Genomic DNA, 57,671 nt, shown 5'->3' with positions numbered 1-57,671 from the left:
GGCGCATGTTTTTCAATTCCGGATAAAGACTCGCCAGATCGATCGTCAGCAAATCATCCGGCGCCTTATATAGAGGCGTCTGATACGGGCCGCCGCGTTTGCGCGATCCCCGCAGCAACGGTTCGTAATAGCCGGTGACCAGACCGGTATCGCTGCCGTCCGGATTGAATACCTTGTAAGGCGTGAAACCGGACTCAAAGAACGCGCGGATGGCGCCTTCGTCGTTGGCATTGACCTGGCGTGCGGTGGTACACGCGTTTTTCCACTCCGGGCGGCGAACCAGCGTCTGGCAGGAAGTCAGGAAAGCCGGCCAGGCTTCGCGCACCTCATCGCGATCCCAGCCCGGCATGGCGTCAAACGTGCTTCTTTGCAGCGTCTGCGCCTGGGTTTCTGGAAGAACCGGCGTTGTCGGCTTGCCGGGAACGGTCGGCTGCGTCACAGGTGGGAGCGGACGCGTCGTCGTGCAAGCGGCCAGACATAAAGCGACGATGACGGCCAATGCGGGTAAACTGGTGCGATTGCTCTTTTGAATAAGTGACATTGAGGAAACGTGAAAATGTGGTGGTTAATACTCGAAGCCGGCGGCGCCTTCTTTATCTTCGTCTTCATCGTCTGGTGGACCATGTTTTCCGGACGCAAGCCGGATCAATCCGTTCAGACAAAAAATCCAGGCGATAAAAAAGACAACAATCAGGCTTGAACGCTTAGTGCAGCGTGCGTGGCAGCGACAGGATAAATTCCGGAACCTTCACGTCGAATTGTTCGCCATCCTCGGCGACGCAAAAATATTCTCCGTGCATCGAACCTTGCGGCGTCTTCAGCGACGTCCCGCTGGTGTACTCGAACTGTTCCCCCGGTTGCAGGAACGGCTGATGCCCAACGACGCCCAGACCGCGCACCTCCTCGGTGTGGTTATTGGCGTCGGTGATGATCCAGTGGCGCGAAATCAGCTGGGCAGGCACCTGTCCGGTATTGACGATCGTGATCGCATAAGCAAACACATAATGTGAACGTGCCGGGTCGGATTGCTCTTCCAGGTACTGCGTCTTGACCGTCACCGTAAACTCATACGTCGCCATGCGGATTTCCTCGATTTTGTAAAAAGCCAAGCCCATTCCACACGAAAACAACCGCAAGTGCAAGGCTTGCAACAAAACCGGGGCACGGCGAACGGGTAAAATAGCGCATCTTTAATCGTACCATCGCCCTACCAGAGCCATATCGCCATGCCTACCTACCGTATCGCCCCCAGTATCCTGTCCGCCGATTTCGCCCGCCTGGGCGAAGAAGTCCGCAATGTCGTCGCTGCCGGCGCCGACATTATCCACTTCGACGTGATGGACAACCATTATGTTCCCAACCTGACGATCGGCCCGCTGGTGTGTGAAGCCATCCGCCCGCACGTGCAGGTGCCGATCGACGTGCACCTGATGGTCAAACCGGTGGATCGCATCATTCCCGACTTCGCCAAGGCCGGCGCCAATATCATCACCTTCCACCCGGAAGGCTCGGAACACATCGACCGCTCGCTGCAACTGATCCGCGACAACGGCTGCAAGGCCGGCCTGGTGTTCAATCCCGGCACGCCGCTGCATTTCCTCGACCACGTGATGGACAAGATCGACATCATTCTGATCATGTCCGTCAATCCGGGCTTCGGCGGCCAGTCTTTCATTCCTGAAGCGCTGAAGAAGATCGCCGCCGTGCGCCGCCGTATCGACGAATCCGGCCGCAACATCATGCTGGAAGTCGACGGCGGCATCAAAATCGACAATATCGCCGCCGCGGCCAAGGCCGGCGCCGACACCTTCGTGGCCGGCTCCGCCATCTTCGGCAAGGCGGATTACAAGGCCGTGATCGACGCCATGCGCGGCGAACTGGCCAAATAATCGAAATAATCGTCCAAAGAAGATCCCATGCTCGACAACATCAAAGCCGCCATCATCGACCTCGACGGCACCATGCTCGACACCGCGCCGGATTTCCACGTCGCGGTCAACCGCATGCGCGCCGACCTGGGCCTGGGGCCGCTGGCGATGCAGACCATCGTCAATTTTGTCGGCAAGGGATCGGAAAACCTGATGCGCCGCGTACTGGCCGTCGATTACGACGAAGACGGTGTGGAACAGCGCTTCGAAGAAGCCCTCGCGTCCTATCAGGAGCATTACCTCGCCATCAACGGCGATTACGCCACGCTCTATCCGAACGTGATCGAAGGCCTGCAGGCGCTCAAGGCCAAGGGCCTGCGCCTGGCCTGCGTGACCAACAAACCGATTGCGTTCGCCCTGCCGCTGATGGACAAAAAAGGCCTGTATCCCTATTTCGACGTGATCTACGGCGGCGATTCCTTGCCGAAAAAGAAACCGGATCCGTTGCCTTTGCTGCAGGTTTGCGCAGATTTCGCCCTGCAACCGGCGCAAGTGGTCGCCATCGGCGATTCGTCCAACGACGCGCAAGCCGCGCGGGCCGCGGGTTGCCGGGTGCTGAACGTGCCCTACGGCTACAATCACGGCGAATCTATACACAACGTCGATTCCGATGGTATAGTTCCAACGCTGCTGGATGCAGCGCACCAAATTTCTTAAGCATTAGCGTAGTCATTATTATCTAAAGACCACTGACAAATGTTTCTCGACAAAAAACTCAACGCCAACAAATCAGCCGCCCCTGAGGCTTGGCTGTGGCGACGCTGGCAATCCTGGGCTAACTAACCCACGTCAGCTGCTGGCCGCTCCCGCTCTTCTTTTCCTCCCGCGACCAGCAAGTTTTTTGCAACACACCCCTGTTTAAAAATACTGCTTACTGTTATTAGGCGCGCGCTTGCCAGGACGCTTCAAGTCGTCCGGCAACCCGCAAGCCGTCTTACAATAGCGGTCCTGGAGAGAAACGATGACCGAACTCGAATTCAAATCGCTGGCCTCGCAAGGCTATAACCGCATTCCCTTGATCGCCGAAGCTTTCGCCGACCTGGAAACCCCGCTGACCCTTTACCTCAAACTGGCGCAAACCCAGCATGCCGGCAAGAACACCTTCCTGCTGGAATCGGTGGTCGGCGGCGAACGTTTCGGTCGCTATTCCTTCATCGGCCTGCCGGCCACGACCAAGCTGCGCAGCTTCGGCAACAAGATCGAAGTCCTGAAGAACGACAAGATCATCGAATCGCTTGAAGGCAACGCGCTCGAGTTCATCGCCGAATTCCAGTCGCGCTACAAGGTTGCTATCCGCCCCGGCATGCCGCGCTTCTGCGGCGGCCTGGCCGGCTACTTCGGCTACGACGCAGTGCGCTACATCGAAAAGCGCCTGGCCGACAGCGCGCCGAAAGACGATCTCGGTCTGCCCGACATCCAGTTGCTGGTCACCGAAGAACTGGCCGTCATCGATAATCTCTCCGGCAAGCTCTACCTCATCGTCTACACCGATCCGTCGCAACCGGAAGCCTTCAGCAAGGGCCGCCAACGCCTCAGGGACTTGCGCGCCATGCTGCGCCGCGCGGCCGATGCGCCGGTCACCAGCGGTTCGGTGCGTACCGAAACCGTCCGCGAATTCCCCAAGGACGAGTATCTGAAGGCCGTCGCCAAAGCCAAGGAATACGTCATGGCCGGCGACCTGATGCAAGTGCAGATCGGCCAGCGCCTGAAGAAATCCTATGTCGACTCGCCGCTGATGCTGTACCGCGCGCTGCGTTCGCTGAACCCGTCGCCGTACATGTACTTCTACAACTTCGGCGACATGCAGATCGTCGGCGCCTCGCCGGAAATCCTCGTCCGCAACGAAACCATCGGCCAGACTTCCGACGGCGAAGCGCAAAAGAAGATCACCATCCGTCCGCTGGCCGGCACCCGCCCACGCGGTTCGACCCCGGAACGCGACGCCCAGCTGGCAACCGAGCTGCTGGCCGATCCGAAAGAAATCGCCGAACACGTCATGCTGATCGACCTGGCGCGCAACGACATCGGCCGCATCGCCACCACCGGCAGCGTCAAGGTCACCGACCAGATGGTCATCGAAAAATATTCCCACGTGCAGCACATCGTCTCCAACGTCGAAGGCTTGCTCAAACCCGGCCTGTCGAATCTGGACGTATTGAAAGCCACCTTCCCTGCCGGCACGCTGTCGGGTGCGCCGAAAGTACGCGCGATGGAAATCATCGACGAACTCGAACCGACCAAGCGCGGCATCTACGGCGGCGCCTGCGGTTACCTGTCGTTCGGCGGCGAGATGGATGTCGCGATCGCGATCCGCACCGGCGTCATCAAGGACGGCACGCTGTACGTGCAGGCAGCGGCCGGCATCGTCGCCGACTCGGTGCCGGAAATGGAATGGGAAGAAACCGAAAACAAGGCGCGGGCTGTGCTGCGCGCTGCCGAACAAGTGCAAGACGGACTGGATGGAGAAATCTAAATGCTGCTGATGATCGACAACTACGATTCCTTCACCTACAACATCGTCCAGTATTTCGGCGAGCTCGGCGAAGAAGTGCTGACCATCCGCAATGATGAGATCACGCTAGCCGAAATCGAAAAACTCAATCCCGAACGCATCTGCCTGTCGCCCGGTCCCTGCAGCCCGAAGGAAGCCGGCATCTGCATCGACCTGCTCAAGCATTTCTCCGGCAAGCTGCCCATCCTCGGCGTCTGCCTCGGCCATCAGGCCATCGGCGAAGCCTTCGGCGGCAATGTCGTGCGCGCCAAGCAAGTCATGCATGGCAAGACATCGAAGATCGCCCACACCGGCGTCGGCGTTTTCAAGGACATCCCGAGCCCTTACACCGTGATCCGCTATCACTCGCTGGCCATCGAGCGCGCGTCGCTGCCCGATTGCCTCGAAGTCACCGCATGGACCGACGATGGTGAAATCATGGGCGTGCGCCACAAGGAATTCGATTTGCAGGGTGTGCAGTTCCACCCCGAATCGATCCTCTCCGAACACGGCCACGCCTTGCTGAAGAACTTCCTGACCGGCACCGCGCGCTCTTGAGCGCGGCCGGTCACATCACACCATTCGAGAAAAAGATCATGTCCATCACGCCACAAGAAGCCTTACTGCGCTGCATCGAGCACCGCGAAATTTTCCACGATGAAATGCTGACGCTGTTCCGCCAGATCATGAGCGGCGAAATGTCGCCCGTAATGATCGCCGCGCTCACCATGGGCCTGCGCGTCAAGAAAGAAAGCATCGGCGAAATCGCCGCCGCCGCGCAAGTCATGCGCGAGTTCGCCACCAAGGTGCCGATGGCCGACACCAGCAAGCTGCTCGACATCGTCGGCACCGGCGGCGACGGCGCGCACACCTTCAACATTTCCACCGCATCGATGTTCGTCGCCGCAGCAGCCGGCGCGCGCGTCGCCAAGCACGGCGGACGCAGCGTATCGTCGTCGTCGGGCAGCGCCGACGTGCTCGAAGCCCTCGGCGCCGACATCAACCTGCAGCCGGAACAAGTCGCGCAATCGATCGCCCAGACCGGCATCGGCTTCATGTTCGCCCCGAACCACCACGCGGCAATGAAACACGCCGCGCCGGTGCGCAAGGAACTCGGCGTACGCACCATCTTCAACATCCTCGGACCGCTGACCAACCCCGCCGGCGCGCCGAACATCCTGATGGGCGTGTTCCATCCGGATCTGGTCGGCATCCAGGTGCGCGTGCTGCAACGCCTGGGCGCGCAACACGCGATCGTGGTCTGGGGCCGCGACAACCTCGATGAAGTCACGCTGGGCGGCGCCACCATGATCGGCGAACTGGTCAACGGTGAAATCCGCGAATATGAAATCCATCCGGAAGACTTCGGCATGAGCATGTTCGCCAGCCGCAACCTGCAGGTCGCCAACGCCGCCGAGTCGAAGGAAAAAATCTTCGAAGCGCTCAAGGGCGTGCCGGGTCCGGTGCACGACATCGTCGCCATCAATGCCGGCACGGCGCTGTATGCAGCAGGCATCGCGACGTCGATCGAAGACGGTTTGAGCAAGGCGCGCGCAACCATCGCCTCCGGCGCGGCGCTGGCCAAGGTCGAGCAATTTGTAAACGTGACGCGGCAACTGGGCGGCAAGCATTAATCCCTTATCGACGGAAAGGCGCACACCATGATTCCCCTGAACGACCTGATGATTTTTGCGCTGGCGGCATTGGTGCTGGTGCTCACGCCCGGCCCCAACATGATGTATTGCGTGTCCCGCTCGATTTGCCAAGGGCGCGCAGCGGGCATGATTTCCCTGCTCGGCGTGGCGACCGGTTTCATCGTGCACATGCTGGCGGCCGCATTCGGCCTGACGGCGTTGTTCCTCGCCGTACCGCTAGCCTACGACCTGATCAAGTATCTCGGTGCGGCCTATCTGCTGTGGATGGCGTGGAATGCGCTCAGGCCGGGCGGCGCGTCGCCGTTCCAGACGCAGAACCTGCCGCACGACAGCAATGCGACCTTGTTCCGCATGGGCTTCCTGACCAATCTGCTCAATCCCAAGGCGGCGATGTTTTACATGTCCTTCCTGCCGCAGTTCATTCATGCCGAACATGGTCACGTCATGCTGCAAAGCCTGACGCTGGGCGTGACGCAGATCGCCGTCAGCTTCACCGTCAACGGCATGCTGATCCTGACCGCCAGCGCCATTGCCAGTTTTTTCTCGAATAATCCCGGCTGGATGCGGGCGCAGCGCTATGTCATGGGACTGACATTGGGCGCATTGGCGTTTCGTCTTGCACTCGATCAACGCAAATAAGCAGCAACCAAGGAATCTTCATGTCAGACATTCTCGATAAAATCCTCGACGTCAAAGCCGAGGAAGTCAAAGCAGCAAAGAAGCACCGCGATCTCGCCAGCCTGCGTCGCGACGTTGAATCCGACACCGAGGCGCGTGCACAATTGCGCGGCTTCGAAGCCGGCGTGCGCGGCAAGATCGCCGCAGGCAATGCCGGCATCATCGCCGAAGTCAAAAAGGCTTCGCCCTCCAAAGGCGTGATCCGTCCCGATTTCAAGCCGGCTGAAATCGCCGTCAGCTACGCCACCCATGGTGCGGCATGCCTGTCGGTGCTGACCGACGTGCAATTCTTCCAGGGTGCGCCGGAATACCTCAAACAGGCGCGCGCCGCCTGCACGCTGCCGGTGCTGCGCAAAGACTTCATGATGGATCTGTATCAAGTCTACGAAGCGCGCTCCTGGGGCGCCGACGCCATCCTGCTGATTGTCGCCGCACTCGACCACGGCCTGATGGCCGAACTCGAAGCCTGTGCGCACGAACTCGGCATGAGCGTATTGGTGGAAGTCCATGACGGCGCCGAGCTCGACGCCGCGCTGAAACTCAAGACCGCGCTGCTGGGCATCAACAACCGCAACCTGCGCACCTTCGAAACCACGCTGGACACGACGCTGAACCTGCTGCCGCGCATTCCGCCGGAAAAACTGGTCGTGACCGAATCGGCCATCGCCACGCCGGACGACGTCAAGCGCATGCGCGACGCCAACGTCAACGCCTTCCTGGTCGGCGAAGCCTTCATGCGCGCGCCGGAACCGGGTGTCGAGCTGGCGCGCCTGTTTGCCTGATCGTCAGTTCCACACCAACACACCCAAAATAGAAACGCCGTCGTCCTGACGAAAGTCAGGACCCAGTGACTTCTGTTGTGAGCACATGAGTTTGATATGTGCAAATAACGACACTGGGTCCCAGCTTTCTCTGGGACGACGGCTTTTTTGCGATCAAAACAGAGGCAGTATCAAGCAGAGAAGCCGCCGTCGATCATCAGGCTGGCGCCGGTGATGTAGCCCGCCTCCGGACCGGCCAGATACGCCACGAAACTGGCGATTTCTTCAGCCTTGCCATAACGCGGCAAGGCCATCAGGCCCTTCAGTGTTTCAGCGAAATCGCTGTCGGCCGGATTCATGTCGGTGTCGACCGGGCCAGGCTGCACGTTGTTGACGGTGATGCCGCGTGGACCGAGGTCGCGCGACAAGCCCTTGGTCAGGCCGACGATGGCCGACTTGCTCATGGCGTACACCGCGCCGCCGGCAAACGGCATGCGGTCGGCGTTGGTGCTGCCGATGGTGATGATGCGGCCGCCCTCACCCATGAAGCGCACTGCCTCTTGCGTCGCCACGAATACACTGCGCACGTTGACAGCGAGCGTGCGATCCAGGTCTTCCAGCTTGAACTCTTCGACCGAACCCAAGGCCAGTACACCGGCGTTGTTGACCAGAATGTCGAGACGACCGAAGGTTTCGGCGGCGATGCGAATAGCTTGTTGCAGTGCTGCGGTGTCCGAGCTGTCGGCCTGGATCGCCAGTGCGCGGCCGCCCTTGGCTTCGACTTTGCTGACCAGCGCCTGCGCTTTGTCGGGCGAGCTGACGTAGGTGAAAGCGACGATGGCGCCTTCCTGCACCAGACGCTCCACGATGGCGGCGCCGATGCCGCGCGAACCGCCTTGCACGAAGGCAACTTTATCTTTCAGGGTCAGATTGGTGTTGATGTTTGCAGTCATGATATTGCTCCTTGTTGGGTAAGAAAGAATGAACGTATGGCCTGCGGTTTCCTTGGGTTGGACTCGAATTCCGTTTGGCTTGGAATGAAGTATGGGATAAGGATTATGTTTAAACTAGATAGCAATCACTATCTTCTTTTTAAACATTATGTTTAAAATAGACCTATGGAATCCCTGACCAGCATCGAGTGTTTTGTCGCCTCCGCCGAGGCCGGCAGCTTCTCCGCAGCCGCGCGGCGGCTCGGTCTGACCTCTGCCGCCGTCGGCAAGAACGTCGCCCGGTTGGAGTCCAGTCTGGGCGTGCGGCTGTTCCAGCGCAGCACGCGCAGCCTGCGCCTGACCGAAGCCGGCGAACGCTTCCTGCAAGAAGTCAGCGGCGGCCTGTCCAGCATCCAGAGCGCGGTCGCCAATCTGGCCAGCGCAGGCGGCCAGCCGGCAGGCGTATTGAAGGTCAGCATGGGAACGGGTTTCGGGCGCGAATACATCGTGCCGCTGCTGGGAGGATTTCTGGAACGCTATCCGGCCATCTCGCCGGACTGGCATTTCGACAATCGCCCTGTGGATCTGATCACGGAAGGCTTTGACGCCGCCATCGGCGGCGGCATCGAACTGCCGCCCGGCATTGTCGCGCGCGAGCTGGCGCCGGCGCATCGGGTGCTGCTGGCCTCCCCGGCGTATCTGGCGCAACGCCCACCGATCCGTACTCCCGACGACCTGGAACGGCACGACGGCATCCTGATCCGCTCGCCGCAAACCGGTCGCATCCGCGCCTGGACCTTGCGCAACCGCGACGGCGCGCAGTCGTTGATCAATCTGAAGGTGAAGATGACGATGAGCGATCCGAATGCCGCATGCGAAATCGCGCAGATGGGGCTGGGCATCACGCTGACGGCGATGCCGCATGCGGTGGTGTATCTGAAGAGCGGCGCACTGGTGCGCGTGCTGCCGGATTGGCATGTCGACGGCGGCATGCTCGCGCTGTATTTCGCCGCGGCGCGGCTGCTGCCGGCCAAGACGCGCGTGTTCGTCGACTATGTGGTGGAACACTTCCGCCGCGAAGAACTGGCGCGGCGCTTTTCAGCCATCGATATGCCTTAGCGGCCTTTGGCGTTGCCGCGTGCGCCGCCGCCGAGATTGTTGCCGGCATCTTTCGCAAGCGTCCGGTAGCCGAGCGCCGAGCACAGCGTCAACACACCCGCCATCGCAAACGCCCAGTGGAAATCGGTCACCGAGAAATGCGCCACGCTGCCGCCGCCGGCGAGATCGGCGCCACCGTTGAAGTAAGACGCGATGCGCAACGCCAGCGCACCGAACGCAATCCCCATGCCAATGGTCATCTGCTGCGCCACGCTCCATAACGTGGAAGCAGCGCTCTTTTGCGCTTCCGTCACATCCGCATACGCCAGCGTCGCCAGGGTCGAAAACTGCATCGAGCGCGACAAGCCGTAGACGAAAATCGTCAGCACCACCACCGGCAGCGGCGTCGTTGCCGTAAGCAGGCCGCAGGCCAGCACGAACACGCCGGCAATCGTCGCATTGGTCAGCGACACACGGCGAAAGCCGAAGCGCTGCAACACCTGCGTGGTAAACATCTTCATGCCCAGATTGCCCAGCGCACTCGCCAACAACAGCAAACCCGAATGGAAGGCCGACAGGCCGAAGCCGATCTGGAACAGCAACGGCAACAGGTAAGGCACGGCCTCGATGCCGATGCGCGTGAAGGAGCCGGCGACGATGGTGACGTTGAAGGTCGGCACCCTGAGCGTCGAGTAATCGAGCAGCGGATGCGCGCTGCGCATGCCGTGGCGATACGAAAACACACCCAGCACGATGCCCGCAAGGATGAACAGAATCGCGACGGCCAGGTTGGTTTCGGCATGACTGGCCAGCTCGGTGCCGTACAGCAGAGAGGTCAGGGCCGTGCCGCTCAGGAAGAAACCGACCATGTCCAGCGGACGGCGCTGCGTGCTGCGTTCATTGGGAACGATCGTCGCCACCGCGATCAGCGCGGCGATGCCGAACGGCACGTTGATCAGGAAGATCCAGTGCCAGGAAAAATACGTCGTAATGAATCCGCCGAGCGAAGGCCCCACCACCGGCGCCACAATCGCCGGCCAGGTGATCGTCGAAATCGCCTTCATCAGCTTGTCCTTGCCGGTGTTGCGCACCACGATCAGACGACCGACCGGCACCATCAACGCACCGCCCATGCCCTGCAAGATACGTGCAGCCGTGAACTCGAACACGCTGCCGGAAATCCCGCACAAGACCGACGCCAGCGTAAAGATCACGATCGCCGAACCGAACACCGTGCGCGAACCGAGACGGTCGGCCACCCAACCGCTGATCGGGATGAACACCGCCAGCGTCAGCATGTAGGCGGTCATGCCGAGGCTCAGCTCATTCGGCCCCACCTTGAACGCCTGCGCCATCTGCGGCAAGGCCGTCGCGATGATGGTGGTGTCGAGGTATTCCATGAAAAACGTCGCGGCCACGATGAAAGGCAACCAATGCGTGCGCGATGAGTTCTGTCCGGCTGTCATCCCTGTCCCGTATTTGTCTCTGCTTGTTTTTCTCTTGATTCAACGTCCGGCCGCATGATGTCGATGTCCTTGCATGAACGCGGCAGTCTCTTTTTGCGTCATCAGAAGCGGAGGAAATGCAACAGCAGTTGCACGACAATAATTCCGCCGATCAGCCCACCACCAAAATACACGATCACGCCCAACAACATGTTAGTGCGGCGCTGCTCGCTCACCAGCTTCCTGAGCAACTCCGCGTTTTGCGACTGCTGGTTGTTTTCCGTCGCCATCGTCAACGCCTGATGCGCCAGCCGCGGCAATTGCGGCAGCAGGCGGCTGTAGCGCGGCACTTCGATTTTCAGCTGTTGCACAAAGCCGCGCCAGCCGACTTGTTCGTTCATCCAGCGTTCCAGGTAAGGCTTGGCGGTTTTCCAGAGATCGAGGTCCGGGTCGAGCTGGCGGCCGAGGCCTTCGACATTGAGCAAGGTCTTTTGCAGCAGCACCAGTTGCGGCTGCACTTCGACGTTGAAACGGCGCGAGGTCTGGAACAGGCGCAACAACACCTGGCCGAACGAAATGTCTTTCAACGGGCGATCGAAGATCGGTTCGCAGCAGGCGCGCACGGCGGCTTCGAGTTCATCGACGCGCGTTTCTTTCGGCGCCCAGCCTGATTCGATATGCGCTTCGGCCACGCGTTTGTAGTCGCGCCGGAAGAACGCCAGGAAATTCTGCGACAGGTAATCCTTGTCGAAATCGGTCAGCGTGCCGACGATGCCGAAGTCCAGTGCAATATAGCGACCGAACGTCGCCGGCGCCGTCGACACCAGGATATTTCCCGGATGCATGTCGGCGTGGAAGAAACCGTCGCGGAACACCTGCGTGAAGAAAATCTCGACGCCGTCGCGCGACAATTTCTCCAGATCGACGCCCTCTTCCAACAAGCGCGCCGTCTGCCCGATCGGGATGCCGTGCATGCGCTCCATGACGATCACGGACGAGGAACAATAGTCCCAATACATCTCCGGCACCATCAGCAAATCGGAATTGGCGAAGTTGCGGCGCAGCTGGCTGGCATTGGCCGCTTCACGCATCAGGTCCAGTTCGTCGTGCAGGTATTTGTCGAACTCGGCGACGACCTCTTTGGCCTTGAGGCGGCGACCGTCGGCCCACAGGCGCTCGACCCAGTCGGCGGCGATGTGCATCAGGCCGATGTCGTGGTCGATGGTGGTGCGCATGCCCGGGCGCAGTACCTTGACGGCGACGTCGGTGCCATCCTTCAAGGTCGCGAAATGCACCTGGGCGATCGACGCCGACGCGATGGGCGTGCGGTCGAAGCTGGCGAACAAGGTGTCGGGATGGGCGCCCAGCGATTTTTGAATCTGTGCAATCGCCAGGTCGGAATCGAACGGCGGCACGCGGTCCTGCAGGCGCGTCAGTTCGTCGGCGATATCCAGCGGCAGCAAGTCGCGACGCGTCGACAGCACCTGGCCGAACTTGACGAAGATCGGGCCAAGGTCTTCCAGCGCGCGGCGCAGACGCTCGCCGCGCGGCGTCGAAATATCGCGCCAAAAGAAAATCGCATTCAGAAAACGGGTGATGCGCGGCGTGTCGAAACCGGAGATCGCGATTTCATCGAGGCCATAACGTATCGCGACGCGAACGATCTTGAACAGACGCAGGGAACGCAGCAGCATCAGCGACGCTCCAGCTTCTCTATCCGTTTGGACAGGCGTTCGAGGTCGTCGCGCAGTTTGACGACGTCGCCGGAAAAATCGGTCATGACGTGAGGACGTATCAGCATCGGCTGTTCTTCCAGGAAGTATTCGGCGACATTTTCGGCGAGTTGTTTTTGTGTGGTTTGTGCGGCGGAGATCATCGACTTCGTACCGGAAACGATGCGCGTGGCGGCGATGTCGCCGACTACCTTGCTGAGGTCTTCTTCGGCGTCCCAACGCAGCGACTGGCTCAACTGGGAAATGGCGTTGGCGAAATCGGCGTCGCCTTCGATCTTCACATAAGAAACGGCGCGCTCGCGGTTGGCGAGGATCAGGGGAATATCGGACAATTTCACATGGATCGTCACGGCCGGCACGGCATTTTCGCCAGCCTCCTTGAGAAAACCGTCGCCGGTCACGGTCAGCATCAGTTGCGCCAGGCCGGCGTCGATGCAGGCGGTCTTGTCGCGATGGGCAAGCAGCCGGGCTTGCGCCCACGGTTCCTGGGCAAGCAAATGGTTGATGACGGCAGCGACGGGGCGCATGAAATGAGGGAGCATGGGAATGTCGGCATCAAAAAAGAAAACCGCCCGAGAGGAGTCGGGCGGTTTCAAGTTTAACAGTTCTTGGCGCTGCCAAGTGACTCCGGGCTCTGCATGGGAAGAGCCGGCGCCCGGCTACACCTGCTGGATCCCTGCCAGCACCCAGCCGCCACCGCCGTTGACCGGCTTGGACAGATTCCAGATTTCGGCAAACGGCTCGGCCGACGCATCGGGCGCTTCCTTGATCAGGCCGGTGAACTTGATGGTCGCCAGGTAATCGTGTTCCAGCGTTTCAATGCCGAGCAGCTCGCCGTCGATCTGCACCACGTCGGTGTTGTTCGGCGCGGCGCCACGCTCCTGTAATTGCAGGCGCAGCTCGCCGAACATTTCCGGCGTGGTGAATTCGCGGATGTCGTTGATGTCGGCCTTGTCCCATGCCGCTTGCAGGCGGATGAAGTAGCTTTTGCCGTTGCGGATGAAACCGGCGACGTCGAAATCGGCCGGGATACCCCATGGGATGATCGGTGCGTTGGCCGCAGCGGCAGGCGTCGCGCCGAACTCGTTCGATTGCAACGCTGCCGGCGCCTGTATGCCGACCGGTTCGATGCGCGAACCGATTTCCGGCGTGTAGACGGTCGGCTCGGCAGCATTGGCATAGGCCGGCTGCGGATTGAAGCCGCCGCCGTTGTTGCCGACACCAGATGCATTGCCGCTCTTGCGGCTGAACATGCGGAACAGGAACATCGCCACGAAGGCCAGCAAGGCGACCATCAAAATGGTGCTGATCATGCTCGCCATCGCGCCACCCATGCCGAAATGCGACAGCAGCGCGCCCAGGCCGAGACCCAGCAAAGCGCCGCCGAGGATGCCCTTCCACGGGCTGGCCGGTTTGGGCGGGACCGTTTGCGGTGCAGCCGCAGGTGCTGCCGGTTTGGCCGGCGCGACATTGGAAGGCGATTGCGCAGGGCTTGTCGGCGCCTGGCGCGAATAGTTCGAGGATTGCTTGCCGAAAGAGCTGCCGCCACCGAGGCGTTTGGCTTCGGCGCCGGACATCGCGACCGTCATGGTCGTCAGGGCCAGCATCAGGATGACGAATAATTTTTTCACACAAGCTCCTACACAAATTTGTTCAGGCTAGAGTTTGATGCCGGTATGCAATGCCGCCACGCCGGCTGTCAGGTTGTAGTACTGCACGCGCTCCAGGCCGACGTCTTCCATCATCTTTTTCAGGGTTTCCTGATCGGGATGCATGCGAATCGATTCAGCCAGGTAACGATAGCTTTCGGCGTCGTTGGCGACTTTCTTGCCCAGCCATGGCAGCACCGAGAAGGAATACACGTCGTAAGGCTTCTTCAGCGGCTCCCAGACTTTGGAGAATTCCAGCACCAGCAGCTTGCCGCCCGGTTTGAGCACCCGGCGCATTTCCGCCAGCGCCGCATCCTTGTGGGTCATGTTGCGCAGGCCGAAAGCCACCGAAACGCGGTCGAAATAGTTGTCCGGAAACGGCAATTTCTCCGCATCGCACAGCAAGGTGGGGGTCGGAATGCCCTTATTCAATAGACGATCGCGGCCCACGCGCAGCATCGATTCGTTGATGTCGGTCAGCCAGACTTCGCCGGTCGGCCCCGCCTGCCTGGCGAACGCCTTGGACAGGTCGCCGGTGCCGCCGGCGATGTCGAGCACCTTGAAGCCCGGACGGATACCCGCCTGGGCGATGGTGAAGGCCTTCCACACGCGATGCAGGCCGGCCGACATGAAGTCGTTCATGATGTCGTACTTGGCGGCGACGGAATGGAAGACTTCCGCAACTTTATGTACTTTGTCTTCTTCTGCGACGGTTTCGTAACCGAAGTGAGTGGTGTTGGTCATGAGGCAAGCTGTTATGAGTAATACGACATTATATAAGTCAACGCAAGAGGCAACGTAAAGCAGTCCGAGGCAAGCCCGCCGCCGGCGACATCATCACTTACGCACGCGCGCCATGGCGAGCGCGTCGACGTACTCGCCGGCGCGGAAAGCAAACGCCTTGTGCTCGCCTTCCGTTTCAAAACCAAACGTGCGGTACAGCGCGATGGCCGGCGCATTGTCGCTGAACACCGTCAATTCCAGACGCCGGATGTCGAGCCAGTTGTCGGCGGCATCTATCAGCTCTTTCATCAAAGCCGAGCCGACGCCCTTGCCGCAGTGCGCATCGTGCACGCCCATCCCGATGGAAGCCGCATGGCTGCGCCGCCCCGCATAACGGGTGAGACTGCCCTGGGCGATGACCGTTCCCGCTTCCACCGCCACCAGATGCAAACCGCCGACGGACGGTGCTTCCAGCCACTTGCGCACGGTCTCGAAGGTCTGATGCGGCAAACGCAAGGTGCCGTGGCGAAAGCCCGGCAGATTGATCAATTTGGTGAGACCGTCAATATCGCCGGGATGTGCGGCGCGAACGAGGAATCCGGGAGAATCAGTGCTTGTGTCCGCAGGCATGGCCATTTCCCTTGTCGCTCAGGACGACGGCGCCAGTATCCCTGCCGCTGTCGCGGGTGAAGCCGGCGGCTTCCAGTTTTTGCAGATAGGTTTCCCACATTGCATCCTGGTCGCGGCCGAGTTGATAAAGGTATTCCCAGGTAAAAATCCCGCTGGAATGTTCGTCGGAAAAAATCGGCTTGATACCGTAGTTGCCGACCGGCTCGACGCCGACGATGCCGACGTCGCGCTTGCCGGTTTGCAGCGTTTCCTGGCCGGGACCGTGGCCGCGCACTTCGGCGGAGGGAGAATACACGCGCAGCAATTCGAAGGGAATCGAAAACATCGCGCCGTCATCGAAGGCGACTTCCATCACGCGCGATTGCGTGCGGACTTTGAAGGATACGGGTGTGGGACCAGAACTCATTGCTTGCGCTTTCTATTCTGTGAAACGAAGGCCGGCTGTCCGGCTTTCATTCTTTGCGGATCAGCCGCCGGCCTTCATGAAGATCGTCAGGTCAGGATAGCGTCGCCAGATGACGCTCGATGGCGGCGCGCAGTTGCGGCAATTTCGCGCGACGTTGTTCCAGCGTCGCAGCCTGGGTTTCGCGCCTGACCTCGGCCCAGACCGGACTGGGAAAATGTGCATCGTCGGCATAACGCGGAATCACATGCCAGTGCACGTGCGGCGTCATGTTGCCAAGGCTGGCGACGTTGATTTTTTCCGGCTGCATGACTTCGCGCACGGCGGCTTCGACCGCCCACACCGCATGCATGACGGCGTTGCGGTCAGCCGGCGACAGGTCGGTCATTTCCTTGACGTGACCGTTCCAGATCACGCGGCAGAAGCCGGGATAAGCCGCTTCGTCAACCAGCACGACGCGATAGCCGTCGTTTCTGAACACCAGTTGGCCGCCGTCGCCGTCGCACAGATCGCAAACGTTGGCCATGCTTACACCAGCACGCGTTCGATGCCGCCGTTGTTGGCGCGCGCCACGTAGTCGGGCAACCAGTTTTCACCAAGCAGATGCTTGGCCATTTCGACCACGATGTAGTCGGCGGTGGTGCCGGAATCTTCGTTGTAGCGCGACAAGCCCTGGAAGCACGACGGGCACGACGTGAGGATCTTGACGTCGCCGTCGAAACCGTCCGCGCGCACCTTGTCGGCGCCCTTGCGCATTTCTTCTTCCTTGCGGAAGCGCACCTGGGTCGAGACATCCGGACGGCTGACGCCGAAGGTGCCCGATTCGCCGCAGCAACGATCGTTCTTCTCGATCTTTTGCGCGTCGACGGTGGTGATCAGCGCGTTGACGGTCTTCAGCGGATCCTGCAGTTTCATCGGGCTGTGGCAAGGATCGTGGTACATGTAGCGGGTACCGGTCACGCCTTCCAGGCGCACGCCCTTCTCCAGCAGGTATTCGTGGATGTCGATGATGCGGCAACCCGGGAATATCTTCTCGAATTCATAGCCTTGCAACTGGTCGTAGCAAGTGCCGCACGACACCACGACGGTCTTGATGTCGAGGTAGTTCAGCGTATTGGCCATGCGATGGAACAGCACGCGGTTGTCGGTGATGATCTTCTCGGCCTTGTCGTAATCGCCGCTGCCGCGTTGCGGATAGCCGCAGCACAGGTAGCCCGGCGGCAAGACGGTCTGCACGCCGACGTTCCACAGCATCGCCTGCGTGGCGAGACCGACTTGCGAAAACAGGCGCTCCGAGCCGCAACCCGGGAAGTAGAACACGGCTTCGGTATCGGCCGTGGTCGTCTTCGGATCGCGGATGATCGGCACGATCTTGTCGTCTTCGATATCCAGCAAGGCGCGCGCCGTCTTCTTCGGCAGATTGCCCGGCATCTTCTTGTTGATGAAGTGGATCACCTGCTCCTTGATCGGCGCCTTGCCGACCGTGGCCGCTGGTTTCTGCGTCTGCTTCTTCGCAAATTTCTTGAGGATGTCATTGCCCAGGCGCTGGGCCTTGAAGCCCCAGTCGGTCATCACTTTGCGCGTGGCGTTGATGGTCGCCGGATCGGTGGCATTGAGGAAGAACATCGCCGCCGTGGTGCCGGGGTTGAACGACTTCTTGCCCATCTTGCGCAACAGGTTGCGCATGTTCATCGAGACGTCGCCGAAGTCGATGTCGACCGGGCAAGGCGTCACGCATTTGTGGCAGACGGTGCAGTGATCTGCGACGTCTTCGAACTCTTCCCAATGCTTGATCGAGATGCCGCGACGGGTCTGCTCTTCATACAGGAAGGCTTCGACCAGCAGCGAGGTCGCCAGGATCTTGTTGCGCGGCGAATACAGCAGGTTCGCACGCGGCACGTGGGTGGCGCACACCGGCTTGCACTTGCCGCAGCGCAGGCAGTCCTTGACGCTGTTGGCGATGGCGCCGATATCGCTTTGCTGCATGATCAGCGATTCGTGGCCCATCAGTCCGAAGGAAGGGGTATAGGCATTGGACAGGTCGGCTTCAAAACCAGGCAGGTTCAGCAGCTTGCCCTTGTTGAAACGGCCTTCCGGATCGATGCGCAATTTGTATTCGCGGAATTCGCCGATTTCTTCTTCGGTCAGGAATTCCAGCTTGGTGATGCCGATGCCATGCTCGCCGGAAATCACGCCGTCCAGCGAACGCGCCAGCGTCATGATGCGCGCCACGGCTTCGTGGGCGTCCTGCAGCATCTGGTAGTGATCGGAGTTGACCGGCAAGTTGGTGTGCACGTTGCCGTCGCCGGCGTGCATGTGCAGCGCGACGAACACACGGCCGCGCAGCACGCGCTTGTGAATGGCGTTGCACTCGTCCAGGATCAGCTTGAACGCGGCGCCGCTGAAAATCTGGCGCAATTGCGCGCGCACTTCCTGCTTCCAGGTCACCCGCACGGTGCGGTCTTGCACGACATGGAAGACGTTGGCTTCAGGTTGTTCGATCAGACGGTGGTCGAATACCGGCAGCAGTTTGTCCAGGCCCAGCTCCGCCATCTCGTCTTTGGCCGCGCGCAGCGGCTTGTCGAGATTGGCCAGCAGATAAGTCCAGCGCGCCTGCGTCTGCGCGATCAGTGCTTCGGCCTGATGCACGCGGTCTTCCAGCATTTCCGCCGCCGGAATGTCTTCGCCTTCACCGTCGTCGCTCTTGCCCAATGGCAGATTGCCCTTGATGAAGAAGGCGTTGAGTTCGTCCAGGAATTGCAGCTTGTTCTTGATCGACAGTTCGATGTTGATGCGCTCGATGCCGTCGGTGTATTCGCCCATGCGGTTGAGCGGGATCACCACGTCTTCGTTGATCTTGAAGGCGTTGGTGTGCTTCGCAATCGCGGCGGTGCGCGAGCGGTCGAGCCAGAATTTTTTGCGCGCTTCCGGGCTGATCGCGACGAAGCCTTCGCCGACGCGATTGTTGGCCATGCGGATCACTTCCGACGCCGCTTGCGCCACGGCGTTTTCATCGTCGCCGACGATGTCGCCGATCAGCACCATCTTCGGCAGCACGCCGCGCTTGGATTTGGTGGCGTAGCCGACCGCGCGCAGATAGCGTTCGTCCAGATGCTCCAGGCCGGCCAGAATCGCGCCGCCTTTTTTGGTTTCGGCGTCGAGGTAATTCTTGATTTCGACGATCGACGGGATCGCATCGCGCGCCTGGCCGAAGAATTCGAGACAGACGGTGCGCGTCTGCTTCGGCATCTTGTGCAGGATCCAGCGTGCCGAGGTGATCAGGCCGTCGCAACCTTCCTTCTGGATGCCGGGCAAACCGGACAGGAATTTGTCGGTGACGTCCTTGCCCAGGCCTTCCTTGCGAAATTTGCGGCCGGCGATTTCGAGGATCTCGGTTTTGAAGACTTCGGTCTTCTGGCCTTTTTCGCCGGGATGCGACCACTCTAGTTTGAAGCGCGCGAGTTCGACGTCGTGGATCTTGCCCAGGTTGTGGTCCAGGCGCGTGACTTCGAGCCAGTCGCCTTGCGGATCGACCATGCGCCAGCTGGCCAGGTTGTCGAGCGCGGTGCCCCACAATACGGCCTTCTTGCCGCCGGCGTTCATGGCGACGTTGCCGCCGATGCACGAGGCTTCCGCCGAAGTCGGGTCGACCGCGAAGACGAAGCCGGCTTTTTCAGCCGCATCGGACACGCGCTTGGTGACCACGCCGGCGCCCGAGTAAATCGTGGCGTACGGCTTGTCCAGGCCGGGCAGCACTTCCATCTCGACGGCGCCGAGTTGCTCCAGCTTTTCGGTATTGATGACGGCCGACATGGGCGTCAGCGGAATCGCGCCGCCGGTATAACCGGTGCCGCCGCCGCGCGGGATGATGGTCAGGCCGAGTTCGATACAGGCTTTGACCAGGCCGGCCATCTCGTCTTCGCTGTCGGGCGTGAGCACGACGAACGGATACTCGACGCGCCAGTCGGTGGCGTCGGTCACGTGCGAGACGCGCGACAGGCCGTCGAACTTGATGTTGTCCTTGGCGGTGTAGCGGCCCAGAACCTTGTTGGCGCGCTTGCGCAGGTCGTAGGTGCGCTTGAATTCTTCGGAGAACGCGGCAACCGCCTTCTTTGCGGCATGCACCAGCGATTCGACACTGACGCTGCGGCGCGCGGCATCAGCGTCGCCTGCTTCGCTCTGGTTGATATCGATGCGGCGCTTGTCAACTTCTCCCAGACGATGATTGAGCGCGTCGATCAACGCGGCGCGGCGTTTGGGATTGTCGAGCAGGTCGTCTTGCAAATAAGGATTGCGGCGCACCACCCAGATGTCGCCCAGCACTTCGTACAACATGCGCGCAGATCGGCCGGTCTGACGCTTGGCGCGCAGCTCGTCGAGCAAACGCCATGCATCCTCGCCCAACAGGCGAATGACGATTTCGCGGTCGGAAAACGAGGTGTAGTTGTAGGGAATTTCGCGCAAGCGCGTCGGAGTGGCGCCTTGCGGCGCATCTGTGAGCAAAGCCTGGATTTTTGCGGGGGCGTTCATTAATTTGGGAAAAAATCTGCTGCCGGATGTGCATTTTATCTTATTGCCGCTACTCGCGAGGGAATGCCCTTACTTTTGGCAGAACAATGAGGAATGCTTCTTATTTAAGACAAATCGCGGTTTTTGCCCGAATTTCCGCATTGCAATATAAAAATTCCTATTGAATTAATAAATACAATAAATTTTTTAAATTCAATTGTTTAAATTTATTATTGGCCTATCGAAATTTCACCTCAGGCCCCGCGGAGAATGCTATGTTGCAATCACTGATTACCGAATTCCTGGAAAATCTAGCCATCACCCTCGCCGAATACGCCGAGTGCAAAGCTTAGGACAGCCATCCGCCAATCCACAAACGAGGATGACTGCCATGATACGAGCACAATTGCGCAATCCACTTTCATACCGTTCCACACCGACATCCGCCGAACGCAACGCACCTCGCTTTCGCTTGCGACTGCGTCAGATCGCCATGCTGGTGGTTGGACTGATTTTTGTCCTGGTCAAATCCTATGAAGGCTTGCACGCCTTCTTTGCCTCTCATCCTCAAGTCTGGATGGCGCTCATCGGTTCGTCCGCTGCAGCCGGTCTGACGGCCATTGGCGCCTTGGGAGTATTGTTCACGCGCCGCATTTCAGAACGCACGCAAGACGTCATGCTCGGCTATGGCGGCGGCATCATGCTGGCCGCGAGCGTGTTTTCGCTGATCATCCCGGCGATGAATCAGGCGCAGGCGCTGAGCTACGGCAAGACCGCCGCGGTGCTGTTGACGGCAACCGGCATCATGCTGGGCGGCTTGTTCGTGCTGCTGATCAATCATCTGGTCCCGCACCAGCATTTCATTGCGCCCAATCCGCAGATTCAGTCGGCGCGCACCAGCCGCATCTGGATGTTCGTGATGGCGGTCACCATCCACAATTTCCCTGAAGGCCTGGCTATCGGTGTGGGTTTCGGCGGCGATGAAATGGGCAAGGCCATTGCGCTGGCGACCGGCATCGGGATTCAGGACATCCCGGAAGGACTGGTCGTGGCGCTGGCCTTGCGCACGCTGGGCTACTCGCCGTGGAAGTCGGCCGGCGCCGGCATCCTGTCGGGCCTGGTGGAACCCATCGGCGGCGTGCTCGGTGCGCTGGCCACGGGCGTATCGGCAACGGCCTTGCCCTGGGCATTGGCGGGAGCCGGCGGCGCCATGCTGTTCGTGATCAGTCACGAAGTCATTCCGGAATCGCATCGCCAAGGGCACGAAACCCAGGCCACGCTGGGCTTGCTGGCCGGCTTCGTGACGATGATGCTGCTCGATACCCTTTTGGGATAAAACTCAAGCCAGCCAGTCGGCCACCGCGCGCCAGAAACCGTCGGGCACGTTCAGCAGCAGCCAGGTCATGAGGATGTAGCGCAAGAATTTGCCGACCGCCATGTAAAACACCGACGGCCAGAATGGCAGCTTGAGCCAACCGGCCAACGTGCAAATCGGATCGCCGATGCCCGGCAGCCAGCCCAGCAGCATGGTCTTGGCGCCAAACCGCTCCAGCCAGTGAAACCAGCGGCTGGTGCGCTCTTTGGCAAAAGTCTGCTTGGCGCCATATCCCATCCAGTAATCCACCACGCCGCCCAGCGTATTGCCCACGGTCGCCACCAGAATCACCGGCCAGAACATCTCCGGATTGGCCTTGATGACCGCAAAGACCGCCGGCTCGGATCCCATCGGCAGCAGTGTTGCTGAAACGAAACTAATGATGAAAACGGAAGTCAGGCCGACCGTCGGAACGGCAAGGGTTTTCAATAACCAGAGAATGGCGCTTTCAATCATGCAGGATGGGAAGTAGTTATAAAGGGCGAAGCGAGTAGGAGGGCCTGGACGGCAATTGGTTTCAGGGGCTGCTTTCCGGTCTTTTCGGCACGGCGGATACGTCGCATGCATGCGTCAATATAAGTCCGCGCGGCGGCTCCATTATAATGATCAGTTCGCCGCGGCCTTGTCTTTTCCCATTTTGCGCATGAGAGTGGGGAAAAACAGGACAAACATCGCGTAACCCAACTGCGCACGACGCAGACCGTGCCCTGACCAGACCATGACCACCGACTACTTGCAGAAAATCCTCACCGCCCGTGTCTACGACGTTGCTGTTGAAACGCCGCTGGAGATTGCCAACGCCCTATCGCAGCGGATGGAAAATCGCATTTACTTCAAGCGCGAGGATATGCAGAGCGTGTTCAGCTTCAAGCTGCGCGGCGCCTACAACAAGATGGCGCACCTGAGCCCGGTTCAGTTGAAGCGCGGCGTGATCTGCGCCTCGGCGGGCAACCATGCACAAGGCGTCGCCCTGTCGGCAGCCAAGCTCGGCTGCCGCGCGGTGATCGTGATGCCGACCACCACGCCGACCGTGAAGATCGAAGCGGTCAAAGGTCGCGGCGGCGAAGTGGTGCTGTTCGGCGACTCGTTCACCGATGCCTACAACCACGCGCTGACGCTGGAAAAGAAACTGAAGCTGACCTTCGTCCACCCCTTCGACGATCCTTACGTCATCGCCGGCCAAGGCACCGTCGGCATGGAAATCCTGCGCCAGCATCCCGATCCCATCCACGCCATTTTCGTCGCCATCGGCGGCGGCGGCCTGATCTCGGGTATCGCGGCCTATGTCAAGGCGGTGCGTCCCGACATCAAGATCATCGGCGTGCAGACCACCGACTCCGACGCCATGGCACGCAGCATCAAGGCCGGCCGCCGCATCACCTTGCCGGACGTCGGCCTGTTCTCGGACGGCACCGCGGTCAAACTGGTCGGCGAAGAAACCTACCGCATCACCAAGCAACTGGTCGACGACATCATCCTGGTCGACACCGATGCCGTCTGCACGGCGATCAAGGATATCTTCCAGGATACGCGCAGCATCGTCGAACCGGCCGGCGCACTGGCCGTGGCCGGCGCCAAGGCTTACGTCGAACGCGCCAAGAACGGCAAGAAACCGATCAAAAACGAATCCCTGATCACCATCGCCTGCGGCGCCAACATGAACTTCGACCGCCTGCGCTTCGTCGCGGAGATGGCCGACGTCGGCGAGGCGCGCGAAGCTGTGTTCGCCGTGACGATTCCCGAAGAACATGGCAGCTTCAAACATTTTTGCGAGGTCATCGGCCCGCGCAACGTGACCGAGTTCAACTACCGCATCAGCGACGAGAAGTCGGCACACATCTTCGTCGGCATCCAGACCAGCAGCGCCGACGAACCGGCCAGGATCGCGAAGACCTTCGAGAAGAACGGTTTCAGCACGCTGGACCTGACGCACGACGAACTGGCGAAGGTGCACATCCGCCATCTGGTCGGCGGCAAGAGTTCGCTGGCGCAGGACGAGTTGCTGTACCGCTTTGAATTCCCGGAACGTCCGGGCGCGCTGATGCGCTTCCTGAGCAACATGAATCCGAACTGGAACATCAGCTTGTTCCACTACCGCAACCAGGGCGGCGATGTCGGTCGCATCCTGGTCGGGCTGCAAGTGCCGAAGAAGGAAATGAAAACCTTCCGCGCCTTCCTCGACAACCTCGGTTACCGTCATTGGGACGAAAGCAAGAACCCGCTTTACAAACTGTTCCTCGGATAATCCATCCGGAACGGCGGTCACACGCCGGCTACACGTTATATAAAGAGAAGCACGAAGGAAGCAAGACCATGATGCACCCGAATTCACCCGACACCTCGCCGCTGGGCAAGTCCTCCGCTTATCCCAGCGCTTACGATCCGGCTTTGCTGTTTCCTATTCCGCGCCAGCCCAAGCGCGAAGAACTCGGGCTGCAAGGCACGCTGCCGTTTTTCGGCATCGACATCTGGAACGCCTACGAGGTGTCATGGCTGAATCGGCGCGGAAAACCGCAGATCGCGATTGCCACCTTCATGATTCCGGCGGACTCCGCCAACATCATCGAATCGAAGTCGTTCAAGCTCTATCTGAACTCGTTCAACCAGACGCGCCTCGACGATCAGCAGGCGCTGATCGATATCGTGCAAAAAGATCTGTCGGCCGCAGCAGGCGCAAGCGTACAAGTCACGCTGACCGAACCCGGCGCGTTCTCCGGATTACAAATGGGCGAGCTGAGCGGCTTGCTGCTGGACCGGCTGGACATCGAAGTCGTCGACCATCACCCCAATCCGGCGCTGTTGTTCGCCAACCAGGACGAAGCAATGGTGGAAGAAACGCTCTTGTCGCATCTGTTGAAATCCAACTGCCCGGTCACCGGCCAGCCTGACTGGGGCAGCGTGCAAATCCACTACGTCGGCGCGCCGATCAATCAGGAAGCATTGCTGAAATACCTGATCGGATTCCGCGAGCACAACGAATTCCATGAACAATGCGTGGAGCGTATTTTTGTCGACGTATTGCGCCAATGCCGGCCGCAAAAACTGTCGGTCTACGCGCGCTACACGCGACGCGGGGGTCTCGACATCAATCCATGGCGCAGCAATTTTTCGGCGGGCCGCGCGCCTTCCAACTTGCGTAATGCACGTCAATAACGCACGCCAATAAGTCGGTCCGGCGCAGGATGTAACGCTGCTGTTACAAAAGCATTACATCTTTCGCATCCTCGGCGGATACTGCATTTCCTTCCCAAAGACCGATTCGCAGGCCGCGTCCTGCAACATTTTGAAACTATTTCTGCCTTCTGCATAAAACTTCTTATGTCATGATCTTGTCTCAATCATGGACAGCTCGCCGGACGACGCATCACCGGTGTCGCCAGGTCTCAATCGGCAAAATCTGAAACGCACCAGCACTTCGCAAACAACGCCTTGAAGCACGGCTTCATCCGCATTGAATCCCGTTTGCTTCGTCGCTGACGTTTTCCACTTTTTGCACAAGCTCAGTCTTCGCCTCACAACGGCACGACCACGTTCTTTTTTTGATGGCGAGGAAAACGGTCAATTTCCTCCCGGCATGCATCCGCTCAAGCCAGTCATGCCGCGCCATTTGCAATCGACCATTCATCGCCAATAAAAATATGAACCAGTTATTTCCACCCTCTCGCCTTTCCCGCCGTGCTTTGCTTGCGGGCGTTTTTACTGTCGCCTGCGCAGGCGCATCGCTGCCGGCCATGGCGCAGCAGAGCGACGAATTCAGCTGGTGGCAAGCCGCCAAGAACCACGCGTCGGAAATCATCGACAAGGGCGACGACGCAATCTACGTCTCCGGCTGGGCGCACCACGGCCGCAGCACTTACACCAGGGAAAAACTGAACGAGCTCAATGAGCACGCCTGGGGTCTCGGCTACGGCAAGACCATGCGCAATGAGAACGGCAACGACGAGTCGCTGTACGGCTTCGTGCTCAAGGATTCGCACCGTCATCCGCAGATCATGGCCGGTTATGCCTACGAATGGGTATTCCCGATCGGCCACACGCCGCTGGAACTCGGCATCGGCGGCACGGCGATGCTGATGAGCCGCCAGGATTATTTCGGCGGCGTGCCCTTCCCGGTGCCGCTGCCTTTGGCATCGATCGGCACAAAAAAAGCCAAGATCATGTTCTCTTACGTTCCGCGCTTGTCATCCAACAAAAATAGCGGCGACGTGCTGTTGGTTTTTGGCCGCATCGAGATGTAAAAATCCTGCCCTCGTCTCCCCGGTCAAACGCAGTTCTCCTACCGGGGAAACACGATTCTTCCGCCCTTTCCGCGCCATTCCGGCAAGGGCGTGCATTTACCATACAGCAACAGCGGAATTCATTGCGTAACTCCCAAAGAAGCCTATAATCCTGCACAAAAGCCTATCCAGCGCCTTTCTTTTGTGTCATGACAAATCTAGCAAAAATCCTGTCTCCAGAGAACGTCATTCTGGACCTTGAAGTCTCCAGCAAAAAACGAGCATTCGAACAAGCCGGACTTACCTTTGAAAACAACAGCGGCATCGCCCGCTCCACTGTTTCTGAAAACCTGTTTGCACGCGAGCGTCTCGGTTCGACAGGATTGGGTCACGGCGTGGCCGTTCCGCACGGTCGCATCAAGGGACTCAAGGCGCCGCTGGCGTTGTTCATGCGCCTGGCCGAACCGATTCCTTTCGAATCGCCCGACGGCGAACCCGTGAAACTGCTGATTTTCTTGCTGATCCCCGACAATGTGACGCAACAGCATCTGGAAATTCTGTCTGAAATCGCAGAGATGTTTTCCGACAATGCCTTCCGCGCCGAATTGATTGCCGACGCCGATGCAGCGTCGGTGTATTCGCGCCTTGTCACCTGGCAGCCGTCGCTGGAAAAAACCAATTAAGCAAATAGCGTACAAGGCGTCAGATTCCGTCGCGTCCAGTCACGCCCCACAGCGCCTGTGCACGCATTAACGTAATTGACGTCGCCACTGCCACTGCAATCATCCCATCGTCTTTCGGAGAGCCATGCCTGCCTATACCGCGCTATCGATACAGCAACTGTATGAAGAAAATCGCGAATCGCTGCAATTGGGCTGGTTTGCCGGCTTCCCCGGCGGAGAGCGGCTGATTTCGGGCGACGCCGCTTCCGCAGCCGATCAGGTCGGTCACTTGAACCTGATCCACCCGGGTCGGATCCAAGTCTTCGGGCATCAGGAAACCGAGTACTACCAGCGCCTCTCCAACACCTCCCGCGCCTATCAGACCGCCGAACTGGTGGCAGGCGAGCCTCCCGCCTTCATCATCGCGCAGGGCCTGGCGACACCACCCGACATTCTGGCGATCTGCGACGAAAAAAATATTCCGCTGTTTTCCACTCCCTTGCCTGCGGCGCAGGTGATCGATTATCTGCGCGTCTACCTGTCCAAAAAACTGGCGCAGCAGATCACCATGCACGGCGTGTTCATGGACGTGCTCGGCGTAGGCGTGCTGATCACCGGCGAGTCCGGCCTGGGCAAGAGCGAACTGGGCCTGGAACTGATCTCTCGCAGTCACGGCCTGGTGGCCGACGATGCGGTCGAATTTGCGCGCATCGCACCGAACATGATCGAAGGCCGCTGCCCGCCGCTGCTGCAAAATCTGCTGGAAGTACGCGGGCTGGGCCTGCTCGACATCAAGGCCATCTTCGGCGAAACCGCCGTGCGCCGCAAAATGCGCCTGAAGCTGATCGTGCATCTGGTCCGCCGCAGCACGCTGGAAGAAAATTACGAACGCCTGCCGCTCGACGCGCAATTTGAAGACGTGCTCGGCTTGCCGATCCGCAAAGTCGTGATCCCCGTGGCCGCGGGCCGCAATATCGCGGTTCTGCTGGAAGCCGCGGTACGCAACACCATCCTGCAATTGCGCGGCATCGACACGCTCAAGGAATTCATCGATCGCCAGCGCAAGGCGATGAACGGCGAATAAGTCGTCATCAAGTCCCCACCATCTGACGGATTTGACCATCGACAATCGTGTCGGCAACACGGTAAGCTGACACGACACTGACCCAGCAACTCTGCTTGAGGTATCATCATACTCATGCGTATCGTCCTCATCACAGGTATTTCCGGCTCCGGCAAATCGGTTGCTCTCCATGTTCTGGAAGACGCCGGTTATTTTTGCGTCGACAATTTGCCGCCTGCGCTGCTGCGCAGCCTGGTGGAAACCCGTTTGCAAGAAGGCGATGAGACGCTGGCGGTCGCCACCGATGCCCGCAGCGCCGATTCGCTCGCGGGTCTGGGACCCGATATTCAGTTGCTGAAAGAACAGGGACACGACGTCAAACTGTTCTTCCTGACCGCGACCACTGAATCGCTGATCACGCGCTTTTCCGAAACGCGCCGCAGCCATCCGCTGTCGCACCGCTTGCTGCCCGACCAGAATCCGACCGACCGCATGACGTTGACCGAGTGCATTCACAAGGAAAGAGAAATGCTGAGCGTGGTCGAAGGCCTGGGTCACGTCATCGACACCTCCAACCTGAACGCCAACAAGCTGCGCGCGTGGATTCGCGACCTGATCGATACCGAGCAGGCAAGCCTCACGGTGCTGTTCGAGTCGTTTGCGTTTAAATTCGGCGTGCCGCTGGATGCGGATCTGGTATTTGACGTACGCGTGCTGCCCAATCCGCACTACGACCTGCGCTTGCGCCCGCTGACGGGACGCGATGCGCCGGTGATCGAATTCCTTGCCGATTTGCCGGCGGTGAACGAATTGCTTGGCGACATCCGCAACTTCGTCGAAAAATGGCTACCCTCATTCAAGCGCGACAACCGCAGCTATCTGACCGTGGCAATCGGCTGCACCGGCGGCCAGCACCGCTCGGTCTACATCGTGGAGCAACTGGCCAAGCATTTCTCGGCAAACGAGAATGTCGTGATACGCCATCGCCAGCTGAGCTAGGCGGCCTCAGCACTCCGGCAAATCAATTCAATAAATCGTCGGTACGCAACACGCCCAGCAAGAGTTTCTTGACGGGCGCAGGCAAAGGCGCATCCGCAAGTTCGGCAACCGGATACCAGACGTACACCGACTCCGCCGCCTGAAGCTGGCGCTTTTTCAGCACAACCTGGAACGGCGACACGTGTAATTTGAAATGCGTGAAGACATGTGAAAACGGTTGCAGCTTGCGGCAAGCGGCAAGCGTGCCGAACGGTCGCGTCGCGTTGTCGACGGCGAGTTCAAACTCCTCGGCGCTCCGGCTCACCGGCAGCTCGGGCAGCGACAACAGTCCCCCCCAGATGCCGCTGTCCGGACGCTGCTGCAACAAGACATCTCCTCCTTCGCTGATGACCAGCATCATCGTGTCTTTTTCGGGAACCGCCTTTTTCGGCTTGCGCACCGGCAGTTCCGACGTACGGTCCGTGGCGAGCGCCACGCAGCGCTGCGCCAGCGGGCAACGATCGCAAGCCGGCTTGCCGCGCACGCACAACGTCGCCCCCAAGTCCATCAATCCCTGCGTATAGGATTCCATGTCGGCCTGCGGCAACAAGGCCACCGCGCGTCGCCACAACTGGTCTTCCACCGGCTTGGCGCCGGGAAATCCCTCGACGCCGAAGACGCGCGCAAACACACGCTTGACGTTGCCGTCCAGAATGGCCGCCCGTTTGCCGTAAGCGAAAGCGGCGATGGCCGCCGCCGTCGAGCGGCCGATGCCCGGCAGATCCGCCAGCAGTTCGGGATCATCGGGAAAACGTCCGCCGTATTCGTCCGCCACGCGCTGCGCGCAGCGATGCAGATTGCGCGCCCGCGTGTAGTAGCCCAGGCCGCTCCAATGCGACATCACCGCTTCGGACGGCGCTGCGGCGAGACTTTCCACCGTCGGAAAGCTTTGCAGGAATTTTTGATAATACGGAATCACGGCCGTCACCTGCGTCTGCTGCAGCATGATTTCAGACAGCCAGATGCGATAGGCATCGCGCGTGTTTTGCCATGGCAAGGCATGTCGGCCATGCTGCTTTTGCCAGCCGATGACGGCGGCCGAAAAACCAGGATCGACAAAATTGTCTGCAGCTGTCAGTGCGCCTGCCTGGACGGCGCCCGGCGCCGCATCCGTTTTGGTGAGAACACGTTTCATCGTTGGCAAATCACACAGTAAAAGGTGGAACGCTGGCCTTGCTTGATCTGGCGTATCGGCGTCGAGCAGATACGGCACGCTTCGCCGGTACGGTTGTAGACGAAATAGCTTTGCTGGAAATAACCCGACTGGCCATTGACGGCAATGAAGTCGCGCAAGCTGCTGCCGCCCTGCTCAATCGCTGCGGCGAGCGTTTCGCGGATCGCCGCGGCCAGTTTTTCATAGCGCGGCAGACTGATCTTGCCGGCTGCCGTCTTGGGATTGATGCCCGCCTTGAACAGGCTTTCCGACGCGTAAATGTTGCCGACGCCGACCACGATGTCGCCGGCCAGCAAGACCTGCTTGATCGGCGCGCTGCGGTTGCGCGTCTGGCGATGCAGCTCTTTGGCCGAGAATTTGTCTTCCAGCGGCTCCAGGCCGAGGCCGCGCAGGAGCATGTGTTCTTCGATGTCGCCATCCGCAGCGTCATGCCACAAGACCGCACCGAAACGACGCGGATCGGTCATGCGCATGACTTGCTTGCCGACCACGAGGTCGAAGTGATCATGTTTTTGCGGCGCAATCCCCAACGGCAAAATACGCAGATGTCCGGACATCCCCAGATGCACGATCAAGGTGCCGTGATCGAAGTTGATGAGCAGATATTTGCCGCGGCGCCCGGTCGAACGCACCACGCGACCGGCAAGCCGTTGCTGCAGATCGGCGGGAAACGGCCAGCGCAAGCCGGTATGACGCATCACCACGGCAGTGACGATGCGTCCCTCAAGATGAGGAGCGACGCCGCGGCGGGTGACTTCTACTTCTGGTAATTCAGGCATGGGAACGCGTACTGGTGAATAAGGCCACGAGGGACGACTGCAAGGGACGGTACATGACAGCGATGAGCCGCCATGGAGCGCTATCATACGGCAGATGCGGCAGATGGTTTACACTCGCTTACACCAAGAAGCATGCCGTTGAGCGTAAAATTAATAGCTGTCAGCTCATTTGCCAAATTACTCAGGATTTCCCTTGAAAAAACCTCTCGCCATTGTAACGCTCTCCGTCATGCTCTCCGCGTGTGCAAGCCTGCAGCAACCCAGCGAGACCGACGCGACTCCGGTTGCGACCGCCAAGAAGCCGACTCTGGTCAAAACCTCTCCGGCCCGCAAAGGACAAGCCAAAGCCGAGGCGCTGCCGGAAGATCCGCTGCCGACGCCGGCGCTGAGCGATGAAATCCTGTTCAAGGTCCTGAGTTCCGAAATCGCCTTCCAGCGCGGCCAGTGGCAAGCTGCCTACGTCACCCTGCTGGGCGCCGCGCAACAAACCCGCGATCCGCGTCTGGCGAAACGCGCGGCAGAAATGGCGATCGCCGCACGCCGTCCGAACGAAGCGCTGGCGGCGGTGCGCTTGTGGACGGAACTGGCGCCGCATTCGGACGAAGCCTTGCAGAGCTATCTGGCATTGATCATGTTGGGCGACAATATTTCGGAAATACAGCCGCTGATGGCGCAACGCCTGGCCGAAGCCTCGCCCCAGGCGCGCGGTCCGCTGATCCTGCAGATTCAGCGTCTCCTGATCCGCGCCAAGGACAAGGCTGTCGTCTTCAATATCCTGCAAGACATCGTGGCCCCCTATCCCACGCTGGTGGAAACGCATCTGGCGCTGGCCCGCAGCGCCTATGCCAACCGCGATCCCGAGCGCGCGCGCGACGAAGCGAAGCAGGCGCTGAAGCTCAAACCCGATTCGGAACTGGCGATCCTGACGCTGGCGGAAGTCACTCCGGACGGCAACGAAGCGGCAAAACTGGTGTCCGACTTCCTCAAGAAATATCCGAATGCGCGCGAAGTGCGTATCGCCTATGCCCGCGGACTGGCCGAACAAAAACAGTACGAACAAGCGATCAGGCAGTTCCAAACCTTGCTCAAGGAAGATCCGGAAGATGCGACCACGCTGTTCGCGCTGGGTATTCTGAACGTCCAGATCAGCCACTTTCCTGAAGCGGAAACCTATCTGAAACGCTATCTGGCAGTGTTGGCGGCTCAGCCGGACGACGAACGAGACCCGACGCAAGCGCTGCTGGTGCTGTCGCAAATCGCCGAAGATCGCAACGACATTCCCGCCGCCCTGAGTTATCTGGAACAAGTCGAACCGGGCGAATCCTATGCCGGCGTACAAGTCCGCCGCGCCCAGCTGATGGCCAAGGGCGGCGACATCGACGGCGCCCGCAAGATACTGCAACAAGCGCAATCCGATGCCGGCAGCGATCGTGAAGTGCTGCAGTTCATCCAGGCCGAAGGACAACTGCTGCGCGACAGCGAACGTTATCAGGATGCGTCGGACGTCCTGTCGGCCGGCCTGAAACGCTTCCCGGACAGCACCGACCTGCTGTACGACTACGCGATGGTGACCGACAAGACCGGCAACTACAAGGACATGGAAACTTCGCTGCGCAAGATCATCGAAATCGCGCCGAATAACCAGCACGCCTACAATGCGCTGGGCTACTCGCTGGCCGACCGCAATATCCGCCTGCCTGAAGCCGTGACGCTGATCAAGAAGGCGGTGCAACTGGCGCCGGAAGACCCATTCATCGCCGACAGCCTCGGCTGGGCGGAATTCCGCATGGGCAACCTCGACGAGGCCGAGAAAGAACTGCGCCGTGCCTACGGCCTGCGCCCCGACCCGGAAATCGGCATCCACCTCGGCGAAATCCTCTGGGCACGCGGCAAACAGGACGAAGCCAAAAAGCTGTGGCGCGAAGCGCAAAGCAAGGATCCGAAGAACGACGTGTTGAAGAGCACGCTGGAGCGCCTCAAGGTTCAGCTCTGATCCGCCGACAGCCAATCCGACTATGACGATCAATCTGCTGAAACACGGCGCGGCGGCGTGCCTGGTCATGCTGGCCGCCGGCTGCGCCACCGTTGCCCCACCGGAAAGTGCGGATAACGGCCCCGCGGTCGAACGCCGCTATAACGACGCCATTGAGCTCAGCGGACGCCTGTCGATCCGCTATGAGCAAGACGGCCGCGACCAGGCCGTGCACGGCAGCTTCACCTGGAACCAGAGCGCGCGCCATATCGTCCTGAGTCTGCTGTCGCCGCTCGGCCAGACGCTGGCAACCATCGACATCAAGCCGGGCGTCGCCGTCCTGACGCAATCGGGCAAGGCGCCATTGTCGGCCGCCGACGTCGACGTCCTGACGGAGCAAGCCCTGGGCTGGCCGTTGCCGGTGTCCGGTCTGCGCGACTGGCTGCAAGGCTTCGGACGCAGCGCCGACGGCAAGCCTTTCGTCGCCCAGCCATCCCGCGACACGGTGCGTTTCACTACCCGCGACGGCTGGAACCTCAGTTACGGAGAATGGCAGGACGACGCCGCCAACACGGCCGGGAACCGCCCCAAACGCATCGATCTGGCGCGCGAAACCAGACAGGCCGGCCCGGTGTCGATCCGCATCGTGATCGACAATTGGCAGAGCCATTGACAAGATAATCGCGCGCCAACGCCTGACCGGCGCCCTCACAGCAACATAGACGACACTCCACACCGATTCATGCAAGCAAGCCTGTACAACTGCCCCGCGCCGGCAAAACTGAACCTGTTCCTGCACGTGACCGGCCGTCGCGCCGACGGCTATCACCTGCTGCAAACGGTATTTCAGCTACTTGACCGCAGCGATACGCTGGATTTCGCGGTGCGCGACGACGGCCGCATCCAGCGCATCAATGAGATACCGGGCGTGCCGGCAGAAACCGATCTGGTGGTGCGCGCCGCCCGCTTGCTGCAGACCGCGGCCGGAAAGCCGCATCTCGGCGCCGACATCACGGTCCACAAACAACTTCCCATGGGCGGCGGCCTGGGCGGCGGCTCGTCCGATGCCGCGACCACGCTGATGGTCCTGAATCATTTGTGGCAAACCGGGCTGACGCGCGCCCAATTGATGGCGCTGGGACTGCAATTGGGCGCCGACGTGCCGTTTTTTCTGTTTGGCCGCAATGCGTTTGCCGAGGGTGTCGGCGAGGATCTGGTCGCCCTGGAGACCGCCAAGCGCTGGTTCGTGGTGATCGAGCCGGGGGTATCTGTTCCCACCGCGATAATTTTTTCGTCAGAAGAATTGACAAGGGATACAAAAGTCGTCAGAATAACGGACTTTCCTGAAGCGCATAATCTTCTCGATGGCGACTTCGGAAAAAACGACTTAGAAGTGGTGGCTGCCAAGCAGTTTCCCCCTGTCGCTGAAGCCATCAAATGGCTCAAGACATTCGGAAACGCAAGGATGACGGGATCCGGCGCTTGTGTGTTTTGTTCTTTTGAACACGAACATCAGGCCGACGAAGTGCTGAAACAGGTACCGTCGAAATGGATCGCCTGGAAAGCCCAAGCGATGCAGGAACATCCTCTCGCCCATTTGACAAGTTCGTAACCAAGAATTGGTTTGACGATGGATTGCACGCGATGTTAAAAGTGCATGTGGTGTAATTCAACGGCAAACAGCAGATTGCGTAGGGGAATCGCCAAGCTGGTTAAGGCACTGGATTTTGATTCCAGCATTCCAAGGTTCGAATCCTTGTTCCCCTGCCATTGAATTTGGGCAGTTTTACATCGCCCGATAAAGAAAAAAGAAGCCAAAGAGATAAGCCGCCAACGCAAGACTGTACAGTCAAGCATTGTCGGCTTTTCGACTTTTAAACGATTGCATTCAGGGATACCCATATGGCATACGAAAACCTGATGGTTTTTACCGGCAGCGCCAACCCGGAACTGGCGCAAGGCGTCGTCGAAAAATTAGGTATCCCGTTGGGCAAGGCCAATGTTTCGAAGTTCTCGGACGGTGAAGTGATGGTCGAGATCAACGAAAACGTGCGTGGCAAGGACGTATTCGTGTTGCAGTCGACCTGTGCGCCGACCAACGACAACCTGATGGAAATCATGATCATGGTCGATGCGTTGAAGCGTGCTTCCGCCGGCCGTATCACTGCCGCAATCCCGTATTACGGTTATGCCCGCCAGGACCGCCGTCCGCGTTCCGCCCGTGTTGCGATTTCGGCCAAGGTCGTCGCCAACATGCTGCAGGAAGCCGGCGTTGAACGCGTGCTGATCATGGACCTGCATGCAGACCAGATTCAAGGTTTCTTCGACATTCCGGTCGACAACATCTATGCATCGCCGATTTTGCTGGGCGATCTGGTGAGCAAGAACTACGACGACCTGCTGGTCGTGTCGCCCGACGTCGGTGGCGTGGTGCGCGCCCGTGCATTGGCCAAGCGTCTCGGCTGCGATCTGGCGATTATCGACAAACGCCGTCCGAAGGCGAACGTGTCGGAAGTCATGAACATCATCGGCGAAGTCGAAGGCCGCAACTGCGTGATCATGGATGACATGGTCGATACCGCAGGCACGCTGACCAAGGCTGCCGAAGTACTGAAAGAGCGCGGCGCCAAGAAAGTTGTCGCCTACTGTACGCACCCTGTCTTGTCCGGCCCGGCGCTGGATCGCATCGCCAATTCGCCGCTGGACGAGCTGGTCGTCACCGACACGATTCCTCTGTCGGACGCCGCCAAGGCCTGCGGCAAGATTCGCCAACTGACTTGCGCCAGCCTGCTGGCCGAGACATTCAAGCGCATCAGCAAGGGCGACTCGGTGATGTCGCTGTTTGCGGAATAAGTTTCAGAGATTCAGATTCGGTTTAGATTTCAGTTTTAATCCCTTCATGAAAATGAAGGGGTCCTTGAATCCCCTGGTCGCGGGGGATTTTTAACGCGAAACGAAGGTTTCGCAACCATTGGAGCTTTAACATGAAAGTAATCGCATTTCCACGCAAAGAGCAGGGGACCGGAGCGAGCCGCCGCCTGCGCAATGCTGGTCAAACACCAGCTATCGTCTACGGTGGCACCGCTGCACCGCTGAACATCGCTCTGGACCACAACGCGCTGTACCATGCGTTGAAAAAAGAAGCGTTCCACTCGTCGATCCTGGATCTGGAAATCGACGGCAAGGTCGAACAAGTTCTGCTGCGCGACTTCCAAGTCCACGCATACAAGCAACTGGTTCTGCACGTTGACTTCCAACGCGTCGACGCTTCGCAAAAAATCCACGTCAAGGTGCCACTGCACTTCGTGAACGCTGAAGTCTCGCCGGCCGTCAAGCTGTCGTCGGGCATCATCAGCCACGTCATGACCGACCTGGACATCTCCTGCCTGCCCAAGGATCTGCCGGAATTCGTTTCCGTCGATCTGTCGAAGCTGGAAGTCGGTCACTCGATCCACTTGGCCGATCTGCAATTGCCAAGCGGCGTGACTGCCGTTTCGCAAGAAAACCTGACAGTTGCCACCGCTTCGGTACCAGCTGGCAAGGTTGAAGCTGACAGTGCAGCACCTGCAGCAGGCGACGCAGAAGCGAAGTAATCTTCGATTCGGCAAAGCTGACGCATCAAATAAAAAACCCGCTTCGGCGGGTTTTTTATTGCCTGCAGTGCGGCATCGGCTGTACGCCGATGCCATCGCAACGAAACTAACGCCCCAACCACGCCTTGCGCTTGCGCACCAGGGCAATCGGCTTGTCTTGCACGGTAAGCGTCACTTGCGGCGCGCCATCCTTCTTCAGCTTGACCTTGAAACACATCAACTCGTCGCGACGGAACACGTGCAACTCGACCACGTCGTTCTCACTATAGCGCGCCAGCAAACCATCCATGCCTGCCGGCGGGATGCGAATGCCGTCCAGCGCCACCAGACGATCGCCAGCCGACAATCCGGCTTGCTGCCCCGCTCCGCCTTCATACACGTTGGCAAGCTTGGCATCGCCACCGTCACGCGTCACACGGACATTCATGCCCGGATGGGCATCCTTGCGCACGTCCGCATAGGCAACGCCGAACGGCGCCATCAACTGATCCAGCGGCAAGTCTTCGGTGCCGCGAATGTAGCGGTCGAAGAAGCGCTTCAGCTTCACGCCGCCGACTTCTTCGAACAAGGCCTCCGCCTCGTCTTCGCCGACGCCCTTGCCGCCCTTGCGGCTGTAGAAGTCACGACCGAAGCGCTGCCACAGCGCCAGCATTACATCGTCCAACGATTTGCGGCCGTTGGTTTCGGCGCGGATCGTCAGGTCGAGACCCAGCGCCACCAGCGAGCCCTTGGTGTAATAGCTGACGATGGCGTTCGGCGCGTTTTCATCCTGACGGTAGTATTTGATCCAGGCGTCGAAGCTCGATTCGGCGACGCTTTGCTTGCGTCGGCCGTTGCCGCGCAAGACGCCGTTGACGGTCTTGGACAGCATTTTCAGATAATCCGGCGTATCGATCAGGCCGGTACGCACCAGGAACAGATCGTCGTAGTAACTGGTGAAGCCTTCGAACAGCCACAGCAGCGAGGTATAGCCCTCTTCGCGCAGATCATACGGCGCGAACATCGCCGGCTTGATGCGCTTGACGTTCCAGGTGTGGAAATATTCGTGGCTGCACAAGCCGAGATAGGTACGATAGCCATCGGTCGATTCGCTCTTGCCTTTGACCGGCAAATCGCTGCGCGCACAGATCAGCGCAGTCGATGCGCGATGCTCCAGACCGCCGTAACCATCGCCGACAACCATGGTCATGAAGACATAACGCGACATCGGCGCGCGTTTGCTTTTCGGTTCAAAGAAGGCGATCTGCGCTTCGCAGATTTTCTTGAGATCGGCGGACAAGCGCGCCATGTCCAGGTTCGGCACATTACCGGTGATCACGATGTCGTGCGGCACGCCGTGCGCCGTGAAAGTGGCCAGCGCAAAATCGCCAAGCTCGACCGGATGGTCGATCAGCTCGTCGTAGTCGCCGGCGACATAGGTGCCGAAGCCATAGCGCTTGGCTTTGAGTTCCGGCATGGAAGTCGCCACGCGCCAGCGCTTGCAGGCGTCGCCCCCCGGGCGGCGGATGTCGACGACATGCTCCGTTTGCTCCTGCCCTTCGACACGCAGGAAGACGCTGGTGCCGTTGAAGAAGGCATGGGTCTGATCCAGATGCGCGGTGCGCACCGACAAGTCCCAGGCGTAGACCTGATAACTCAGCGTCAGCGGACCGCTGCACGGCGCGGCGCGCCAGGTATGCTTGTCGAGCTTGCGCAACGCGACTTTCTTGCCCCCGGACTCGCCGCGGATCTGGACGATGTTGCGCGCAAATTCGCGAATCATGTAGCTGCCGGGAATCCACGCCGGCAAGGAAAATACCTGTCCGTCGGCAGCCGGCGCATCGACCGTCAGGGTGAGGTCGAACACGTGGGCGGCGCAATCGTTGGAGGTGATGCTGTAGCGAATCGGGGTAGTCATGTTGTTCTTCGGTTATCGCCGCAAGCGCGGCGATCAGCCGTGTCTAAAAAGTGAAATTCCATTGTACTTGAGCAAGGTGAATCCGGGCTGACGCAGGGCTGATTTTGGAAGTCCGTCACTTGCTTTTTCCCTCACGGAAAGCAAGAAGCCGGAAAGACTTTCGTCAATCCGGCTTTTTTTACTGCGTTTGCTTTTTACAGTGTCGTATCAGCGTGGCAGCACCGACGAGCCCATCAGGAATTCATCGACGGCGCGCGCGCACTGACGGCCTTCGCGAATCGCCCAGACCACAAGCGACTGGCCGCGGCGCATGTCGCCCGCAGCAAAGACCTTGTCGACCGACGTCTTGTAGCAGCCTTCGCCGTCCGTCGTGGCCTTGGCGTTGCCGCGTTGGTCCTTGTCGACGCCGAACGATTCCAGCACTTGCTGCACCGGCGAGACGAAGCCCATGGCCAGCAGCACCAGGTCGGCCTTCATTTCGAATTCGGAATTCGGCACTTCCTGCATCTTGCCGTCTTTCCATTCTACGCGCGCGGCGATCAGCTTCTCGACCTTGCCGTTCTTGCCTTCCAGGCGCTTGGTGGCCACTGCCCAATCGCGGTCGCAACCTTCTTCGTGCGACGACGAGGTGCGCAGCTTGGTCGGCCAGTACGGCCAGACGAGCGGCTTGTTTTCCGTTTCAGGCGGTTGCGGCATCAGTTCGAACTGTGCCACCGACGCAGCGCCGTGACGGTTCGAAGTACCGACGCAGTCGGAACCGGTATCGCCGCCGCCGATCACGACCACGTGCTTGTCGGTCGCCATGATCTGGCCCTTGAGCTTGTCGCCGGCGTTGACCTTGTTTTGCAGCGGCAGGAATTCCATGGCGAAATGCACGCCCTTCAATTCACGGCCCGGCACCGGCAAGTCGCGCGGCAGTTCTGCGCCGCCGGCGATGACGACCGCGTCGAAGTCTTTCTTCAGGTCGTCGGGAGAAACTGTTTCCTTGGACCAGTTGGTGATGTTGGCCGGGAAATCCTTGCCCACCAATGTGCTGGTGCGGAACACGACGCCTTCGGCTTGCATCTGTTCGACGCGCAGGTCGATGTGCGACTTTTCCATCTTGAAGTCGGGGATGCCGTAACGCAGCAGGCCGCCGACGCGATCATTCTTTTCGAACACGGTCACGTCATGGCCCGCGCGCGCCAGCTGTTGTGCGGCAGCCAGGCCGGCAGGACCGGAGCCGACCACGGCGACTTTCTTGCCGGTTTTGACGGCAGCCGGTTGCGGCGTGACCCAGCCGTTTTCCCAGCCCTTGTCGATGATGAAATGCTCGATCGACTTGATGCCGACGGCGTCGCTGTTGATGCCGAGCGTGCACGCGGCTTCGCACGGCGCCGGGCAGATGCGGCCGGTGAACTCGGGGAAGTTGTTGGTCGAGTGCAGCGTATCCAGCGCTTCCTTGTAGTCGCCGCGATAGACCAGGTCATTCCAGTCGGGGATGATGTTGTTGACCGGGCAGCCGTTGTTGCAGAACGGGATGCCGCAATCCATGCAGCGTGCGCCTTGCGTCTTGGCTTCCGCCTCGCCCAGATGCAGGACGAATTCCTTGTAATGCTTCATGCGCGACTGCGGCGCTTCGCTCGCCTCTTTCAGGCGCTCATATTCCATAAAGCCGGTTACTTTACCCATTTTCCACTCACATTCTTCGCTAAGGATAGGCGGCGGGCGATTCTGTCGTTGTCGTTATCAGAATCGCCGGCCTTGCGTTATTTCAGATCAAACGGCCAAGCATTGCGGCTTATGCCGGAACCTTGTCCTTCGGGGCCGCTTTGGCGGCATTGAGTTCGCCCAGCGCACGTTTGTACTCGGTCGGGAAGACCTTGACGAACTTGCTGCGCGATGCCGCCCAGTTGTCCAGCAGGTAGCGCGCGCGCGTGCTGCCGGTGTACTTGAAGTGACGCTCGATCAAGCCACGCAATATCACTTCGTCGGTCTGGCCGTTGCCGCCGCGTTGCAGGCTGTGCCAGACGGCGCGATCGGTCGAGGCTTCCTGTTCGGTGTCGGACAGGACCTTGTCCAGCGCGACCATGGCCATGTTGCACTTGCCGGCGAAGTCGCCGGTTTCGTCGTAAACGTAAGCGATGCCGCCGGACATGCCCGCTGCAAAGTTACGGCCGGTGCCGCCCAGCACGACGACGGTGCCGCCGGTCATGTATTCGCAACCGTGGTCGCCGGTGCCTTCGACGACGGCAATCGCGCCGGAATTACGCACCGCGAAACGCTCGCCGACCACGCCGTTGATGAATGCCTCGCCGGTCGTCGCGCCGTACAGCACGGTGTTGCCGGAGATCATGTTGTCGACCGCACGGCCGCGGAACTCGGTGTTCGGACGCACGATGATGCGGCCGCCCGACAAGCCCTTGCCAACGTAGTCGTTGCCTTCGCCAACCAGATCCAGCGTCACGCCGTGCGCCAGGAACGCGCCTGCCGACTGGCCGGCGGTGCCTTGCAGCTGGATGTGGATGGTGTCGTCCGGCAGGCCTTCGTTGCCGTAACGCTTGGCCACTTCACCCGACAGCATGGCGCCGACGGTACGGTTCAGGTTGCGGATCGGCGAGATGAAGGAAACCTTCTCGCCCTTGTCCAGCGCGGTGCGCGCCTGTGCGATCAGCTTGTGATCCAGCGCCTTGTCCAGACCGTGGTCTTGATTCTCGGTATGGAAGTACGGCGTTGCGCTGACCGGTTGATAGAAGATCTTGCTGAAGTCCAGGCCTTGCGCCTTCCAATGCTGGATAGCCTTGGTGCGGTCCAGCAAATCGGAACGACCGATCAGTTCGTTGAACGTGCGGATGCCCAGTTGCGCCATGATCTGACGCGCTTCTTCGGCGATGAAGAAGAAGAAATTGACCACGTGCTCGGGCTTGCCGGAGAACTTGGCGCGCAGGACCGGATCCTGCGTCGCGACGCCGACCGGGCAAGTATTCAGATGGCACTTGCGCATCATGATGCAGCCTTCGACCACCAGCGGTGCGGTGGCGAAACCGAATTCATCGGCGCCCAGCAGCGCGCCGATGACGACGTCGCGGCCGGTCTTCATCTGACCGTCGGCCTGCACGCGGATGCGGTTGCGCAGACCGTTCAGCACCAGCGTCTGCTGGGTTTCGGCCAAACCGAGTTCCCATGGCGAACCGGCATGCTTGATCGAGGACAGCGGCGATGCACCGGTGCCGCCGTCATGGCCGGCGATCACGACGTGATCCGACTTGGCCTTGGCAACCCCCGCGGCAACCGTGCCGACGCCGACTTCCGACACCAGCTTGACCGAGATCGAGGCGCGCGGATTGACGTTCTTCAGATCGTGGATCAGCTGCGCCAGGTCTTCGATCGAATAGATGTCATGGTGCGGCGGCGGCGAAATCAGACCGACGCCCGGCACCGATACGCGCAAGGTTGCGATGTAGTCGGTGACCTTGTGGCCCGGCAGCTGGCCGCCTTCGCCCGGCTTCGCGCCCTGCGCCATCTTGATCTGGATCTGGTCGGCGGAGATCAGGTATTCCGCCGACACGCCGAAACGGCCAGACGCCACCTGCTTGATGCGCGAACGCAGCGAGTCGCCGGCTTGCAGCGGGATGTCGACTTCAATGACGTCCTTGCCGATTTCCGATGCCAGGGTTGCGCCCTGCTTGATCGGGATGCCTTTCAGTTCGTTGCGGTAACGATTGACGTCTTCACCGCCTTCACCAGTGTTGGACTTGCCGCCGATGCGGTTCATCGCAATCGCCAGCGTGGCGTGCGCTTCGGTCGAGATCGAACCGAGCGACATCGCGCCGGTGGCGAAACGCTTGACGATTTCCTTGGCCGGCTCGACTTCGTCGATCGAAATCGCCTTCGACGGATCGATCTTGAATTCGAACAGGCCGCGCAAGGTCATGTGACGCTTGGACTGGTCATTGATGATCTGCGCGTATTCCTTGTACGAATTGAAGTTGTTCGCACGGGTCGAGTGTTGCAGCTTGGCGATCGCATCCGGCGTCCACATGTGCTCTTCGCCGCGGATACGGAAGGCGTACTCGCCGCCGGCGTCCAGCGCATTGGCCAGCACCGGATCGCTGCTGAAGGCGGCACGGTGCAGTCGCAGCGCTTCTTCGGCGACTTCGAACACGCCGATGCCTTCGACGTTCGATGCGGTGCCCTTGAAGTACTTGTCGACCAGCGCCTTGTTCAGACCGATGGCTTCGAAAATCTGCGCGCCGCAGTAGGACATGTAGGTCGAAATGCCCATCTTCGACATGACCTTCAGCAAGCCCTTGCCGATCGCTTTCTGGAAATTGTAGATCGCCTTGTCGCCCGACAGATCGCCCGGCAAACCCTTGGCCATTTCGGTCAGGGTATCCATTGCCAGGTAGGGGTGGATCGCTTCGGCACCGTAGCCTGCCAGCAGTGCGAAGTGATGCGTTTCACGGGCGGAGCCGGTGTCGACCACCAGGCCGGTCGAGGTGCGCAAGCCCTTGCTCACCAGATGCAAGTGGATCGCGGAAGTCGCCAGCAGCGCAGGAATCGCGACCTGCTCGGAATCGACCTTGCGGTCCGAAATGATCAGGATGTTGTGGCCCGACTTGACCGCATCGACGGCCTTGGCGCACAGCGAGGCCAGACGCGCTTCGATGCCTTCCTTGCCCCAGGCGACCGGGTAGCAGATGTTCAGCTCGTGCGACTTGAACTTGCCGCCAGTGTGCGCGCTGATGTTGCGCAGCTTGGCGATGTCGGCGTAATCGAGGATCGGCTGCGACACTTCCAGGCGCATCGGCGGGTTGATGTTGTTGGTGTCGAGCAGGTTCGGACGCGGGCCGATGAAGGACACCAGCGACATGACCATCGCTTCGCGGATCGGGTCGATCGGCGGGTTGGTCACTTGCGCGAACAATTGCTTGAAGTAGTTGTAGAGCGTCTTGTTCTTGTTGGACATGACGGCCAGCGGCGAGTCGTTGCCCATCGAACCGATCGCTTCTTCGCCGCCCGAGGCCATCGGCGCCATCAGGAACTTGACGTCTTCCTGGGTGTAGCCGAACACTTGCTGGCGATCCAGCAGCGGAATGGTCGAACCGGATTCGAACGGCTCGGCCTTGAGTTCGTCGAGCTTGACGCGCACCGACGAAATCCATTGCTTGTATGGCTTGGCGTTGGCGTAGGTGTCCTTCAGTTCCTTGTCGTCGATGATGCGGCCGGCATCGAGGTCGATCAGGAACATCTTGCCCGGTTGCAGGCGCCATTTCTGGATGATCTTCGATTCAGGAATCGGCAGCACGCCGGATTCGGAAGCCATCACCACCAGATCGTCGTCGGTCACGATGTAACGCGCAGGGCGCAGGCCGTTGCGGTCCAGCGTGCCGCCGATGTGACGGCCGTCGGTGAAGGCCAGGGCGGCAGGGCCGTCCCATGGTTCCATCATCGCGGCGTGGTATTCGTAGAAGGCGCGACGGTTGTCGTCCATCAGGGTGTGGTTTTCCCAGGCTTCCGGCACCATCATCATCATGGCTTGCGCCAGCGGATAGCCGGCCATCAGCAACAGTTCGAGCGCGTTGTCGAAACAAGCGGTATCGGACTGCCCTTCATAGATCAGCGGAAACAGCTTCTTCAAGTCGTCGCCCAGCACGGCCGACTGCATCACGCCTTCGCGTGCGCGCATCCAGTTGAAGTTGCCCTTGACGGTGTTGATTTCGCCGTTGTGCGCGATCAGGCGGTAGGGGTGAGCCAGCGGCCATTCAGGGAAAGTATTGGTGGAGAAGCGTTGGTGCACCAGCGCCAGCGCGGAAACACAGCGCGGATCTTGCAGGTCTTTATAGTAGACGCCGACCTGGTCGGCCAGCAGCAGGCCCTTGTAGACCACGGTGCGCGCCGACATCGACGGCACGAAAAATTCCTTGCCGTGGATCAGGTTCAGCGCCTGGATGGCGTGGCCGGAGGATTTGCGGATGACGTACAGCTTGCGTTCCAGCGCGTCGGTGACCATGATGTCCGGGCCGCGGCCGATGAAGATCTGGCGGATGACCGGCTCTTTTTCACGCACGGTCGGCGACATCGGCATGTCCATGTCGACCGGCACGTCGCGCCAGCCCAACACGACCTGGCCTTCAGCCAGCACCGAACGCTCGATTTCCTGTTCACAGGCGATGCGCGAAGCATTTTCCTTCGGCAGGAAGATCATGCCGACGCCGTATTCGCCTGGCGGAGGCAGCTCGACGCCTTGCTTGGACATCTCTTCGCGGTAGTACTGATCCGGAATCTGAATCAGGATACCGGCGCCATCGCCCATGAGCGGATCGGCGCCGACAGCACCCCGGTGGTCGAGATTCTTCAGGATGAGCAAGCCTTGCTCAACGATAGAATGGTTTTTCTTGCCCTTGATATGGGCGATAAAACCGACACCACAGGCGTCGTGTTCATTAGCTGGGTCGTATAGGCCTTGCGCATGCATAACGGTGCTCCACCACTTTGAGAGTAAGGATTTAAGGATAGTGCACTGCACCCAATTCTTCAATAAGAACAAAAAGGGTCAGAGTCAAATTAAAAACCACTGAATTTCTATTATTTTTTAATTAGGGACAGAGTAAATGAGAAAATTCGGCAAGCCATTGTATTGAAAGACCTTTATGCGTCTTTTACTTCGTCGGGTTTTTCATTTTGCGTCGCTGCAACATCGACTTTCTTCACCGGACGACCACGCTTTGCAGGACTGACACGCCGGCTGACCTGCTTTTCCAGGCTCGATTTGAAGTCGTCGGTACCCAATGCCCAGCCTTTCAAGGTCGCTTGCGTGATCGCTTCGACTTCGCGACTGCCCAGCGATTGCTCCGCCAGCAGCTTGTAGGCGATCTCCCGGTCGAACGGCGTATTGCCCAAAGCCCAATACAGCCGGTGATCGGTGATTAGCGGATCCGACTTTGCGCCAATATGATGCATGTAACTCGACCACGGATAATCTGCAAGCCCGGCGACGAGACCGTTGCGGACCGGGTTCAGCTCGATATAGCGGCTGCACAGCAGCAGGTAGCGCTCGGCATCCAGCACCGTTGCTTTGTAGCGTCCCTGCCACAGCGTCCCGCCTCTTTCGTATTTCTGGTTGTAATAAGGAACGTAATACCGCCCAACCCATTGCATCATTCGTGCCAGCCCGTCGGTATCCATCGGCGTCGCCAGCACGTGGATGTGGTCCGGCATCAGCACGTAAGCATGGATGGCGACCTTGAAGCGCCTGGCGCCCTCCTTCAGCCAGTCGAGAAACGCCGCATGATCGGCGGAATCGCGGAATATTGATTGTTTGTCATGCCCGCGTTGAATGATGTGATGCGGCTGGTGCGGGACGACAAGACGAGGTAAGCGAGCCATAGACAGTGATTGAAACGAGAAAGGGCCGGAGGCGATTCACGATTGTAAATCAACTCCGACCCCACTTTTTCAACTTGCTGCCGACCTGAGCCATTGAGGACAGGCCGGCATGCGCTGCAACTTAAACCACCACCTTCTTGCGCGACAACACCAGACTGATCAGCACCGAGGCCAGCAGAATCAATCCGACAACCAGCAGCGAAATCATCACCGGGATGTGGAACCAGTACGCCAACAGCATCTTGCCGCCCACGAACACCAGCACCAAAGCCAGGCCGTATTTGAGGTAGTGGAAGCGGTCCGCCACGTCGGCCAGCAAGAAGTACAGCGCCCGCAAACCCATGATCGCAAACATGTTCGACGTGAACACGATGAACGGGTCCGTCGTGATCGCGAAGATCGCCGGGATGCTGTCGACCGCGAAGATCAGATCCGTCACTTCGATCAGGATCAGCACCAGCATCAGCGGCGTGAAATAGCGCACGCCGTTGCGCATGGTGAAGAACTTCTCGCCGTCGTACTCGTTGCTGATGCGCATGTGCTTGCGCAGGAATTTCAGCAGCGGGTTATCGTTGAGATCGCTCTCCTTGTCCGCAAAGATCAGCATTTTGATGCCGGTGACGATCAGGAAGGCGCCGAACAGATACATGATCCAGCTGAACTGCGCGATCAGCCAGGCGCCCAGCAAGATCATGACGGCACGCATGACGATCGCACCGACCACGCCGTACAACAGCACACGGCGCTGCATCTCGGCCGGTACCGCGAAGTAGCCGAAGATCACCAGGAAGACGAAGATGTTGTCCACCGACAGCGACTTCTCAATCAAATAACCGGAGAGAAATTCCAGGCTCTTCTGATTCGCGAATTCGCGCCCGATGCTGTGATCCAGATACCACCACAGCAAGCCGCTGAACAACAGCGCCAGCATCACCCAGGCAATCGACCAGCCCAATGCCTCCTTGACCGTCACCTTGTGCGAGTGACGTCCGCCGAGCACCAGCATGTCGAACGCCAACATGCCAAGCACAAACACGATAAACCCGCCCCACATCAGCGGACTTGCAAAACTTTCCACACCGTTCACGGCATTCCCCTTTGTTTATAGATCACGATCGACTGATCAGTCGAAATCGAAAAACTCGCCCAGAAAACCCTTCTTCTTGCGCGACTGATAATCCTTGTTGTAACGATGGCCATCGTCGTAGCCACGCTGCGGCGGTGCATATTGCGGCGCCGGCGCGCGATGTTGCATCGATGGCGGAACCGGCGCCGAAGCGGCTTGCGAGCGCTCGATCAGCTTGTCCAGCTCGCCGCGATCCAGCCAGACGCCGCGGCACTGCGGGCAATAGTCGATCTCGACGCCCTGACGATCGCTCATGTTCAGATTGACGGTGGTACAGACGGGACATTTCATGACGGCCTCCATGGCTTTGCAATAGACAAACCGTACTGTAGCGGGATCCGACCCTATTGAAAATTCGAATATACTTTCATTTATATTCGGAAAAACCGATGTATAGGACATGCCATGGCAGCGCTCAATTACAAACATCTGCACTACTTCTGGGTCGTCGCCAAAACCGGCGGCATTGCGCGCGCCGGCGAGCGCCTGCACCTGACGGCGCAGACCATCAGCGGGCAGATCACGCTCTTCGAAGACAGTCTGGGCTACAAGCTGTTCAATCGCGTCGGCCGCAAACTGGAATTGAACGACGCCGGTCGCACCGTGTTCGCCTATGCCGACCAGATCTTCACGCTCGGCGAGGAGTTGGAAGAAGTCATGCGCTTTCGCCCCGGCGGCAGCCCCCTGCAATTCAGGGTCGGCGTCGCCGACGCGGTCCCCAAGACGATTGCCTATCTGCTGCTGGAGACGGCGCTGAAACTCGACGACCCCGTGCGCATCGTCTGCCGCGAGGGCAAGCTGAACAACCTGCTCGGCGATCTCGCGATTCATCGCCTGGATATCGTCATCGCCGACAGTCCCATGCCCGCCAATATCGACGTGCGCGGCTACAGCCACTTATTGGGTGAGTGCAATACCAGTTTTTTCGCCACGCCCGCATTGGCAAAAACCTACAAGAAAAATTTCCCGCAGAGCCTGGATGACGCGCCGTTCCTGATGCCGGGCGAAGACGCGGCGGTCCGGCCAAAGTTGTTGCGCTGGTTTGAAAAGGAAAAGATACGCCCGCAGATCGCCGGCGAGTTCGACGACGGCGCGTTGCTCAATGCATTCGGCGAGGCCGGCACCGGCATCTTCGCCGCACCGTCCGCTGTCGCTGCACAATTGAAACAGCAACTCGGCGTCGTGCAGATCGGACAAACCGAACAGATCACCGAGCAGTTTTACGCCATCTCCGTCGAGCGTCGGCTGACGCATCCCGCCGTGCTGGCGATCCAATCGGCGGCGCGAGAAAGCCTGATCATTCCGAAAGGGAAGTAAACGGAAACAGAGATGCCGCGCATCGACAGGGCGTCATGGCAATGCGGCAACACTGAACAAAAGAAAAACACAAAGAAAAAACCCCACGCTCCTTGCGGACCGTGGGGTAAATCCCATTCTCGGGGGAGAGAATGGAGGGGGAAAACCAACTATAAGAAAAGCAGAGTAGCGTCGCAGTGTTTTTTACAAATTGTTACGCCACCACCGGCTCCACAACATATTCCGTCAGGAGCCAGTCAGCAAAAGGCTTCGCAGCGCATTGAAGAGCATGCTCTGTTGCTCGCGCCGACAAATCAGGGAGGTTGTAATCCGCCCTTCCTTACGTAAAGAATAGGCGGAAAAATTCTGTTGTCCATGCATATTTAATATCGAACGCGGAACAAAAGCGATGCCGATGCCGGCGGCAACGCAGGCGAGCATGGCGTGATACGAACCCAGTTCCAGGATCCGCAAGGGGCGGCGATCCTTGACGCTACCGGAGGCGAACCACTGTTCGGCAAGGCGCCGATACGTACAACCTTGTTCAAAGACAATCAATGTCTCCACTTTCACATCGTCCGGCGTCTTCACCCGCCCATGACCGCGCGGCACCGTGATCATCAGCTCTTCCGGATAGAGCGGTGTTGAGAAAAACACATCGTCGGTAATCGGCCCGGCCACCAGCGCCGCATCGAGCTTGAAACTGCGCACCTGATCGATCAGCGTCTGGGTGGCGCCGGTCGTCAATTCCAGCTGCACTTCCGGCCAGCGCTGGTGAAAAGCCGCCAGCGGCCCCGGCAAGCGACTCGCGGCGGTGCTTTCCATGGCTCCCACGCGCAACCTGCCGCGCGGCCCTTGCGGCAACATGGCATGCCGCGCCTCTTGCACCAGCCCGAGGATGCGTTCGGAATAATCCAGCAAGACTTCGCCGGCAGGCGTCAGCACCAGGCGCTTGCGATCGCGGATAAACAGCGCCACGCCCACCGACGCCTCCAACTGGCGCAGGCGCGTGGTTACATTCGACTGCACCCGGTGCAGGCGCTCGGCAGCGCGCGTCACGCCGCCTTCGGTCACCACCGCGCGAAAAATTTCAAGTTCGGCAAGTTCCATGCTGACTCCGTGAAAAAATCTTCCTCTGACATCTCATAAAAAGATGAATACATTCTAATTATTCATTTTTTAGAATGATAAAGACAAGCTAACATTACAACATCAGCGACATACACCAGAGTGCTCCGTCAAAACGGTAGCGCCACGATTGCACACAATTCAACAACAATGACGCCCGGCAATCGGCGCCCGAGAAGGCCTCAAGAACAGGAAACAATGACTACTCCGGACGCAAGCCACAATCGCAAAAGCGCCCTGCGCATCGCCTTCGCCGGCCTGATCGCGCTCTCCGTCGCCATGGGCATCGGTCGCTTTGCCTTCACTCCGTTGCTGCCGATGATGCTGCACGACCAGACCATCGACCTCAATAGCGGCGGCTGGCTGGCGACATCCAACTATCTGGGTTATTTCATCGGCGCCATGCTGTGCGCATTCTGGCGCGGCCTGCCGCCGACGCGCACGATACGCGCCGGACTGATCGCGACGGTGTTGCTGACGCTCGGCATGGGACTGCTGCATGTGCAAACGGTCTGGCTGCTATTGCGCTTGCTGTCGGGCATCGCCAGCGCGCTGGTATTCGTCTACAGCTCGGGATGGTGTCTGCAGCGCCTGGCGCAACTGCAATTGCCGGCACTGGGCGGCATCATCTATTGCGGTCCCGGCATCGGTATCATGCTGACCGGCTTGTCGAGCAGCGGCATGGTCGCCCATGGCTGGCACGCCGATACCGGCTGGGTCGCATTTGGCTTGCTGGCAGTCCTGTTGACGGCGGCGGTCTGGAGTACGTTTCGCGGCGATCTCGACTTGCGCGCCGGCAACGCCGCACAGACAGACGCCGACCATGTCGAACCGGCATCGATCCGGCAAGAGGTGCGCTGGCAAGTGCTGGCCTACGGCATGGCGGGATTCGGCTACATCATCACCGCCACCTTCCTGCCGGTCATCGCGCGCCAGGCATTGCCGCCCGGTTCCGCCTGGCCGGATTTTTTCTGGCCGCTGTTCGGTTTGTGCGTGGCGCTCGGCGCACTTGGCGCGACACGGATTCCGGTGCACTTCGACCAGCGCTTGCTGCTGGCGATCAGCTACGTCATGCAGGCAATCGGCGTGGTCAGCAGCGCGATTTTCCCCAACGAAGTCGGATTCGCAATCGGCAGCATCTTGCTTGGTCTGCCTTTCACGGCCATCACGCTGTTCGCCATGCGCGAAGCGCGCCGCCTGCGCAGCCATCACGCCGCAGGGCTGATGGGATTGCTGACGGCGTCCTACGGCATCGGCCAGATCGCCGGCCCGCCGCTGGCGACACGACTGGTGCATGCGACCGGATCGTTTACGCCTTCGCTCAGCATCGCCGCACTTGCCTTGCTGGCCGGTGCAGCCTTGTATGTATGGCTAAGCCTGCGCTCGCGCGCCGATCGGGTTGCGACCACGGCACAGGGCTGAATACGGTCTTGAAATGCAAGGAGCCGATGCCGGAACGCCGGCATCGGCTCCTTGCGACAGATAAATCCCCGACTTAACGGAAGGCCGGTTCGCCAAAACTGCGCAGCTTGCGGCTGTGCAATTGCTCGATGCCGTGATTGCGCAACAATTCCAGCGCGCGGATGCCGATCTTCAGATGCTGGGCAACGCGTTGTTCGTAAAAACGATTCGCCATGCCCGGCAGCTTGATCTCGCCGTGCAGCGGCTTGTCGGACACGCACAGCAAGGTGCCGTACGGGACGCGGAAGCGGAAACCGTTGGCCGCCACCGTCGCGCTTTCCATATCCAGCGCAATCGCCCGGCTCTGGCTGAAACGCAGCAAGGGCGTGCGATGGTCGCGCAACTCCCAGTTGCGGTCATCGACCGAGGCCACGGTGCCGGTGCGCATGATGCGCTTCAACTCATACCCTTCCAGCTGCGTGATGCCGGCGACCGCGTCTTGCAAGGCCAGTTGCACTTCCGCCAGCGCCGGGATCGGCACCCACAGCGGCAAGTCGTCATCCAGCACATGATCGTCGCGTACGTAAGCGTGCGCCAAGACGTAATCGCCCATGCGTTGCGACGACGACAACCCCGCGCAGTGACCCAGCATGATCCAGCCGTGCGGACGCAATACGGCAATGTGATCCGTGATGGTCTTGGCGTTGGACGGACCGACGCCGATATTGACCAGCGTGATGCCGGTGCCGTCCGCGCGCTGCAAGTGATAAGCCGGCATCTGCGGCTGGCGCACCGGCGGCGTGCCGGTGCTCGGCATGCCCTTCATCCCTTCGACGTTGGCGTTCGGCGTGGTCACGTTGCCCGGTTCGACGAAGGCGGTATATTGCTGGCGATAAGTGCGCAGCTCGGGATCGTCGGTCGCCTGCATCAGCTCGCGCCCCATGCGCACGAACTCGTCGACGTAGAACGCGTAGTTGGTGAACAGCACATAACGCTGGAACTGCTGCGGCGCCGTCGCGGTGTAATGACGCAGGCGATGCAGCGAGTAATCGATACGCGGTCCGGTGAACAAGGCCAGCGGATGAATGCCGTCGCGCCAGCCGCCATTGTCGACTTCATAGGTGCCGTTGACGATGCGGTCATCCATCTCGGCCAGATCGGGCAAATCGAACACGTCCGGCAAGAGACGCAAATGGTCGGGATCGAGATCGCCCTCGACGTGAATGCCTTCGGCAAACGCAAAATGAACCGGTATCGGCAGATCGCTGACGCCCACTTCCAGCGGTTCCTGGTGATTCGCCAGCAGCAGCTTGAACTGGCTCAGCAAATAATTCTTGAACAGCGTCGGCCGCGTCAGCGTGGTCTGGTAAGTGCCGGGACCGGCGACAAAACCGAAGGACTGGCGCGTGTCGGTGTGCGTGACTTTTTCAGTCGTGATGCGCACGAAGGGGTAGCACGCTCGCACGCGCTCCTGCAGCACCTCGCCTTTGGCAAAGCGCTTGAAGGCATCACGGAGGATGGCGGTGTTGTGTTCATAGATTTCGATCACGCGATCGACCGCCTCTTGCGGATCGGTAAATTTTTCGGTCAACAACTTTTCTCCAATCAATTCCGGTTCTCGACACACTGCCTGACTTCACGAACTTCATAGAGCGGCAACGTCCGATTTCATTGTACCTATATAAACAAAAAGGCCAATCCAATTCCGAAAACTGACTGGGAACTGACTGCGGGCAACAACGCTATTTCATGCAACTTCCCGGGCCGGCTGATTCTTGAATAGAATCAAGAATTCGATATTGATTTTTTGGATTTAACAAAAATAAAGAAACGCAACAATTGAAAATGCGCGCAAATCCAAAGCACCCCTATTCGTCATTCTTTTGAGTATGCAATCCGCTCCGGGCGGAAACCCTTTCGCACAGCACTATACGGGCAATTTAAGTGCAAAACCGCCTCCGCCATGCCCTCAAAAAGCGCCCCCCATGCACTTCTTGCGAGCAAAAAATCCGGGCAATTATTCGCCTCTAAAAATAGTTGTCGATTTTATTCAAGACATCTTCTAAGAAGCCGCAATGAGTGCTATCGTGGCTGCTCTCCGCGCCTCACGAGGGTTGCTTCCGACGAGTTCTGCTCGCGTTGGGACAAACGGAGAAGAGACTAAAAAACATACTTTCACCAAGAGGAACGACATGTATTCTAAAAAGATCTTCGGCCAGTTTCTGATCCTGGCCTGCGCAGCTCTGGTATCCGTCGCGCACGCGCAAAAACTTCCTAACGTCATGATCCTGGCAACCGGCGGCACCATCGCCGGCACTGGCGCCACCAGCACGACAACCGTCGGTTACACCGCGGCAAAAATCGGTGTCGACGCGCTGATCGATGCGGTGCCGGAACTGAAGAAAGTCGCCAACGTCAAGGGCGAACAAGTGTTCCAGATCGCCAGCGAAAACATGAACAACGACTACTGGCTGAAGCTGTCCAAGCGCGTCAACACGCTGCTGGCGCAAAGCGACGTTGACGGCATCGTGATCACGCACGGCACCGACACCATCGAAGAAACAGCCTACTTCCTCGACCTGACCGTACACAGCAAGAAACCGGTCGTGATCGTCGGCGCAATGCGTCCATCGACAGCGATCAGCGCCGACGGCCCGATCAACCTGTACAACGCCGTGTTGCTGGCAGGCAGCCAGGAAGCCATCGGCAAGGGCGTACTGGTGACACTGAACGACCAGATCAATGCCGGCCGCGAAGTGACCAAGACCAACACGTCCACACTGGATACCTTCAAGACGCCTGAACTTGGCTTCCTGGGTTACATCCAGGGCAGCAAGCCGTTCTTCTATCGTCAATCGACCCGCAAGCACACTGCTGATTCGGAATTCGACATCTCGAAACTGGACGTCCTGCCGCAAGTCGACATCGTCTACGGCTACGCCAACATGAACCCGATCGCGCTGAACGCCTTCGTCGCCGCCGGCGCCAAGGGCATCATCCACGCCGGCGTAGGTGACGGCAGCCTGAACAACACCGTTGTTCCATCGCTGACTGAAGCACGCAAGAAAGGCGTTGTGATCGTTCGCGCCAGCCGCGTCGGCCAAGGCATCGTGGCACGCAACGGCGAAGCTGACGACGACAAGCTGGACTTCGTCGTGTCCGATACGCTGAACGCGCAAAAAGCACGCATCCTGCTGATGCTGGCGCTGACCAAGACATCCGATACCAAAGAAATCCAAAAGATCTTCTATTCGTATTGATCACTGGTTTTAGCTGGCTTGCGCCGTATCTGAGCAAGCTGTAAAACGGCAAGAAAAGCAGCAAGAAAAACGGCCCGCATTGCGGGCCGTTTTTTATTGCGAAGCGATAAGCAAATTCAAGGCTCCCGGTGCCTTGAAGCGCTACCGCCAAACTCAGACGCCGAGCGATTTTCCCGCGCCGAGCAAGGTCGCCACACCGATGATCGCGAAGATCAATGCCGCGATGGCATGCACGATGCGCACCGGGATCTTGCCGGCGATACGGTCTCCCAGCAACACCGCCGGCACGTTGGCGATCATCATGCCCAGCGTCGTCCCCGCAACCACCGGCACGAAAGCGTGGTACTGCGCCGCCAGCGCCACGGTCGCCACCTGCGTCTTGTCGCCCATCTCCGCGAGGAAGAAAGCAATCACGGTGGTGCCGAATACGCCGAAACGCGCGAACTTGGCTTCGCTCTCGTCGAACTTGTCGGGAATCAACGTCCAGATCGCCATGCCGATGAAGGACACGCCGAGAATCCAGCGCATGGTTTCGGGCGATGCGAGCGAAGTAATCCACGCCCCCAGCGCACCGGCAAAGGCGTGGTTGGCAATGGTCGACACCAGAACTCCCAGGATGATGGGAATCGGCTTACGGAATTTTGCAGCGAGGATAAAGGCCAGCAGTTGCGTCTTGTCGCCGATTTCAGCTAAGGCGACTACGCCGGTGGAAATGAGAAATGCATCCAATTGGGGTCTCCATGGCCGGACAGAAAACAATGACCACGCCTCTCCCCGGCCATTCCGGAGGCAACGTGGTCAAAGGTCTTGTCAAGCGCTTAGGACCGCTTATGCCATGGTCTGTTGACCAAGTATGTTGACATAAGCCCCTCCTCAGGGTGGAAGGCGACTACTCCCCAATGACCCGCGCATTTTACTCAATTAGTTTTTATGCGTCCATAGAAAATCCACAAAGAAGCCGGAACCAAGCGCGGTAACGAGACTCTTTATTAAGTAGCTGGTGGACGCAGGGCAAGCTTTGCGCCCCCGGCGCCCCAAGTACCTGCGCCGGCAAGCCTCCGTCATGCTAGGATTTCCGCCTTTGCAGCCGCACCTTCATTCAACGATAAAACGAATGAAGCAATGATGCAGGTGATGCCGATCTCCACCTGCATCAGGCCGCACTCCCGACCAACCATTGTCGTCTTTGCACGGCATTCATCATTCGACATCCATTGCCTATGATCAATCGACGCACCTTCCTGAGTTCCGCCACTGCGACTGCCGCCCTCGCCGCTCTCGGCATTCCTCCCGAAGCGCTCGCCGCTAATCGCATCAAACTTGGCAATCCCGCGCCGTTCTCATTCGACGCCCTGATTGCACAGGCGCGCACCACCGCGCAATCGCCCTACAAGGCACAGAACAAACCACCCGCCGACATCCTCGACAAGATCGACTACGAGGCGCACGGCAAGATCAGATTCAATACCGACTCGTCCCTGTTTGCCGATGGACCCGGACAGTTCCCGGTGACCTTCTTCCACCTCGGCCGTTTCTTCCAGGCGCCGGTGCACATGTACGCGCTGGAAGGTACGAGCAGCGCCGGCAACAACGCCAAGGCGCGCGAGATCCTGTACGACGAAAGCTACTTCGACATGCCGGCCGACAGCCCGGCGCGCAAGCTGCCGCGCGGCAGCGGCTTTGCCGGTTTCCGCTTCCAGGAAAGCCGCAGCGGCGACCAGGCCAAACTCGACTGGCGCAAGAACGACTGGGTCGCTTTCCTCGGGGCGTCCTACTTCCGCGCCATCGGCGACTTGTACCAGTACGGCCTGTCGGCGCGCGGCATCGCCATCGATGTCGCCCAGGCCGGCAAGCCGGAAGAGTTTCCCAATTTCACGCATTTCTATTTCGAGGCGCCGGCCGACAAGAGCGATACCGTCGTGGTGTATGCCGTACTGGACGGCCCCAGCATCGTCGGCGCCTACAAGTTCATCATGCGCCGCGACGCCGGCGGCGTGCCCGGCGTGATCATGGACGTCGACTGCGCGCTGTTCCTGCGCCAGGACATCGGCCGTCTCGGCATTGCGCCGGCGACGTCGATGCTGTGGTTTTCCGAAGCAGTGAAAGGCACCGGCGCCGACTGGCGTCCGGAAGTCCATGACTCCGACGGACTGGCGATCTGGAACGGCAACGGCGAACACATCTGGCGTCCGCTCAACAACCCGGCGCGCATCACCGCGTCCGCTTTCGGCGACAACAATCCGCGCGGCTTCGGCCTGCTGCAGCGCGACCGCAACTTCGATCATTACCAGGACGGCGTGCATTACGAGCGTCGCCCAAGCCTGTGGGTCGAACCGCTGGAAGGTTGGGGCGAAGGTTCGGTGCAACTGATCGAAATCCCGACCGACGACGAGATCCACGACAACATCGTCGCCATGTGGGTGCCCAAAGCCAAGGCCGCCGCAGGCAGCAGCTATCGCCTGCGTTACCGCCTGCACTGGCTCAAGGATGAACCCTATCCGTCGCCGCTGGCGCGCTGCGTCGCCACGCGCCTTGGCAACGGCGGTCAGCCGGGCCAGCCGCGTCCGCCCAACGTGCGCAAGTTCATGGTCGAGTTCAAGGGCACGCCGCTGGAAAAACTGGCCTTCGGCGAATTGCCGGAAGCGGTATTATCGAGCTCGCGCGGCACCTTCTCCTATGTGTTCACCGAAGCGGTTCCCAACGGCGTCGCCGGCCATTGGCGCGCCCAGTTCGACCTGACCGTGGACGGCGACGATCCGGTCGACCTGCGCCTGTATCTGCGGTACAAAAAACAGACGCTGTCGGAAACCTGGCTGTATCAATACCAGCCGTTCAAGACGCGCGGCGTCTACGGCTAAGCATCTTCAGCTAAGCCAGGTTCCCATCCCGCTGCGCCGGCCATCGTTCCGGCGCAGCCTCCCTCTTTCCTTTTCTGCAATACAACACTGTCCGCCATAAATGCGCGGCCTTGTCATCAATTCGACACATTTAGCACTTACTCTTTCGGCAAACAGTTTGCGAACAGCGCAAAGCCATCCCGAATTGAGGCAAAAAGTTGCGGTTACGATTATCGATGCAGCCAACCTGGCTGAATACGGCATTTCAAGATGGCCGGGGCCTGTCGCTGGCCTACGTGCTGCTGTCCTGCTTTCTGCTGATCGTGATCTGGAGCATCACCTTTACGCGCATCCACAATGAAAAAGCGCTGGCGATAGAAAGCTCGGTTTCCGACAGCAAGAACGTTTCGGCCATCATCTCCTCCAATCTGGAAGAAGTCCTCAGCAAGGCATTGCTCTATTCGCGCATCGGCCAATCGGTGCTCGACGGCGACGCACACGCCTCGAGCTATCTGTCTCCACTGTTTCTGGGCGACTCGGCTTATCTGCGCGTGGCCATCTTCGACGCCAACGCCAAATTGGTGTACTCCTCCGCACGCCAGAAAGACGAGCCGGAATTCGCCCAGCTGATCAACGCCGCCTATGTGTCGTCGATGATGTATTCGCAACGCCAGAACGGCATGATCATCAGCCCTCCGCTCAAGAAAGATGGCTATACCTGGCGCGTCCCGCTACTGATTCCGCTCAAAAACAAGAAGGATGAATTGCAGGGTTTCTTCACTGCCATCCTCGATCTCGGCTATTTCTTGCGGACCTATAAAGATGTCAGCATCGGCAGCGGCAGCCGCAT

49 protein-coding genes, 1 tRNA gene, 2 pseudogenes and 1 riboswitch (1 of these 53 running past the window's edge) are annotated in these 57,671 nt (G+C 59.5%); of the genes and pseudogenes, 27 read left to right on the top strand and 25 right to left on the bottom strand.

The window, feature by feature from the left end; genetic code table 11:
• Positions 1–541, bottom strand: the 5' portion of a protein-coding gene (gene mltA, locus PMI16_RS14640) for a murein transglycosylase A (RefSeq protein ID WP_007880805.1). Its footprint begins 659 nt before the window's first position; the window shows 541 of its 1,200 coding nt (coding positions 1–541); the start codon lies at positions 539–541; its stop codon lies beyond the left edge, outside the window.
• Positions 542–550: 9 nt separating this feature from the next.
• Here mltA and PMI16_RS25940 point away from each other — a divergent pair, with 9 nt between their 5' ends.
• The gene (locus tag PMI16_RS25940; protein WP_157212649.1) at positions 551–700 is read left to right on the top strand and encodes a hypothetical protein; all 150 of its coding nucleotides are present in this window, start codon (positions 551–553) and stop codon (positions 698–700) included.
• A 4-nt stretch (positions 701–704) separates the two neighbouring features.
• Here the strand turns inward: PMI16_RS25940 and apaG are convergent, their stop codons facing one another.
• On the bottom strand, positions 705–1,079 hold the full coding sequence (apaG, locus tag PMI16_RS14635) for a Co2+/Mg2+ efflux protein ApaG (RefSeq protein ID WP_007880788.1): 375 nt from the start codon (positions 1,077–1,079) through the stop codon (positions 705–707).
• A 147-nt stretch (positions 1,080–1,226) separates the two neighbouring features.
• Here apaG and rpe point away from each other — a divergent pair, with 147 nt between their 5' ends.
• The 7 genes from rpe to trpC all read left to right on the top strand — a co-directional run bounded on the left by rpe (position 1,227) and on the right by trpC (position 7,534).
• Positions 1,227–1,889, top strand: coding sequence for a ribulose-phosphate 3-epimerase (gene rpe / locus PMI16_RS14630; protein WP_007880787.1), 663 nt, complete (start codon positions 1,227–1,229; stop codon positions 1,887–1,889).
• Positions 1,890–1,916: 27 nt separating this feature from the next.
• On the top strand, positions 1,917–2,585 hold the full coding sequence (locus PMI16_RS14625; protein WP_007880786.1) for a phosphoglycolate phosphatase: 669 nt from the start codon (positions 1,917–1,919) through the stop codon (positions 2,583–2,585).
• Positions 2,586–2,889: 304 nt separating this feature from the next.
• Positions 2,890–4,401 (top strand): anthranilate synthase component I, encoded by a 1,512-nt coding sequence (gene trpE, locus PMI16_RS14620; RefSeq protein WP_007880785.1) that lies wholly within the window; start codon positions 2,890–2,892, stop codon positions 4,399–4,401.
• Entirely contained in the window at positions 4,402–4,977 is a 576-nt protein-coding gene (locus PMI16_RS14615) for an anthranilate synthase component II (RefSeq protein ID WP_007880783.1), read from the top strand.
• Positions 4,978–5,015: 38 nt separating this feature from the next.
• The gene (gene trpD / locus PMI16_RS14610; RefSeq protein WP_007880782.1) at positions 5,016–6,053 is read left to right on the top strand and encodes an anthranilate phosphoribosyltransferase; all 1,038 of its coding nucleotides are present in this window, start codon (positions 5,016–5,018) and stop codon (positions 6,051–6,053) included.
• Between the two features lie 27 nt (positions 6,054–6,080).
• Positions 6,081–6,713, top strand: a complete 633-nt coding sequence (locus PMI16_RS14605; protein ID WP_007880781.1) for a LysE family translocator — start codon at positions 6,081–6,083, stop codon at positions 6,711–6,713.
• A gap of 20 nt (positions 6,714–6,733) precedes the next feature.
• A complete protein-coding gene (trpC, locus tag PMI16_RS14600; RefSeq protein ID WP_007880780.1) occupies positions 6,734–7,534 on the top strand; it encodes an indole-3-glycerol phosphate synthase TrpC in 801 nt (266 codons plus the stop codon).
• 170 nt (positions 7,535–7,704) lie between these two features.
• Here trpC and PMI16_RS14595 read toward each other — a convergent pair whose 3' ends face one another.
• Positions 7,705–8,466 (bottom strand): 3-oxoacyl-ACP reductase family protein, encoded by a 762-nt coding sequence (locus PMI16_RS14595; protein WP_007880778.1) that lies wholly within the window; start codon positions 8,464–8,466, stop codon positions 7,705–7,707.
• Positions 8,467–8,631: 165 nt separating this feature from the next.
• Here PMI16_RS14595 and PMI16_RS14590 point away from each other — a divergent pair, with 165 nt between their 5' ends.
• Positions 8,632–9,564, top strand: a complete 933-nt coding sequence (locus PMI16_RS14590; RefSeq protein ID WP_007880776.1) for a LysR family transcriptional regulator — start codon at positions 8,632–8,634, stop codon at positions 9,562–9,564.
• On the opposite strand, the gene PMI16_RS14585 is transcribed toward PMI16_RS14590, so the two are convergent.
• The 9 genes from PMI16_RS14585 to PMI16_RS14545 form a co-directional block, all read right to left on the bottom strand.
• On the bottom strand, positions 9,561–11,009 hold the full coding sequence (locus tag PMI16_RS14585) for an MFS transporter (RefSeq protein WP_007880774.1): 1,449 nt from the start codon (positions 11,007–11,009) through the stop codon (positions 9,561–9,563). The genes PMI16_RS14590 and PMI16_RS14585 overlap by 4 nt on opposite strands.
• Positions 11,010–11,110: 101 nt before the next feature.
• Complete coding sequence (ubiB, locus tag PMI16_RS14580) at positions 11,111–12,682, bottom strand: ubiquinone biosynthesis regulatory protein kinase UbiB (protein ID WP_007880772.1); 1,572 nt, start codon at positions 12,680–12,682, stop codon at positions 11,111–11,113.
• Positions 12,682–13,248: a ubiquinone biosynthesis accessory factor UbiJ gene (locus PMI16_RS14575; RefSeq protein ID WP_007880771.1), complete on the bottom strand. Its 567-nt coding sequence runs from the start codon at positions 13,246–13,248 to the stop codon at positions 12,682–12,684. Before PMI16_RS14575 ends, ubiB begins: the two co-directional genes overlap by 1 nt.
• 132 nt (positions 13,249–13,380) lie before the next feature.
• Positions 13,381–14,352 carry a Tim44 domain-containing protein gene (locus PMI16_RS14570; RefSeq protein ID WP_007880770.1) on the bottom strand — a complete coding sequence of 324 codons (972 nt, stop codon included), beginning with the start codon at positions 14,350–14,352 and terminating at the stop codon, positions 13,381–13,383.
• A 27-nt stretch (positions 14,353–14,379) separates the two neighbouring features.
• Positions 14,380–15,114: a bifunctional demethylmenaquinone methyltransferase/2-methoxy-6-polyprenyl-1,4-benzoquinol methylase UbiE gene (gene ubiE / locus PMI16_RS14565; RefSeq protein ID WP_007880768.1), complete on the bottom strand. Its 735-nt coding sequence runs from the start codon at positions 15,112–15,114 to the stop codon at positions 14,380–14,382.
• A 93-nt stretch (positions 15,115–15,207) separates the two neighbouring features.
• Positions 15,208–15,723 (bottom strand): GNAT family N-acetyltransferase, encoded by a 516-nt coding sequence (locus PMI16_RS14560; RefSeq protein WP_007880766.1) that lies wholly within the window; start codon positions 15,721–15,723, stop codon positions 15,208–15,210.
• Positions 15,701–16,129, bottom strand: a complete 429-nt coding sequence (locus tag PMI16_RS14555; protein WP_007880764.1) for a gamma-butyrobetaine hydroxylase-like domain-containing protein — start codon at positions 16,127–16,129, stop codon at positions 15,701–15,703. Before PMI16_RS14555 ends, PMI16_RS14560 begins: the two co-directional genes overlap by 23 nt.
• A 91-nt stretch (positions 16,130–16,220) precedes the next feature.
• Entirely contained in the window at positions 16,221–16,652 is a 432-nt protein-coding gene (locus PMI16_RS14550; RefSeq protein ID WP_007880761.1) for an HIT family protein, read from the bottom strand.
• 2 nt (positions 16,653–16,654) lie between these two features.
• Entirely contained in the window at positions 16,655–20,656 is a 4,002-nt protein-coding gene (locus PMI16_RS14545) for a DUF3683 domain-containing protein (protein ID WP_007880760.1), read from the bottom strand.
• A 370-nt stretch (positions 20,657–21,026) separates the two neighbouring features.
• On the opposite strand from PMI16_RS14545, the gene PMI16_RS14540 reads away from it, so the two are divergent.
• Entirely contained in the window at positions 21,027–21,971 is a 945-nt protein-coding gene (locus PMI16_RS14540; RefSeq protein WP_007880759.1) for a ZIP family metal transporter, read from the top strand.
• 3 nt (positions 21,972–21,974) lie between these two features.
• On the opposite strand, the gene PMI16_RS14535 is transcribed toward PMI16_RS14540, so the two are convergent.
• Positions 21,975–22,466: a YqaA family protein gene (locus PMI16_RS14535; protein WP_007880757.1), complete on the bottom strand. Its 492-nt coding sequence runs from the start codon at positions 22,464–22,466 to the stop codon at positions 21,975–21,977.
• Between the two features lie 256 nt (positions 22,467–22,722).
• Between PMI16_RS14535 and ilvA the strand changes: the two are divergent.
• A pseudogene (ilvA, locus tag PMI16_RS14530) lies at positions 22,723–24,255 on the top strand (threonine ammonia-lyase, biosynthetic); the annotation flags it as partial.
• 68 nt (positions 24,256–24,323) lie between these two features.
• Entirely contained in the window at positions 24,324–25,163 is an 840-nt protein-coding gene (gene queF / locus PMI16_RS14525) for an NADPH-dependent 7-cyano-7-deazaguanine reductase QueF (protein WP_007880751.1), read from the top strand.
• A gap of 289 nt (positions 25,164–25,452) precedes the next feature.
• On the opposite strand, the gene PMI16_RS26250 is transcribed toward queF, so the two are convergent.
• Entirely contained in the window at positions 25,453–25,743 is a 291-nt protein-coding gene (locus tag PMI16_RS26250) for a hypothetical protein (RefSeq protein ID WP_162131126.1), read from the bottom strand.
• Between PMI16_RS26250 and PMI16_RS14515 the strand changes: the two genes are divergently transcribed.
• The 4 genes from PMI16_RS14515 to rapZ all read left to right on the top strand — a co-directional run bounded on the left by PMI16_RS14515 (position 25,742) and on the right by rapZ (position 28,951).
• A complete protein-coding gene (locus PMI16_RS14515) occupies positions 25,742–26,248 on the top strand; it encodes a hypothetical protein (protein ID WP_007880750.1) in 507 nt (168 codons plus the stop codon). The two genes, PMI16_RS26250 and PMI16_RS14515, sit on opposite strands and share 2 nt — an antisense overlap.
• Before the next feature lie 188 nt (positions 26,249–26,436).
• Positions 26,437–26,910 (top strand): PTS sugar transporter subunit IIA, encoded by a 474-nt coding sequence (locus PMI16_RS14510; RefSeq protein WP_007880749.1) that lies wholly within the window; start codon positions 26,437–26,439, stop codon positions 26,908–26,910.
• 124 nt (positions 26,911–27,034) lie between these two features.
• A complete protein-coding gene (hprK, locus tag PMI16_RS14505; protein ID WP_007880748.1) occupies positions 27,035–27,973 on the top strand; it encodes an HPr(Ser) kinase/phosphatase in 939 nt (312 codons plus the stop codon).
• A gap of 114 nt (positions 27,974–28,087) precedes the next feature.
• Positions 28,088–28,951, top strand: a complete 864-nt coding sequence (rapZ, locus tag PMI16_RS14500) for an RNase adapter RapZ (protein ID WP_007880747.1) — start codon at positions 28,088–28,090, stop codon at positions 28,949–28,951.
• Between the two features lie 22 nt (positions 28,952–28,973).
• On the opposite strand, the gene mutY is transcribed toward rapZ, so the two are convergent.
• Together mutY and mutM are read right to left on the bottom strand one after the other, a co-directional pair.
• Positions 28,974–30,125: an A/G-specific adenine glycosylase gene (gene mutY / locus PMI16_RS14495; protein WP_007880746.1), complete on the bottom strand. Its 1,152-nt coding sequence runs from the start codon at positions 30,123–30,125 to the stop codon at positions 28,974–28,976.
• The gene (mutM, locus tag PMI16_RS14490; protein ID WP_007880745.1) at positions 30,122–30,943 is read right to left on the bottom strand and encodes a bifunctional DNA-formamidopyrimidine glycosylase/DNA-(apurinic or apyrimidinic site) lyase; all 822 of its coding nucleotides are present in this window, start codon (positions 30,941–30,943) and stop codon (positions 30,122–30,124) included. The genes mutY and mutM overlap by 4 nt, the downstream gene beginning before the upstream one ends.
• A 193-nt stretch (positions 30,944–31,136) precedes the next feature.
• Between mutM and PMI16_RS14485 the strand changes: the two genes are divergently transcribed.
• The 6 genes from PMI16_RS14485 to PMI16_RS14460 all read left to right on the top strand — a co-directional run bounded on the left by PMI16_RS14485 (position 31,137) and on the right by PMI16_RS14460 (position 36,508).
• Positions 31,137–32,936 (top strand): tetratricopeptide repeat protein, encoded by a 1,800-nt coding sequence (locus PMI16_RS14485; protein ID WP_007880743.1) that lies wholly within the window; start codon positions 31,137–31,139, stop codon positions 32,934–32,936.
• Between the two features lie 22 nt (positions 32,937–32,958).
• Complete coding sequence (locus PMI16_RS14480) at positions 32,959–33,588, top strand: outer membrane lipoprotein LolB (RefSeq protein ID WP_007880741.1); 630 nt, start codon at positions 32,959–32,961, stop codon at positions 33,586–33,588.
• Positions 33,589–33,657: 69 nt separating this feature from the next.
• On the top strand, positions 33,658–34,527 hold the full coding sequence (ispE, locus tag PMI16_RS14475) for a 4-(cytidine 5'-diphospho)-2-C-methyl-D-erythritol kinase (protein WP_007880739.1): 870 nt from the start codon (positions 33,658–33,660) through the stop codon (positions 34,525–34,527).
• 81 nt (positions 34,528–34,608) lie between these two features.
• A tRNA-Gln gene (locus PMI16_RS14470) sits at positions 34,609–34,685 on the top strand.
• Between the two features lie 132 nt (positions 34,686–34,817).
• Positions 34,818–35,768 (top strand): ribose-phosphate pyrophosphokinase, encoded by a 951-nt coding sequence (locus tag PMI16_RS14465; protein ID WP_007880734.1) that lies wholly within the window; start codon positions 34,818–34,820, stop codon positions 35,766–35,768.
• Between the two features lie 131 nt (positions 35,769–35,899).
• Positions 35,900–36,508, top strand: coding sequence for a 50S ribosomal protein L25/general stress protein Ctc (locus PMI16_RS14460; protein ID WP_007880731.1), 609 nt, complete (start codon positions 35,900–35,902; stop codon positions 36,506–36,508).
• Between the two features lie 106 nt (positions 36,509–36,614).
• Here the strand turns inward: PMI16_RS14460 and PMI16_RS14455 are convergent, their stop codons facing one another.
• The 6 genes from PMI16_RS14455 to PMI16_RS14430 all read right to left on the bottom strand — a co-directional run bounded on the left by PMI16_RS14455 (position 36,615) and on the right by PMI16_RS14430 (position 47,190).
• Positions 36,615–38,405: a M61 family metallopeptidase gene (locus PMI16_RS14455; protein ID WP_007880729.1), complete on the bottom strand. Its 1,791-nt coding sequence runs from the start codon at positions 38,403–38,405 to the stop codon at positions 36,615–36,617.
• 207 nt (positions 38,406–38,612) lie between these two features.
• Positions 38,613–40,076 carry a glutamate synthase subunit beta gene (locus PMI16_RS14450; protein ID WP_007880727.1) on the bottom strand — a complete coding sequence of 488 codons (1,464 nt, stop codon included), beginning with the start codon at positions 40,074–40,076 and terminating at the stop codon, positions 38,613–38,615.
• 109 nt (positions 40,077–40,185) lie between these two features.
• A complete protein-coding gene (locus PMI16_RS14445; protein ID WP_007880726.1) occupies positions 40,186–44,862 on the bottom strand; it encodes a glutamate synthase-related protein in 4,677 nt (1,558 codons plus the stop codon).
• A 173-nt stretch (positions 44,863–45,035) separates the two neighbouring features.
• Entirely contained in the window at positions 45,036–45,773 is a 738-nt protein-coding gene (locus PMI16_RS14440) for a transposase (protein WP_007880724.1), read from the bottom strand.
• Positions 45,774–45,894: 121 nt separating this feature from the next.
• Entirely contained in the window at positions 45,895–46,860 is a 966-nt protein-coding gene (locus PMI16_RS14435; protein ID WP_007880718.1) for a TerC family protein, read from the bottom strand.
• A gap of 36 nt (positions 46,861–46,896) precedes the next feature.
• Complete coding sequence (locus tag PMI16_RS14430; RefSeq protein WP_007880714.1) at positions 46,897–47,190, bottom strand: TFIIB-type zinc ribbon-containing protein; 294 nt, start codon at positions 47,188–47,190, stop codon at positions 46,897–46,899.
• A 114-nt stretch (positions 47,191–47,304) separates the two neighbouring features.
• Between PMI16_RS14430 and nhaR the strand changes: the two genes are divergently transcribed.
• Positions 47,305–48,216, top strand: a complete 912-nt coding sequence (gene nhaR / locus PMI16_RS14425) for a transcriptional activator NhaR (protein ID WP_007880711.1) — start codon at positions 47,305–47,307, stop codon at positions 48,214–48,216.
• Positions 48,217–48,441: 225 nt separating this feature from the next.
• Here nhaR and PMI16_RS14420 read toward each other — a convergent pair whose 3' ends face one another.
• The gene (locus PMI16_RS14420) at positions 48,442–49,305 is read right to left on the bottom strand and encodes a LysR family transcriptional regulator (RefSeq protein WP_007880709.1); all 864 of its coding nucleotides are present in this window, start codon (positions 49,303–49,305) and stop codon (positions 48,442–48,444) included.
• Positions 49,306–49,521: 216 nt separating this feature from the next.
• Here PMI16_RS14420 and PMI16_RS14415 point away from each other — a divergent pair, with 216 nt between their 5' ends.
• Positions 49,522–50,745, top strand: coding sequence for a YbfB/YjiJ family MFS transporter (locus PMI16_RS14415; RefSeq protein ID WP_007880706.1), 1,224 nt, complete (start codon positions 49,522–49,524; stop codon positions 50,743–50,745).
• Positions 50,746–50,818: 73 nt separating this feature from the next.
• On the opposite strand, the gene PMI16_RS14410 is transcribed toward PMI16_RS14415, so the two are convergent.
• Entirely contained in the window at positions 50,819–52,318 is a 1,500-nt protein-coding gene (locus tag PMI16_RS14410; RefSeq protein ID WP_007880704.1) for an AMP nucleosidase, read from the bottom strand.
• 598 nt (positions 52,319–52,916) lie between these two features.
• Between PMI16_RS14410 and PMI16_RS14405 the strand changes: the two genes are divergently transcribed.
• Positions 52,917–53,984, top strand: a complete 1,068-nt coding sequence (locus PMI16_RS14405; RefSeq protein ID WP_007880703.1) for a type II asparaginase — start codon at positions 52,917–52,919, stop codon at positions 53,982–53,984.
• A gap of 153 nt (positions 53,985–54,137) precedes the next feature.
• Here the strand turns inward: PMI16_RS14405 and PMI16_RS14400 are convergent, their stop codons facing one another.
• Positions 54,138–54,713 (bottom strand): TMEM165/GDT1 family protein, encoded by a 576-nt coding sequence (locus PMI16_RS14400; RefSeq protein ID WP_007880702.1) that lies wholly within the window; start codon positions 54,711–54,713, stop codon positions 54,138–54,140.
• Positions 54,714–54,716: 3 nt separating this feature from the next.
• Positions 54,717–54,894: riboswitch (yybP-ykoY riboswitch) on the bottom strand.
• 310 nt (positions 54,895–55,204) lie between these two features.
• On the opposite strand from PMI16_RS14400, the gene PMI16_RS14395 reads away from it, so the two are divergent.
• The gene (locus tag PMI16_RS14395) at positions 55,205–56,842 is read left to right on the top strand and encodes a glucan biosynthesis protein (RefSeq protein ID WP_007880700.1); all 1,638 of its coding nucleotides are present in this window, start codon (positions 55,205–55,207) and stop codon (positions 56,840–56,842) included.
• Between the two features lie 215 nt (positions 56,843–57,057).
• A pseudogene (locus PMI16_RS14390) lies at positions 57,058–57,671 on the top strand (cache domain-containing protein); the annotation flags it as partial.

The organism is Herbaspirillum sp. CF444, assembly GCF_000282135.1.
In the GTDB taxonomy this organism is placed as follows: Bacteria; Pseudomonadota; Gammaproteobacteria; order Burkholderiales; family Burkholderiaceae_D; genus Herbaspirillum.
This window is presented reverse-complemented; position numbering and strand designations above follow the sequence as displayed.

Bases quoted from the DNA above. Each gene is read 5' to 3' on its own strand.
- apaG (WP_007880788.1), bottom strand. From the start codon at position 1,079: ATGGCGACGTATGAGTTTACGGTGACGGTCAAGACGCAGTACCTGGAA.
- rpe (WP_007880787.1), top strand. From the start codon at position 1,227: ATGCCTACCTACCGTATCGCCCCCAGTATCCTGTCCGCCGATTTCGCC.
- PMI16_RS14625 (WP_007880786.1), top strand. From the start codon at position 1,917: ATGCTCGACAACATCAAAGCCGCCATCATCGACCTCGACGGCACCATG.
- trpE (WP_007880785.1), top strand. From the start codon at position 2,890: ATGACCGAACTCGAATTCAAATCGCTGGCCTCGCAAGGCTATAACCGC.
- PMI16_RS14615 (WP_007880783.1), top strand. From the start codon at position 4,402: ATGCTGCTGATGATCGACAACTACGATTCCTTCACCTACAACATCGTC.
- trpD (WP_007880782.1), top strand. From the start codon at position 5,016: ATGTCCATCACGCCACAAGAAGCCTTACTGCGCTGCATCGAGCACCGC.
- PMI16_RS14605 (WP_007880781.1), top strand. From the start codon at position 6,081: ATGATTCCCCTGAACGACCTGATGATTTTTGCGCTGGCGGCATTGGTG.
- trpC (WP_007880780.1), top strand. From the start codon at position 6,734: ATGTCAGACATTCTCGATAAAATCCTCGACGTCAAAGCCGAGGAAGTC.
- PMI16_RS14595 (WP_007880778.1), bottom strand. From the start codon at position 8,466: ATGACTGCAAACATCAACACCAATCTGACCCTGAAAGATAAAGTTGCC.
- PMI16_RS14590 (WP_007880776.1), top strand. From the start codon at position 8,632: ATGGAATCCCTGACCAGCATCGAGTGTTTTGTCGCCTCCGCCGAGGCC.
- PMI16_RS14585 (WP_007880774.1), bottom strand. From the start codon at position 11,009: ATGACAGCCGGACAGAACTCATCGCGCACGCATTGGTTGCCTTTCATC.
- ubiB (WP_007880772.1), bottom strand. From the start codon at position 12,682: ATGCTGCTGCGTTCCCTGCGTCTGTTCAAGATCGTTCGCGTCGCGATA.
- PMI16_RS14575 (WP_007880771.1), bottom strand. From the start codon at position 13,248: ATGCGCCCCGTCGCTGCCGTCATCAACCATTTGCTTGCCCAGGAACCG.
- ubiE (WP_007880768.1), bottom strand. From the start codon at position 15,114: ATGACCAACACCACTCACTTCGGTTACGAAACCGTCGCAGAAGAAGAC.
- PMI16_RS14560 (WP_007880766.1), bottom strand. From the start codon at position 15,723: ATGCCTGCGGACACAAGCACTGATTCTCCCGGATTCCTCGTTCGCGCC.
- PMI16_RS14555 (WP_007880764.1), bottom strand. From the start codon at position 16,129: ATGAGTTCTGGTCCCACACCCGTATCCTTCAAAGTCCGCACGCAATCG.
- PMI16_RS14550 (WP_007880761.1), bottom strand. From the start codon at position 16,652: ATGGCCAACGTTTGCGATCTGTGCGACGGCGACGGCGGCCAACTGGTG.
- PMI16_RS14545 (WP_007880760.1), bottom strand. From the start codon at position 20,656: ATGAACGCCCCCGCAAAAATCCAGGCTTTGCTCACAGATGCGCCGCAA.
- PMI16_RS14540 (WP_007880759.1), top strand. From the start codon at position 21,027: ATGATACGAGCACAATTGCGCAATCCACTTTCATACCGTTCCACACCG.
- PMI16_RS14535 (WP_007880757.1), bottom strand. From the start codon at position 22,466: ATGATTGAAAGCGCCATTCTCTGGTTATTGAAAACCCTTGCCGTTCCG.
- queF (WP_007880751.1), top strand. From the start codon at position 24,324: ATGATGCACCCGAATTCACCCGACACCTCGCCGCTGGGCAAGTCCTCC.
- PMI16_RS14515 (WP_007880750.1), top strand. From the start codon at position 25,742: ATGGCGCAGCAGAGCGACGAATTCAGCTGGTGGCAAGCCGCCAAGAAC.
- PMI16_RS26250 (WP_162131126.1), bottom strand. From the start codon at position 25,743: ATGGCCGGCAGCGATGCGCCTGCGCAGGCGACAGTAAAAACGCCCGCA.
- PMI16_RS14510 (WP_007880749.1), top strand. From the start codon at position 26,437: ATGACAAATCTAGCAAAAATCCTGTCTCCAGAGAACGTCATTCTGGAC.
- hprK (WP_007880748.1), top strand. From the start codon at position 27,035: ATGCCTGCCTATACCGCGCTATCGATACAGCAACTGTATGAAGAAAAT.
- rapZ (WP_007880747.1), top strand. From the start codon at position 28,088: ATGCGTATCGTCCTCATCACAGGTATTTCCGGCTCCGGCAAATCGGTT.
- mutY (WP_007880746.1), bottom strand. From the start codon at position 30,125: ATGAAACGTGTTCTCACCAAAACGGATGCGGCGCCGGGCGCCGTCCAG.
- mutM (WP_007880745.1), bottom strand. From the start codon at position 30,943: ATGCCTGAATTACCAGAAGTAGAAGTCACCCGCCGCGGCGTCGCTCCT.
- PMI16_RS14480 (WP_007880741.1), top strand. From the start codon at position 32,959: ATGACGATCAATCTGCTGAAACACGGCGCGGCGGCGTGCCTGGTCATG.
- ispE (WP_007880739.1), top strand. From the start codon at position 33,658: ATGCAAGCAAGCCTGTACAACTGCCCCGCGCCGGCAAAACTGAACCTG.
- PMI16_RS14465 (WP_007880734.1), top strand. From the start codon at position 34,818: ATGGCATACGAAAACCTGATGGTTTTTACCGGCAGCGCCAACCCGGAA.
- PMI16_RS14460 (WP_007880731.1), top strand. From the start codon at position 35,900: ATGAAAGTAATCGCATTTCCACGCAAAGAGCAGGGGACCGGAGCGAGC.
- PMI16_RS14455 (WP_007880729.1), bottom strand. From the start codon at position 38,405: ATGACTACCCCGATTCGCTACAGCATCACCTCCAACGATTGCGCCGCC.
- PMI16_RS14450 (WP_007880727.1), bottom strand. From the start codon at position 40,076: ATGGGTAAAGTAACCGGCTTTATGGAATATGAGCGCCTGAAAGAGGCG.
- PMI16_RS14445 (WP_007880726.1), bottom strand. From the start codon at position 44,862: ATGCATGCGCAAGGCCTATACGACCCAGCTAATGAACACGACGCCTGT.
- PMI16_RS14440 (WP_007880724.1), bottom strand. From the start codon at position 45,773: ATGGCTCGCTTACCTCGTCTTGTCGTCCCGCACCAGCCGCATCACATC.
- PMI16_RS14430 (WP_007880714.1), bottom strand. From the start codon at position 47,190: ATGAAATGTCCCGTCTGTACCACCGTCAATCTGAACATGAGCGATCGT.
- nhaR (WP_007880711.1), top strand. From the start codon at position 47,305: ATGGCAGCGCTCAATTACAAACATCTGCACTACTTCTGGGTCGTCGCC.
- PMI16_RS14420 (WP_007880709.1), bottom strand. From the start codon at position 49,305: ATGGAACTTGCCGAACTTGAAATTTTTCGCGCGGTGGTGACCGAAGGC.
- PMI16_RS14415 (WP_007880706.1), top strand. From the start codon at position 49,522: ATGACTACTCCGGACGCAAGCCACAATCGCAAAAGCGCCCTGCGCATC.
- PMI16_RS14405 (WP_007880703.1), top strand. From the start codon at position 52,917: ATGTATTCTAAAAAGATCTTCGGCCAGTTTCTGATCCTGGCCTGCGCA.
- PMI16_RS14395 (WP_007880700.1), top strand. From the start codon at position 55,205: ATGATCAATCGACGCACCTTCCTGAGTTCCGCCACTGCGACTGCCGCC.